47 protein-coding genes and 1 pseudogene (2 of these 48 only partly in view) are annotated in these 57,671 nt (G+C 64.2%); 17 read left to right on the top strand and 31 right to left on the bottom strand.

The window, feature by feature from the left end; all coding sequences use genetic code 11:
- On the bottom strand, nt 1–36 hold the 5' end (the start) of the coding sequence (locus tag QMF22_RS06780) for a glycerophosphodiester phosphodiesterase family protein (RefSeq protein WP_283451616.1). The gene continues 984 nt to the left of window position 1, outside the view; only the first 36 of its 1,020 coding nucleotides appear in the window; its start codon is at nt 34–36; its stop codon lies beyond the left edge, outside the window.
- Between the two features lie 197 nt (nt 37–233).
- Here QMF22_RS06780 and QMF22_RS06775 point away from each other — a divergent pair, with 197 nt between their 5' ends.
- From QMF22_RS06775 to QMF22_RS06765, 3 genes are all read left to right on the top strand, one after another.
- Nucleotides 234–1,217, top strand: coding sequence for a carbohydrate ABC transporter permease (locus QMF22_RS06775; protein WP_283451613.1), 984 nt, complete (start codon nt 234–236; stop codon nt 1,215–1,217).
- Nucleotides 1,217–2,065, top strand: a complete 849-nt coding sequence (locus tag QMF22_RS06770; protein ID WP_283451611.1) for a carbohydrate ABC transporter permease — start codon at nt 1,217–1,219, stop codon at nt 2,063–2,065. Before QMF22_RS06775 ends, QMF22_RS06770 begins: the two co-directional genes overlap by 1 nt.
- A gap of 78 nt (nt 2,066–2,143) precedes the next feature.
- Nucleotides 2,144–3,496: an ABC transporter substrate-binding protein gene (locus QMF22_RS06765; RefSeq protein WP_283451609.1), complete on the top strand. Its 1,353-nt coding sequence runs from the start codon at nt 2,144–2,146 to the stop codon at nt 3,494–3,496.
- 235 nt (nt 3,497–3,731) lie between these two features.
- Here the strand turns inward: QMF22_RS06765 and QMF22_RS06760 are convergent, their stop codons facing one another.
- The 3 genes and pseudogenes from QMF22_RS06760 to QMF22_RS06750 form a co-directional block, all read right to left on the bottom strand.
- Complete coding sequence (locus QMF22_RS06760; protein ID WP_283451607.1) at nt 3,732–6,239, bottom strand: glycosyltransferase; 2,508 nt, start codon at nt 6,237–6,239, stop codon at nt 3,732–3,734.
- Nucleotides 6,236–7,276: pseudogene (locus QMF22_RS06755) on the bottom strand (glycerophosphodiester phosphodiesterase family protein). The gene QMF22_RS06760 and the pseudogene QMF22_RS06755 overlap by 4 nt, the downstream one beginning before the upstream one ends.
- Before the next feature lie 181 nt (nt 7,277–7,457).
- Entirely contained in the window at nt 7,458–8,849 is a 1,392-nt protein-coding gene (locus QMF22_RS06750; RefSeq protein WP_283451605.1) for a glycosyltransferase 87 family protein, read from the bottom strand.
- 111 nt (nt 8,850–8,960) lie between these two features.
- Between QMF22_RS06750 and QMF22_RS06745 the strand changes: the two genes are divergently transcribed.
- A complete protein-coding gene (locus tag QMF22_RS06745) occupies nt 8,961–10,214 on the top strand; it encodes a molybdopterin-dependent oxidoreductase (RefSeq protein WP_283451602.1) in 1,254 nt (417 codons plus the stop codon).
- Complete coding sequence (locus QMF22_RS06740) at nt 10,214–10,732, top strand: hypothetical protein (protein WP_283451600.1); 519 nt, start codon at nt 10,214–10,216, stop codon at nt 10,730–10,732. Before QMF22_RS06745 ends, QMF22_RS06740 begins: the two co-directional genes overlap by 1 nt.
- A gap of 313 nt (nt 10,733–11,045) precedes the next feature.
- Here the strand turns inward: QMF22_RS06740 and QMF22_RS06735 are convergent, their stop codons facing one another.
- The 3 genes from QMF22_RS06735 to QMF22_RS06725 are packed head-to-tail and all read right to left on the bottom strand — an operon-like array spanning nt 11,046 to nt 13,203.
- The gene (locus tag QMF22_RS06735) at nt 11,046–11,807 is read right to left on the bottom strand and encodes a class I SAM-dependent methyltransferase (RefSeq protein WP_283451598.1); all 762 of its coding nucleotides are present in this window, start codon (nt 11,805–11,807) and stop codon (nt 11,046–11,048) included.
- A complete protein-coding gene (locus QMF22_RS06730) occupies nt 11,804–12,487 on the bottom strand; it encodes a TIGR04282 family arsenosugar biosynthesis glycosyltransferase (protein WP_283451595.1) in 684 nt (227 codons plus the stop codon). Before QMF22_RS06730 ends, QMF22_RS06735 begins: the two co-directional genes overlap by 4 nt.
- Nucleotides 12,484–13,203 carry a glycosyltransferase family 2 protein gene (locus QMF22_RS06725; protein ID WP_283451593.1) on the bottom strand — a complete coding sequence of 240 codons (720 nt, stop codon included), beginning with the start codon at nt 13,201–13,203 and terminating at the stop codon, nt 12,484–12,486. Before QMF22_RS06725 ends, QMF22_RS06730 begins: the two co-directional genes overlap by 4 nt.
- Before the next feature lie 268 nt (nt 13,204–13,471).
- Between QMF22_RS06725 and QMF22_RS06720 the strand changes: the two genes are divergently transcribed.
- The gene (locus QMF22_RS06720; RefSeq protein WP_283451591.1) at nt 13,472–14,251 is read left to right on the top strand and encodes a response regulator transcription factor; all 780 of its coding nucleotides are present in this window, start codon (nt 13,472–13,474) and stop codon (nt 14,249–14,251) included.
- Nucleotides 14,252–14,354: 103 nt separating this feature from the next.
- Nucleotides 14,355–15,506, top strand: coding sequence for a sensor histidine kinase (locus tag QMF22_RS06715; protein ID WP_283451590.1), 1,152 nt, complete (start codon nt 14,355–14,357; stop codon nt 15,504–15,506).
- Nucleotides 15,507–15,657: 151 nt separating this feature from the next.
- Here QMF22_RS06715 and QMF22_RS06710 read toward each other — a convergent pair whose 3' ends face one another.
- The 7 genes from QMF22_RS06710 to manA form a co-directional block, all read right to left on the bottom strand.
- Entirely contained in the window at nt 15,658–16,914 is a 1,257-nt protein-coding gene (locus tag QMF22_RS06710; RefSeq protein WP_283451682.1) for an NAD-dependent epimerase/dehydratase family protein, read from the bottom strand.
- A gap of 101 nt (nt 16,915–17,015) precedes the next feature.
- Nucleotides 17,016–17,987: an MTAP family purine nucleoside phosphorylase gene (locus QMF22_RS06705; RefSeq protein WP_349357078.1), complete on the bottom strand. Its 972-nt coding sequence runs from the start codon at nt 17,985–17,987 to the stop codon at nt 17,016–17,018.
- Nucleotides 17,988–18,406: 419 nt separating this feature from the next.
- Nucleotides 18,407–19,864 (bottom strand): DUF5719 family protein, encoded by a 1,458-nt coding sequence (locus tag QMF22_RS06700; RefSeq protein ID WP_283451588.1) that lies wholly within the window; start codon nt 19,862–19,864, stop codon nt 18,407–18,409.
- Nucleotides 19,854–22,973, bottom strand: coding sequence for a glycosyltransferase family 2 protein (locus QMF22_RS06695; RefSeq protein WP_283451586.1), 3,120 nt, complete (start codon nt 22,971–22,973; stop codon nt 19,854–19,856). The genes QMF22_RS06700 and QMF22_RS06695 overlap by 11 nt, the downstream gene beginning before the upstream one ends.
- A 332-nt stretch (nt 22,974–23,305) precedes the next feature.
- Complete coding sequence (locus QMF22_RS06690; protein ID WP_283451584.1) at nt 23,306–23,623, bottom strand: WhiB family transcriptional regulator; 318 nt, start codon at nt 23,621–23,623, stop codon at nt 23,306–23,308.
- 217 nt (nt 23,624–23,840) lie between these two features.
- Entirely contained in the window at nt 23,841–24,806 is a 966-nt protein-coding gene (galE, locus tag QMF22_RS06685) for a UDP-glucose 4-epimerase GalE (protein WP_283451582.1), read from the bottom strand.
- A gap of 449 nt (nt 24,807–25,255) precedes the next feature.
- Complete coding sequence (gene manA / locus QMF22_RS06680; RefSeq protein WP_283451581.1) at nt 25,256–26,602, bottom strand: mannose-6-phosphate isomerase, class I; 1,347 nt, start codon at nt 26,600–26,602, stop codon at nt 25,256–25,258.
- A gap of 125 nt (nt 26,603–26,727) precedes the next feature.
- Between manA and QMF22_RS06675 the strand changes: the two genes are divergently transcribed.
- The 7 genes from QMF22_RS06675 to QMF22_RS06645 all read left to right on the top strand — a co-directional run bounded on the left by QMF22_RS06675 (nt 26,728) and on the right by QMF22_RS06645 (nt 34,290).
- Entirely contained in the window at nt 26,728–27,906 is a 1,179-nt protein-coding gene (locus QMF22_RS06675; protein ID WP_283451579.1) for an acyl-CoA dehydrogenase family protein, read from the top strand.
- Between the two features lie 432 nt (nt 27,907–28,338).
- On the top strand, nt 28,339–29,796 hold the full coding sequence (locus tag QMF22_RS06670) for a phytoene desaturase family protein (RefSeq protein WP_283451576.1): 1,458 nt from the start codon (nt 28,339–28,341) through the stop codon (nt 29,794–29,796).
- An 89-nt stretch (nt 29,797–29,885) separates the two neighbouring features.
- Nucleotides 29,886–30,323: an SRPBCC family protein gene (locus tag QMF22_RS06665; protein WP_283451575.1), complete on the top strand. Its 438-nt coding sequence runs from the start codon at nt 29,886–29,888 to the stop codon at nt 30,321–30,323.
- 110 nt (nt 30,324–30,433) lie between these two features.
- Complete coding sequence (locus QMF22_RS06660) at nt 30,434–31,855, top strand: O-antigen ligase family protein (protein ID WP_283451572.1); 1,422 nt, start codon at nt 30,434–30,436, stop codon at nt 31,853–31,855.
- 22 nt (nt 31,856–31,877) lie between these two features.
- Nucleotides 31,878–33,161, top strand: a complete 1,284-nt coding sequence (locus QMF22_RS06655; RefSeq protein WP_283451570.1) for an O-antigen ligase family protein — start codon at nt 31,878–31,880, stop codon at nt 33,159–33,161.
- Between the two features lie 479 nt (nt 33,162–33,640).
- Nucleotides 33,641–33,892 (top strand): type II toxin-antitoxin system Phd/YefM family antitoxin, encoded by a 252-nt coding sequence (locus QMF22_RS06650; protein WP_283451568.1) that lies wholly within the window; start codon nt 33,641–33,643, stop codon nt 33,890–33,892.
- Nucleotides 33,889–34,290, top strand: a complete 402-nt coding sequence (locus tag QMF22_RS06645; RefSeq protein WP_283451567.1) for a type II toxin-antitoxin system VapC family toxin — start codon at nt 33,889–33,891, stop codon at nt 34,288–34,290. The genes QMF22_RS06650 and QMF22_RS06645 overlap by 4 nt, the downstream gene beginning before the upstream one ends.
- Before the next feature lie 119 nt (nt 34,291–34,409).
- Here QMF22_RS06645 and QMF22_RS06640 read toward each other — a convergent pair whose 3' ends face one another.
- Both QMF22_RS06640 and QMF22_RS06635 read right to left on the bottom strand, forming a co-directional pair.
- Nucleotides 34,410–35,396: a glycosyltransferase family 2 protein gene (locus tag QMF22_RS06640; protein WP_283451566.1), complete on the bottom strand. Its 987-nt coding sequence runs from the start codon at nt 35,394–35,396 to the stop codon at nt 34,410–34,412.
- Between the two features lie 2 nt (nt 35,397–35,398).
- On the bottom strand, nt 35,399–36,568 hold the full coding sequence (locus QMF22_RS06635) for a glycosyltransferase family 2 protein (RefSeq protein ID WP_283451565.1): 1,170 nt from the start codon (nt 36,566–36,568) through the stop codon (nt 35,399–35,401).
- A gap of 61 nt (nt 36,569–36,629) precedes the next feature.
- On the opposite strand from QMF22_RS06635, the gene QMF22_RS06630 reads away from it, so the two are divergent.
- From QMF22_RS06630 to QMF22_RS06620, 3 genes are read left to right on the top strand one after another with little or no spacing between them, the layout of a single operon-like run.
- Nucleotides 36,630–37,502 carry a glycosyltransferase family 2 protein gene (locus QMF22_RS06630; RefSeq protein WP_283451564.1) on the top strand — a complete coding sequence of 291 codons (873 nt, stop codon included), beginning with the start codon at nt 36,630–36,632 and terminating at the stop codon, nt 37,500–37,502.
- A complete protein-coding gene (locus tag QMF22_RS06625) occupies nt 37,499–38,641 on the top strand; it encodes a hypothetical protein (protein ID WP_283451563.1) in 1,143 nt (380 codons plus the stop codon). The genes QMF22_RS06630 and QMF22_RS06625 overlap by 4 nt, the downstream gene beginning before the upstream one ends.
- A gap of 4 nt (nt 38,642–38,645) precedes the next feature.
- Complete coding sequence (locus tag QMF22_RS06620; protein WP_283451562.1) at nt 38,646–39,740, top strand: glycosyltransferase family 4 protein; 1,095 nt, start codon at nt 38,646–38,648, stop codon at nt 39,738–39,740.
- Here the strand turns inward: QMF22_RS06620 and QMF22_RS06615 are convergent.
- The 15 genes from QMF22_RS06615 to QMF22_RS06550 all read right to left on the bottom strand — a co-directional run.
- A complete protein-coding gene (locus QMF22_RS06615; RefSeq protein ID WP_283451561.1) occupies nt 39,716–40,876 on the bottom strand; it encodes a glycosyltransferase family 4 protein in 1,161 nt (386 codons plus the stop codon). The two genes, QMF22_RS06620 and QMF22_RS06615, sit on opposite strands and share 25 nt — an antisense overlap.
- On the bottom strand, nt 40,869–42,503 hold the full coding sequence (locus QMF22_RS06610) for a DUF2142 domain-containing protein (protein WP_283451560.1): 1,635 nt from the start codon (nt 42,501–42,503) through the stop codon (nt 40,869–40,871). The genes QMF22_RS06615 and QMF22_RS06610 overlap by 8 nt, the downstream gene beginning before the upstream one ends.
- 119 nt (nt 42,504–42,622) lie before the next feature.
- Nucleotides 42,623–43,594 carry a UDP-glucose 4-epimerase GalE gene (gene galE, locus QMF22_RS06605; protein WP_283451559.1) on the bottom strand — a complete coding sequence of 324 codons (972 nt, stop codon included), beginning with the start codon at nt 43,592–43,594 and terminating at the stop codon, nt 42,623–42,625.
- Nucleotides 43,591–43,947 carry a DUF2304 family protein gene (locus QMF22_RS17465; protein WP_502846914.1) on the bottom strand — a complete coding sequence of 119 codons (357 nt, stop codon included), beginning with the start codon at nt 43,945–43,947 and terminating at the stop codon, nt 43,591–43,593. The genes galE (QMF22_RS06605) and QMF22_RS17465 overlap by 4 nt, the downstream gene beginning before the upstream one ends.
- Nucleotides 43,948–43,954: 7 nt before the next feature.
- Nucleotides 43,955–44,650, bottom strand: a complete 696-nt coding sequence (locus tag QMF22_RS06600) for a glycosyltransferase family 2 protein (RefSeq protein WP_502846911.1) — start codon at nt 44,648–44,650, stop codon at nt 43,955–43,957.
- Entirely contained in the window at nt 44,647–45,453 is an 807-nt protein-coding gene (locus QMF22_RS06595; RefSeq protein WP_283451558.1) for a glycosyltransferase family 2 protein, read from the bottom strand. Before QMF22_RS06595 ends, QMF22_RS06600 begins: the two co-directional genes overlap by 4 nt.
- Nucleotides 45,446–46,477 carry a GDP-mannose 4,6-dehydratase gene (gene gmd, locus QMF22_RS06590; protein ID WP_283451557.1) on the bottom strand — a complete coding sequence of 344 codons (1,032 nt, stop codon included), beginning with the start codon at nt 46,475–46,477 and terminating at the stop codon, nt 45,446–45,448. Before gmd ends, QMF22_RS06595 begins: the two co-directional genes overlap by 8 nt.
- Nucleotides 46,478–46,565: 88 nt before the next feature.
- The gene (locus tag QMF22_RS06585; protein ID WP_283451556.1) at nt 46,566–47,774 is read right to left on the bottom strand and encodes a polysaccharide biosynthesis protein; all 1,209 of its coding nucleotides are present in this window, start codon (nt 47,772–47,774) and stop codon (nt 46,566–46,568) included.
- Between the two features lie 67 nt (nt 47,775–47,841).
- A complete protein-coding gene (locus tag QMF22_RS06580; RefSeq protein WP_283451555.1) occupies nt 47,842–49,017 on the bottom strand; it encodes a DegT/DnrJ/EryC1/StrS family aminotransferase in 1,176 nt (391 codons plus the stop codon).
- A gap of 47 nt (nt 49,018–49,064) precedes the next feature.
- Nucleotides 49,065–49,988 (bottom strand): NAD-dependent epimerase/dehydratase family protein, encoded by a 924-nt coding sequence (locus QMF22_RS06575; protein ID WP_283451554.1) that lies wholly within the window; start codon nt 49,986–49,988, stop codon nt 49,065–49,067.
- An 84-nt stretch (nt 49,989–50,072) separates the two neighbouring features.
- Complete coding sequence (locus QMF22_RS06570) at nt 50,073–51,629, bottom strand: DUF2142 domain-containing protein (protein WP_283451674.1); 1,557 nt, start codon at nt 51,627–51,629, stop codon at nt 50,073–50,075.
- A 401-nt stretch (nt 51,630–52,030) separates the two neighbouring features.
- Entirely contained in the window at nt 52,031–54,448 is a 2,418-nt protein-coding gene (locus QMF22_RS06565; RefSeq protein WP_283451553.1) for a LasA N-terminal domain-containing protein, read from the bottom strand.
- 102 nt (nt 54,449–54,550) lie between these two features.
- Nucleotides 54,551–56,113: a glycosyltransferase family 2 protein gene (locus QMF22_RS06560; protein ID WP_283451552.1), complete on the bottom strand. Its 1,563-nt coding sequence runs from the start codon at nt 56,111–56,113 to the stop codon at nt 54,551–54,553.
- Nucleotides 56,110–56,412: a hypothetical protein gene (locus QMF22_RS06555; protein ID WP_283451551.1), complete on the bottom strand. Its 303-nt coding sequence runs from the start codon at nt 56,410–56,412 to the stop codon at nt 56,110–56,112. Before QMF22_RS06555 ends, QMF22_RS06560 begins: the two co-directional genes overlap by 4 nt.
- 60 nt (nt 56,413–56,472) lie before the next feature.
- Nucleotides 56,473–57,671: the 3' portion of a glycosyltransferase gene (locus QMF22_RS06550; RefSeq protein WP_283451550.1), read on the bottom strand. The gene runs 1,282 nt beyond the window's last position; only the last 1,199 of its 2,481 coding nucleotides appear in the window; its start codon lies off the right edge, out of view; it ends in the stop codon at nt 56,473–56,475.

Raw genomic sequence — 57,671 nt, 5'->3', positions numbered from 1 at the left:
GCTGGCTCCGCGGTGACCGATGACAAGAGGGGGCATTTGCACACCGTAACGGTGCCGGGTGACGTCGATAGCCGCTCAGGTGAACACCCGCTGAAGCTTCGACGCGGTTCAGGCGAACGACTCGCGAAGAGTGCGCGCAAACAATCAGAATGGCCGATCAGCGGCACGGGCGCTCCCTAACCTGACAGAGTCCGCTGCTTGGCCGACGGTATTTTTCAGGGAGATTTCAGCGTATGCCCACCATCGTGGACCTGCACCGCAGCACCGATTCAGCGGTGGCGGTATCGGTTTCGACCGGCGTCGTCTCGCCCGTGACGCCGCGTACTTTCACGCCGCGTAAGAAGAAGAAGCCGTGGAAGTCGTGGCTGCTGTTTCTGCTGTTCGCCGGACCGAATGTGGCGCTGCTCATCGTCTTCACCTACAAACCGCTGGTGCAGTCGCTCTATTATTCGACGCTGCAGTGGAACCTCGGCTCGGCATCGGCAATACCCGTGGGGCTCGGCAACTACGTGACCTGGTTCAACGACCCCGGCACCGTTCGCGTCGTCACGGTCACCCTGATCTTCACAATCGCGACCGTCGGCGGCGGCATGGTGATCGGCCTGTTGTTCGCCGTGCTCCTCAACCGCAAACTGCACGGTCGCGGCGCCGCCCGCACCATTGTGGTCGCACCGTACGTACTGTCCGGGGTAGCGGTCGGGCTGCTCTGGCTGTTCGTGTTCGACCCGAATTTCGGCATCACCGCGGCGCTGCTCGACGCGATCGGCCTGGCCTCACCGCCCTGGTACAACGATCCGCACTGGGCGCTGGTCATGGTCATCATCGTCTACCTGTGGAAAAACGTCGGCTACGTCGCCCTCATCTACCTGGCGGCGTTGCAGTCGGTGCCCCGCGACCTGCTCGAGGCTGCTGCGCTCGACGGCGCCTCGCCGGTGCGCGCGTTTCGCAACATCGTGCTGCCGCTGCTCGGCCCGACGACCTTCTTTCTGTCGATCACCACCCTGCTGAGCTCGCTGCAGTCGTTCGACATCATTCAGGCGATGACCAAGGGCGGACCGCTCGAGGGCACCACCACGATGATGTACCAGATCTACCAGGAAGGCTTTCAGGCCGGTCGGGCCGGGTATTCCTCCGCCGTCGCGACGATTCTGTTCGCCGTGCTGCTCGTGGTCACGCTGATTCAAATGAAGTACGTCGAGAAACGAGTGCACTACTAATGGCTACCCAGACAAGGACGGCGCGCCGCCGCAAACCGCTGCAGCTCGGCGGCTACCTCGGCCTGATCGTGGCCATCGCGATCATGATTCTGCCGCTGGCCTGGATGTTTCTGGCCGGGTTCAAGGAACGCGACGAGATCTACACCGTGCCGATTCAGTGGCTGCCGGAGGCCTACGACCTCTCGAACTATGCGGCCGCCCTGGCCGCCGTGCCGTTTGGGAACTTCTTTCTCAACAGCACCATCACCACCGTGATCGGCGCCGGCCTCAAGATGCTGCTCGGCCTGACCACCGCCTACGCCGTCGTCTTTCTCGACTTTCCGTTCAAGAAGTTCGTCTTCGGGCTGGTGATCTTCGCCCTGCTGGTGCCGCAGCAGATCGTCATGATCCCGAACTTCACCCTCGTTGCCTCACTCGGCTGGATCAACACCTACCAAGGCATCATCGTTCCAGGACTGGCCAGCGCGTTTGGCACCTTTCTGTTTCGCCAGCATTTTCTGACCCTGCCGATCAGCATTCTCGAAGCGGCCGCGCTCGACGGCGCGAGCCACTGGACGCGCCTCTGGCGGTTCATCGTGCCGATCAGTGCGCCGACCATCGCCGCCGTCGCCCTGGTCTCGATCGTCTCCGAGTGGAACGAATACCTCTGGCCGCTGCTCGTCGTCGACCGTTCCGACATGATGACGCTGCCGGTGGGCCTGACCCTGCTGCAGAACAATGACGGCGTCACGAACTGGGGCGTGCTGATGGCCGGCACCGTGCTGGTCACCGTGCCCGTGCTCATCGCGTTCTTTGCGCTGCAGAAACGCATCATCGCCGGACTGACCGCCGGCGGCGTCACCGGCTGATCTGCGGGCATCCGTCTTCTTGGAGCGGATGCCGCCCCTCATTTTTTCGCTTGTGCCCACCCCTACAAGGAGAGTCCTATGACCGCGACACCCACGTTCACCATCAACCGCCGGCAAATTCTGAAGCTCGCCGCGGTTTTCGGTGCCACCGCCACTCTCGCCGCGTGCAGCGGGCCCTCGCTCGGAGCGGGTGCCGGAGCTGCTGAGGCTGCGGTGACGGACTGGACCGGTATCACGCCGGCCAAGGAGATCACCTGGTGGAGCAACCACCCGGGCACCTCGAAGCTGATCGAGGAAGAGATCATCAAGCGCTTCCAGGCCGAGAACCCCGAAATCACGGTGAACCTGGTCACAGCCGGCGCCAACTATGACGAGATCGCGCAGAAGTTTCAGGCGGCCTCTGGCACGAACAGCGTGCCCGACCTCGTACTGGCGAGCGACGTGTGGTGGTTCCGGTACATGATCAACGGGCAGGTTCTGCCGCTGGACGACCTCGCCAAGCACCTCGAGTTCGACACCGCCGATTTCAACACGACCCTGTACGACGACTACACCTTCACCGGCAACCACTGGGCCATCCCGTACGCCCGCTCCACCCCGCTGTTCTACTACAACAAGGCGGTCTGGGCCAAAGCCGGGCTGCCCGACCGGGCGCCCAAGACCTGGGCCGAATTCGACGAGTGGGCTCCGAAGATCGCGGCCGACGGCGGCGTCACCCCGCTCGGTCTCGGCAAGGGCGCATCCTGGGCGGCGTGGTGGTTCTGCAACATGCTGTGGGGCCAGGGCGGCGCCTACTCCGACGAGTGGACGATGACGCTCGACACCCCCGAAGCGATCGCAGCGGCGGACTACCTGCAGTCGCTGATCTACGAGCGCAAGGTCGCTACCGTGGCCGCGGTCGACCAGGTCGCCGACTTCGGTGCCGGCCTGACCGGATGCATCATGGGATCGACCGGTTCGCTCACCGGCATTCTGAAGGCCGCAACGTTTGAGGTCGGCACCGGCTTCCTGCCGGAGGGACCGGAAGGGCAGGCCTGCCCGACCGGCGGAACCGGCGTCGCGATCGCCGCCGACCGCACGCCGGAGCAGCAGCTGGCCGCGGGAATGTTCTTGAAGTTCTTGACGAACTCCGAGAACACCGCGTACTTCTCCTCGAATACGGGATACATGCCGGTGCGCACCTCTGCCCGCGATGGCGAGACCATGACCAAGGTCTACGCCGAGTTCCCGCAGTTTCGTACCGCCGTCGACCAGCTCGAGACGACTCGCTCGCAGGACTGGGGTCGCGTGTTCGTGCCGAACGGCGACAAGGAGCTCACCACCGCGCTCGAGAAGATCATGCTGCAGCAGGCCGACCCCGCCGAGGCCTTCGCCGTGGCGAGCACGGCGATCGCGACCTCGTTCGACGAGAACGTGAGCGCGTACCTGTAGTTCTGGGTGCAGGAGAGCGGGCTCGCCGGATGGCGAGCCCGCTTTTGCGTGTCCGGCCGGCTCGGTGCGCGGATGCGAGCCGAGCCGCGGCATCCGCTGGCCGAGGTGTGAGTTTAGGGTCGTGGGATTCGCCGAGCCGTGATTCTCGACGCAATTTCGGTCGATTTCGGGCTGGAACTCAGCGGTCGGCGACTGAACCTCACGGGTCGGCGAGGCCGAACGGGATTGGAGGCAGTCAGCGACGCAGGGCGCGCTCGGCGGCCGTGACCTGTGCGAGCTCCAGGTCGAGGTCGAACTCGATGTCCGGTACTGGCACCCCGATTGCCCGATAGAAGTCGGTGACCGCCCGGCGACCATAGGCCTCATGGTCAAAGTGAGTTGCGACGACATCACCGCGTAGGAATGCGGTGAGGCCGGCCGCGAGTCCAGCGTCGGTTTGCGGCACGACGATACCGGTGGCGTCCGGACGAGCATCATGAACGGATGCGAAAGCGACCGTCACGACCGGACGGTTCAGTACCAGCGCCTCCAGAATCACCATCGGTGCGCCCTCGTAGTCACTGGACAGCACGAAACAGTCCGCCGCGGCGAGCACGGGGTAAGGATTGGCGAGCGCTCCGGTGAGGGTGACAGAGGACGACAGATTCAGGTCGAGGATCAGGGCGGTAAGGTCGGCTTGGAGCGGACCCGCACCGACGATGAGCAGCCGAGTGAGCGGGTTGCGGGCGTGCACGAGCGCGAACGCCCGAATCAGGCGGGCCTGGTTCTTCTCCGGGGACAGTCGCCCGATGGTGACGAAGGTGGTCAGGTCAACCGTTTCCACGTCGGTGGCGGGCATCTCGGGCGCCGGCTCGGCGGCGCCACGCAGAATACGTTCGACGTCAACGCTGTTGTGCGCGACGGTGAACTTCGAGCGCGGCGCATAGGCTGCCAGCGCCTCGGAGTTGATCTCGGCGAGCGCCGGCGACACGGAGACCAGGCTGTCGTAGCGATCGTAGCGGGCGAAGGTGTCGGTGAGGCCGCGCAGCATCCGCTTGGCACCGCCGATGCTGCGGTGGGCGTCGGCGGCGAGGTCGTTGTGCAGCCAGATCGAGCGCTCGGCGGGCGGCGAGTGCAGCAGCAGTTCAGCCCAGAACGGGCCGTAGCCGCTGAAGTCGACGACGTGGTCGAAGCGGCTGCCGCCGAAGCAGCGGGTGAACTCGGCCGTGAACGCGGCGGACGAAGCGCCCTTTCGGCGGCGGGCGAGTCGCTGCCTGAATCCGCCATTCATGCCGCCGATGCGGGCGAACTGTCGCACCCGCGGGTCGATCAGGCGCTGGTTGGCGCGGCGCGCTGGCGCTGAACTCTTCGCAAAGGCGACCGAGACGTCGAACCGGTCATGGTCGATTGCCGCCAGCAGGCCCAGGGCTGCGGAGGTGATGCCGTTCGGCTTCATACCGCCGAGATAGATGAGCATCGAGGTGCGGGCGGGAGCGGGCGACTCGTGCAGCAGCGGGCCCGGATCGGCTCCGCGAAAGACGACGTCGATCACCCGAGCACTGGCTGCACCATCGTCCTGGCCGACATAGTCGTGCTGGGCGATGCGATAGCGCTCGGTGAAGGCTGGCAGCCGGCCGTGATCGGCGACCTGGCCGATGACCGCGGCAACCTCCGCAGTGGTGCGGCACACCGGTCCGGGCAGCTCGGCCGGATTCAGGTAGAGTCCACGGTTCTGCTGGAAGTCTGCGAGGTCGGGAGTGAAGAACACGATCGGCAGGCCGGTCGCCAGAAAGTCGAAGAAGATGCTCGAATAGTCGGTGACCAGGATGCCGGCGAGCCCGAGCACGACGTTGGTCGGCAGGTCGTTCGGAACCAGCATGCGGACGAGGTCCGCGCGGCGGGCGGCCAGCGCGTGCACAGCCTGGTGGGTTTTCAGCAGCACGATGTAGCGGCTGGTGTCGATTCCAGCTTCGATCTGCCGCACCCGGTGGAGCAGGGCGTCAAGGTCGTCGTCGGGGTGCGCGAACGAGGCACCCTTCCAGGTGGGGGCGTAGAGCACGATCTCCCGGCCCCCGGGGTTCAGCTGCGCGAGCCGGGAGCGGGCGCTGTGCGATTCCGCTGCGGAGAGGGTCTGCCGGTCGATGCGCGGGTAGCCGGCCAGCAGCATCCGTCCCTGAAATATGCCGTCGAGCTTGTAGGCGCGCTCGAACATCTGACGGGCCATGAACGGGTTGGCGGCGAGCAGGTAGTCGGCGCTGACAAAGTTGCGCACGATATTGGCGGTGCCGAACGCGCCGTCAACAATGTCGTATCCCATGCGTTTGAGCGGGGTTCCGTGCCAGGTGTTCAGGTAGATCTGACCGGGGCGTTTGGAGAATTGCGGCGGAAAAGTCGCGTTGCTGATCAGGAAGCGACTCGTGGCGAGCGCCCGATAGTAGGCGGGCGAGCCGGTTTTCACGAAGCGCACCGTGCGATCGCGGCGAAACTCTCGGCGGGCAGTGCACGGATTCTTCAGCGCCCAGATATGCCGCAAATGAGCCTGATCGGGGGTAATACGTAGCTGTCGGAACAGGGCTTCGGGGTTGCAGAGCAGGCCGGACCCGTTGAACGCCTCATACAGCACCGCGTGCGGGTTGATCGGGCGGGAGCGCCAGTAGGCATGGGCCTCATACCGCAGAGCACGACGGATGCGCCCGGTCGCTCTGGCTAGGCGACGGCGCGACTGCGCGAACACGGTGGCGAGGAGCCGAGCGATCAGGCTCACAGCGCGGGGTAGGCGGTCGGGAGGGTGAGGCCGCGCTCGGTCAGCACGGCGCGCAGTCGGGTGGGATAGTCGGTGATAATGCCGTCGACTCCCAGGTCGATGAGGGTGTGCATGAGCGCGGTCTCGCTGACCGTCCAGGGGATGACGGGCAGTCCGGCGGAGTGCGCATCGGCCACGAGCTCGGGCGTGACCGTCTTGAAAGTCGGCGAGAGGGTGTCGTAGCCTGCGGCGGCAGCAGCGCGGGCGACGGATCCGTCGTAGTCGTCGATGTCGATGCCGCCCAGATGCACGCTCGCCCCGGGCCGGCCCACTTCGAGCCAGTCGTCGTCCTGGGCGAGGGCGGCGAGCCGCAGCTCGGGGGCGATTTCACGCACGAGGTTGAGGGACGCCCAGTCGAAGCTCTGCACCGTCACCCGGTCGGCGCGGCCGGAGGCGTCGATCTCGGCGACGACGGCGCGGGTGAGCGCCTTCATTTCGTCGGCGCCCGAGGGGCCGGGGGTCTCGATCTAGGTCTCGATGTTGAGCTGCACGGTGTCGGCTTGGTAAACGTCGACGAGCGCGAACAAGTCGGCGAGTTCGGCAATAATGTTTCCCGGCACGTTCTGCTGCTCCGGGTAGCCCGGAAGCTGCTGGTAGCCGCAATCGAGCGTTTGAATCTGCTCCAGGGTCAACTCGCGCACCCGGCTGCCGGCGTAGGGAAATTGCGGGTCGCCGCGGAAGGCGGCATCCCTGTCGCGGCACTTGGTCGCTGTGAGCACGTCGTCGTGCCAGACCACGATGGCGTCGTCGGCCGTGAGGTGGGTGTCGAGCTCGAGGGTGCTGACGCCCAATTCGAGCGAGGCGGCAAAGGCGGCGAGGCTCTCTTCGGTGTGTTCGCCGCGCCCGCCGCGGTGGGATTGCAGGTCGAACGGTGCGAGTGGTGTCGCACGGGGTGTCTGCGCGGCCGGCGCCGGCTCCCCCTGCGCGGCCGCCACAACACCACCGACCAGAACGGTGCTGAGGGCGGCAGCCGCCGCGATGATCAGAATCTTGCGCATCCGGCACTCTTTCGTGGATCGAAGCGCGCCGACGGGCGTGCATCTGCTCACGTTAAGGAACCGAGGTGGACGGCATCCGTTTCGCAGCTGTCAGGCGTATGAACTCTGTGTTACACGTAGGCTGCCCGGCTCTCGGCACTGGTTCGTGCAGTGGGCACGCGGTGGTGCGGGCGCCCGAACTCTAGCGAGCGCCGTGAACGGTGGTCAGGCGGGCTGGCAGCATCCGCTTGAGCGCACCCGGGCCGGCGCGGCGCAGCGAGACGGCCACGATCACGATGACCGCGACCGCGATCGACACCTGGGTGACAAGTGGGTTCGGCAGGAGCAACCGCAGGGTGAGCGCCATCGGCACGAGCAGCCATTCCCAGCGGCCACTGAGCGCCACGAACGGTAGCAGCAACAACGCATACCAGGGGTAGCGGGGGCTGAGCACGAGCAGGGTCGCGCCGATCATCACGAGCTGGCCGACCCAGGGCCGGTTCTGGTCGGTCTTGATGATAACGAGACCGGCGACGATCGCCAGAATAACACCGGCGACGATCACAGCGGATGCCCCCGGCGCGACCAGAGACACCAGTGCGAACCGCGATCCGTCCTGGTAACCCTCTTCGGTGAGGTAGCCGGGCAGGTAGCCGAGCACGCCGATTCCGGTGGCCAGCACATAGGGCAGGTACAGCAGAGCGAAACTCAGAACGGATGCCACCACCATGCGCCACCCGCCCCGTTTCAGCAGCGCCGGCGCCGCCAGCACGGGGATGAGTTTGGTGCCGATCGCGATTCCGAGCATGATGCCGCCGCGCCAGACTTTCTTGCTCGAGACCAGGAACACGACCGCGACCACGAAAATGACGCCGAGCATGTCGACGTGCGAGTTGGTGATGGCTTCGGTCGCCACGAGCGGACACCAGGCCCACAGGGCCGCGTTTCTCTGATCGAGGCCACGGCGGCGCATGCCGATCAGCAGCATGACGCTGGTGCCGAGGCTCAGCACCAGGCCGGCGAGCTGCAGCGGCCAGTATTCCGGCCCCGGTCCGGTGAGAAAACGCACGCCGGCGAAAAAGATCTCGCTGGCCGGCGGGTAGATCGTGGGTACGGCGGTGCGGTTGAGTGCCGAGCACAGCAGGTCACCGTCGGTCGTGCGGGCGCGCACGATGCGTTCGCCGTCGCAGACTTCTTTGCCCGCGGCGTTGGTCTGGGGTGCGGGGAAGAGCCAGTCGGGTCTGAGAGAATCGAGGCGGGCATCCGCTGGGGTGAAGGCGTAGGGGCTGATGCCGTTGGTTTGGACGATGCCGTCCCAGGCGTAGCGGGCCGAGTCGGTGCTCGTGTTCGGTGGGCCGACCATGGCTGCGCCACCGATCAGGGCGGAACCGGCGAGGATCAGCGCAACGACCGCTTTGCCCCGGACGCGGCGCAACAGCCAGAAGGCGAGGCCGAAGAGCAGCCAGAGCGCGCTCGTGACCAGCACGAGCTGCACCTCATCGCGGTCGGGGTTGAACAGGTCGAATGTGAGCACGCTGAACGCGGTGAGGGCAGCGCTGAGTACCAGCAGGGCAGCGATGATCGTTATGCGCACGCTTCAGTCTGTCTCATGGGTCGTGACTTTTGCGGGCCCATTCACCCATGCACCCGCACATCGTAAGGAATTTTCTGCCGTCTGGGCGCGGTCTGGTGGTGCAATAGAAGTATGAGGCGATTGATGTACGAGGCCCAGCGAGCGCTGGCGTCGCCGGTGCGCAATCCGCGCATGGCGACCGTGATCGGCCGGCTACTCGGCGCCGCCTTTCTGATCTGCTTCGGCACCGGCCTGTACAGCCACTTTCTACAGGAACCGCTCGACTGGATGCGCTTTGCGACCCGGCCGGAATTTCTCTACCAGGTCACCCAAGGCACCCACATCATCACCGGCATCGCCTGCTTTCCGCTGCTGCTGGCCAAGTTGTACATCGTTTTTCCCGACCTGTTCGCGTATCCCCCGGTCCGCGGCTTCGTGCATTTTCTCGAGCGCGCGTCGATCGCCCTGTTCGTGGGAGCCTCGCTCGTGCAGATCACAATCGGGCTGCTCAATACCTACCAGTGGTATCCGTGGCCGTTTCCGTTTCGGCAGGTACATTTCGCTCTGGGCTGGGTGCTGATCGGGCTGTTGATCATCCACATCGCGGTCAAGCTGCCGGTGATCACGCGGTACTGGAGCAAATCTTTAGACGAGCCCGATCACCTTTCCGATGCGGTGTCTGGTGACCGCGGTTCCGATGCCGAGGCCGTGCGCCTGTGGGGCACGACTCGCCCCAATGGTGTGACCGGGCGTGTGCTCGACTACATCGACGCGACGCCGCGCACTGCTTCGAGGGTCAGTCGGCGCGGTTTTCTCACCACTGTCGGTGTGGCCACCACCGCCGTCGTCGGGCTCACCGCCGGGCAGACCTTCACGCCGCTGAACGCGGTCAACCTGTTCGGGCCGCGCAAAAAGGGCGTCGGCCAGCAGGGAGTTCCGGTGAACCGCACGAGCGAACAGGCCAAGGTAGCCGATGCCGCCATGGCCCCAGCATGGACCCTCACGCTCGCGGTCTCCGGCACCGAGCGCTCGTTCACCCGGGACGAGCTGCTCGCGCTGCCGCAGACGTCCGTGCGACTGCCGATCGCCTGTGTGGAGGGCTGGAGTCAGATGGCTTCGTGGCGCGGCGTGCGGTTGCGTGACCTCGCCGATCTGATGAGCGCCGACCCGGACACGTCGTTTCGCCTGATCAGCCTCGAAGAACGCGGCAGTTTCAGCAAGACCCAGATCGGGCGCGAGTATGTGCGCGACCCGCTCACACTGGTAGCGCTCGAGCTGAACGGCGAGACGCTCGACCTCGAGCACGGGTATCCGGCGCGAATGATCGCGCCTGGTCGGCCCGGTGTGTTGCAGACCAAATGGCTGAGCAGAATCGAGGCGATCTGATGACGTCGTTGATGGGCGGCTTGAATCCGCCGCCGGCTGGAATCGAGGCGTCGACGGGTCAACGGATGCGCAGCATCCGTTTGGTGCTGGTGGGTGTTGGCGTGCTGATGCTGGCCTGGGGCGCGTTCGTGATGTTCGATTCGGTGCGGCTGACCCGCATTCCCGGAGTGGCGCTGTGGATTGCGGCGGCGATCGTGCTGCACGATGCGATTCTGGCTCCGATCGTGTTTGCGTTCGGAATCGCGCTGCGACGGGTCGGACGCCGGGCGACGGGAACGATCATTGCGATCGTGGAGGGCGGGATTGTCGTGGGGTCTGTGGTCTCGCTGGTCGCGGTGCCGCTGATTGTGGCGAAGAACTTCGCGCCGGCGAATCCGACCGTGCTGCCGCTGAATTACGGGCTCAATTTGGGGATCTTCTGGCTGGTTCTCGCGGTGGTGACCGTGGGGCTGTCGGTGTGGGCGTTTCTGCGCGGGCGACGACCGGACGTGGGTTTTCCGGACGACTCTGGGCGGTGAAGTCGGGGCGCGTCGAGGTGAGAGGCGGCCCGTTTTTCAGAGGCGACGCGCTGCCCCGAGGCGACCCGCGTCGGCGACACGGCATCCGCTCTCGCTCAGACATTGAGGTGTTCACAGGACCTGCGCGAAAAGCGTGCGTAGGTCCTGTGAACTCCTCTAGACTCGCAACCCCGCGAATACCGTGCCGCCGCCGCTTCATTAGTGCTGGCCCTATTGCTCTCGAGTTGTGGAGCCCCCGGGCCCAGCTTGGGGAACTGGGACCATGATCTAGCATGGGCCCAGTTTCCGGGCCCGGGCCCGGACAGAAGCGGGGTCAGGCGCGGGCGAGGCGAACGAAGGAGCGCCCACCCCTGGTCCATTCGGCGACCTGAATGAGTCCGACCTTAGCGGCCCGGCGGAGCAGGGCATTGACCCCGATCTCGGCCCACGGGAACGCGTCGCTCGTGTGGCCGGCGGCGTCGTGCAGGGTGCCCTCGTAGGCGACGTCGTGCTCGGGGTCGCGGTTCACCTCAACGACCAGCACGCCGTCGGCGGCGAGCAGAAACACGCAGCGCTCGAGCAGGGCGTCGGGATCGCCGCCGATGCCGATGTTGCCGTCGACGAGAAGCAGGGTCCCCCAGGTTCCCGCCAGCGGAATGTCGTCGAAGACGGAGCGCTGCAGCACGGCGAGTCCGGCCGCGAGGGCGATGCGCACGGCGGTCGGCGAGACATCGACGCCGAGGGCGTCGAGCCCCTCGTCGATCGCTGCCTGGATCATGCGACCCGGCCCGCAGCCGATGTCGAGCACCGGTCCGGCGAGGCCGGCGAGCAGGGAACGGTCGATTGCATCGGCTCCGGCGCTCCAGCGCCCGGCGTGCATCGTCGATACGCGCGCGGGCGTGCTCGGATCGGCATCGGCGCGGTGGCCGTGCAGGTAGAGCACGTTGTCGTCGCTCTGCAACGCCTGGGCATACGGTTCGGATCCGCCGGCACCGAACGTGGTCGGCCGGCGAAAGCGCTCGGTCGTGGCACGGTCGACGTCGTTGGCGGCCGCGTCTTCGGGTTGTTCCCGCAGGCGCGGCGAGACGAGGGTCACGAGCGGGTCCCGCTGAGAAGACGAATGTCGGAAGCGAGCAGGTCGGCAGTCGTTTTCAGAGCGGATGCCGTCACCTCCGCGAAAGCACGCGCGAACCGGGTGTGGGGGGCGATGGACGCGACGGTGTGGGCATCCGTTATGGTGTCGATGTCGGTGAGCGAGGGCAGCAGGCCGGCGGTGAGGCCCGCCCGATCGAGGCGTTGGAGCTGGTGGGCACCGGTGTCGGCGCGGCTCATCGGGATGCCGCGAAGCAGCGCACCGGTCGGGTTTCTGAGGGCGAGCGCCCAGAAACCGCCATCGTCTGCGGGGCCGAACCAGGCATCCGTTTCGTCGCCCCAGCCGGTGAAGACGGGGGCGAGCAGTTCGGCGCTGATTTGAGGCGTGTCCATGCCGAGCAGGAGGGTCGGCTCGCCGAGGTGGTCGAAGATGGCGGCGAGGCGCTCGTCGAGGCCGCCGGAGGTCTGCGGCAGAATCTCCCAACCGGATGCCTCCGGCGGCGGGGTCACACCGTCGAAAGCGAGGATGTGGCGGGTAGCGGGTAGCTGGGCGGCGACCGCGAGGGTGTCGGCGAGGCTGGCGGCGGCGAGCTCGGCGGCCTGCTCGAGCGAAAGCGGCGGGTGCAGGCGTGTCTTGACTTTGCCGGGCAGGCATTCCTTGGCGATGACGACGATTGCGGTCATGAGCGGGCCTCGTTGGTGTCGGGTGTGCCGGGGGTGGTGGTGGAGCTGCTGGCGGTGTTGGCTCGGAGCAGCCCGGACATGTCCTTGATGGCGGTGAGGGTGCCGCGCACGGTGCCGGTCACCTTGCTGCGGCCGATACGCGGCGAATACCCGGTGTCGACTTCGCAGATGCGCCAGTTGCCTTTCGCCGCGCCGAGAACCATCTCGAGCGGATACCCGCTGCGGCGATCGACTAGTTCGAGGGCGAGGAGGTCGTCGCGGCGGGCCGCTCGCATGGGGCCGAGATCATGGATGTTCACACCTGTTATTCGGCGCAGTCGCCAAGAAAGATAGGTATTTGCTAAACGGGCATGCGGAGGCCAGGCAGTGCGGGTCGTCGGGCGGCGGCGGCCGAGCACGAGATCGGCCTCGTCGGCACGGATCGGGTCGACCACGAGCGATAGATCGCGGGGATCCATTGAGGCATCGGCATCGCAGAACGCCACGATTGGTGCGGTCGCGGCGAGCAGGCCCGCGTGGGCGGCCGCGCCGAATCCGCGGCGGGATTCGTGCACGACATGGGCGCCGAGCGTGCGGGCGAGGTCGGCGGATCCATCAGTCGACCCGTTGTCCACGACGATCGCGCGGTAGCCGGCGGGCATTCGTTCGAGGATCCACGGCAGAGCTTGCGCCTCATTCAGACAGGGCAACACAACGTCTACCTGAATCTCGATCATTCTTCGACCCTAAGTGCGGGGTCTGGGGCTTCGGGGCGAAAGAGGTTACGAAACGCTGAAGTTTTCTGGGTGTTTGGTGTGAGGAGGCGCGTGCGTCGGGGCGGCTCGACCTTCGGGACCGGGCTCAGATCATAAGCTGGGCCGGGAACGGGGCCCGTGCCCCGCGCGGTTGGGAGAGACGGCGTGAGGCGGGGCATCCGCTGGGTGGAAGCGAGAACGGGTGCGCGCGCCCCGCGCGGTACGGGGAGCGCGCGCCTAGTCTGAAGGGGTGTCCCCCTCTCAATATTTCGCGCCGCCACGAGCGGATGCCCTCGCCGGCCGTCGCGTGCTCCTCATCGAGGACGACCCGACGGTTTCCGAGGTGGTCGGGCAGTATCTGCGAGCCGCCGGATTCGTCGTGGATGAAACCGTCGACGGGCTCGCCGGCCTGCGCCACGCCGAACTCGCTCAGCCGGACCTCATTGTGCTCGACCGCATGCTTCCGCTGCTCGATGGCATCGAGGTGTGCCGGCGCATTCGCGTGAACTGGGGCGCGCTGCCGGTGATCATGCTGACCGCACTCGGCGAGGAAGAGCATCGCATCGAAGGCCTCGAGGCCGGCGCGGACGACTACCTCGTGAAACCATTCTCGCCGCGCGAGCTGGTACTGCGGGTTCAGTCAGTATTGCGGCGGAGCGGCACCGAATCCATTCCGGAGGGGATCCTCGACGCCGGCGAGTTCTCGCTCAACCTCGCCGCACACGAAATCCGGCTGCGCAACAAGCCGCTCGTGCTCACGAGCCGGGAATTCGACCTGCTTGCCTATCTGATCTGGCGGCCGTCGCGGGTGCTGACCCGCGAGGAGTTGCTGCGTTCGGTGTGGGGCTGGGAATTCGGAGACCTGTCCACGGTGACCGTGCACGTGCGACGCCTGCGCGAGAAGATTGAGGCCGACCCCGCGCATCCGCTGCTCGTGAATACGGTGTGGGGGGTCGGGTATCGGTTCGATCCGGTACCGCTCGGGGCCGGTTCGACGCCCGATCAGGACGCATCAGGGGGAGCGGAATGAGCGCACCGGGTGGGGGCGTCAGCACGATTTCCGGGGATTCGGGGCTCGTAGGAGGCGCCGGGGCTTGGTCGGGCCGGGGCATCCGTTGTGAGGGAGGCGCACGATGACCCCTGACGTCCTTGCGACCGTGGCCGGCATTGCGCTCGGCTGCGCGCTCGTCGTGGGGATGCTCGCCCTGCTCGCCCTGCGGCTGCTGTCGCGTGGGTCGCTCGTGATGCAGGTGGTCGTTGTCGCGTTCGCCACCGTGATCTCCGTGGTGAGCGGAACCTCCGCGGTGGCGTCGCTCATGTATCTCTCAGAGCACGACCTGAACGTGTTCTACTCGGTGGCCGTCGTCGCCGGAATCGTATCGCTCGTCATGGCCTCGGTCCTGGGACGGTCGCTGGTGCGCGACAACCAGTATCTTCGGGCCGCTGCGGCGAGCATCGGACGGGGCGAATCGGTGATGTCCCCGGATCGGCATACGTCGACGGAGTTCGCCTCGCTCGCCGGGGAGCTGGCCGCGACGGCCGATCGGCTGACCGAATCCCGCCAGCGGGAGGAGCGGATCGAGACGTCGCGCCGCGAAATCGTCGCGTGGATCTCGCACGACCTCCGCACACCCCTCGCCGGCATCCGGGCCATGGCCGAGGCCCTCGAAGACGGAATGGCTCCCGACCCACAGCGGTATTACGTGCAGATTCGCGGGCAGGTCGACCGGCTGAGCGGAATGGTCGACGATCTGTTCGAGCTGTCCAAGATCCACGCCGGGGCACTGCAACTCAACTTTGAGCGGGTGGCCCTGTACGACCTGATCAGCGATACCGTCGCGGATCTCGCGCCGGTCGCCCTCGCCAAATCGCTCGACCTGCGCTTCGAGGGTGAACGCGGTCTCACCCTCCAAGCGGATGCCCGCGAGCTCGCCCGCGCGGTCGGCAACCTGGTCATGAACGCCATCCAGCATTCCCCGGCCGACAGCGCCATCGTCGTCTCGGTCACCCGGCACGTCGACGGCAGGGCGGTGATTGCGGTCGTGGATGCGGCCGGCGGAATTCCGGAGCAGGATCTCAATCGGGTGTTCGAGGCCGGCTGGCGAGCGAGCGAGCCGCGGACCGTGTTCGCCTGGGGAAGCGGCGCCGGTCAGAGCGGAGGCGCCGGGTTGGGACTCGCGATCGTCGAGGGCATCGTGCAGGCTCATGCTGGGCAGGTGACCGTGACCAATGTGGGGAACGGATGCCGGTTTGAGATGCTGTTGCCGCAGCATCCGCTGGCCTGAGGCATTCGGCACCGGGGGTTACGGCACTACGGGGTGGCGAATTCAGGAAAAACACGCCCGGCCCGACCCGACCAGCCCGGAAACACAGGAAAGCATGCCGCGACCGACCCGGATCTCCTCAATTAGCCACCACGAAAACAGCAAGGGCGGGTCAGGGACGCACGGCCGCACGCAGGGGTGCGGTCGCGAACTCGCGCATGCCGTCTTCGAAGGAGACCTGGGCGGACCAGCCGAGTTCCGCGCGCAATCGCTCGGAGGACGCGGTGATGTGTCGCACGTCGCCGAGTCGGTACTGCCCGGTCACTATCGGGGTGAGGCCACCCGCCGCCGCGGCAAGGGCGGTCGCCATATCGCCGATGGTGTGCACAATTCCGCTGCCGACATTGAACGGACGAAATATTCCGGAATCGGAATGGGCCGTGAATTCCAGCGCGGCAATGTTGGCTGCAGCTACATCAAGCACGTGCACGAAGTCGCGGCGCTGCTGCCCGTCTTCGTACACCCGCGGGGCCTCACCGCGCTCGATCGCCGAACGAAACAGGGAAGCGACCCCCGCGTAGGGCGTGTTCTGCGGCATGCCCGGGCCGTAGACGTTGTGGTAGCGCAGGGCCGCGACACGCCCGCCGGTCGAGCGTGCCCAAGCCGTGGCGAGATACTCCTGACCGAGCTTGCTGCTCGCGTAGACGTTGCGCGGGTCGAGCGGGTCGGATTCGCTCACCAGAACGGGCTCGAGCGCGAGGCCGGTCTGCGGGTCGAGCGGGTCGAAGCGTCCGGCGTCAAGGTCGCTCGAGAGGCGCGGGCCGGGCCGGGTGAAACCGTTCGGGCCGCGATAGCTGCCCTCCCCGTAGACGACCATGGATGATGCCAGAACGAGACGACGGATGCCCCGCTCGGCCATCCCGGCCAGCAACACCGCGGTTCCCACCTCGTTGCTGTGCACATAGTCGGGGGCGTCGGCGAAGTCGACACCGAGCCCCACTTTGGCCGCCTGATGGCAGACCACGTCGATGTCTTCGAGGGCGCGGGCGACGGTGCCCGGGTCGGTCACATCCCCGAGGATGAACTCTACCCGTGGGTCCAGGCCCGCTGGCCGTGCGTTCCGGGCCCGGGCCCGGAAACTGGGACCAGGTTCTATCATGGGCCCGCTTTCCGGGCCCGGGCCCGGAACAACGGAGGCGGTCACGGATTGAGGCGCGGACGCAACCTCGACCGGGGACTCTGACTCGCGCTCGGGTTCACGGTCGGATGCGCGCTCCGGCTCGGACACGAATGCCGGCAGTGGACCGTGCACATCGGCGCGCAGGGAGTCCAGTACCCGCACCTGATAGCCGCGGGCGAGGGCGGCGTCGACGATCGCGGATCCGATGAAGCCAGCTCCGCCGGTGATCAGCAGGTGTTCGCCGGTCATGGCTGATCCCGCTTCATAGTGCGGACGCAGGCGGCGCTCCGCGTTCCCCGTCGATCCGTCGATGACTCGCTGGAACGCAGCTCGCGTTGAGCGCTCCGTGTTCACGTCAGCTCCTGCGGGTCAGACAGCACGGAGCGGGCGAGCACGGCGTCAACCTGGGTCGGATCGATGAGCTCACGCGGAGCGAAGTCGGTCGGCAGGGCCCGCAGGATGCCGTCGATCGCGGCGAGAATGCGCGGCTGGGCGTCGCGAAGGCGGCGGAACACGACCGAGGCGGTCACGGCATCCGTTTCGGTGGAGACATCAGATCCTGCGGCGCGAGCGTGACCGGTCTCGGCGGCGTCGGCTTCGAGCACCGGAGCCAGCCCGGCATCGGCGTCGGTCACGAACGAGAGGTTGACCGTGCCCATGTTGAGTTCGCCGGCCAGCACGATCTCGGGGTAGGCGGTCATATTGACGATGTGCGCGCCGATCGACCGGAACCAGACCGACTCCGCCCGGGTCGAAAACCGCGGGCCCTGAATGACGACGACAGTTCCGGTGGGGGCGAAGTTCTCGCCGAGGTCCTCGAGCGCGCTCACCGCATAGCGACGCAACAGCGGATCGAACGGGTCGGCGGCGGAGAGGTGCTGCACCGATTCCCGGTCGTAGAACGTGTCGGGGCGTCCCGATGTGCGGTCGATGAACTGGTCGGTGACCACGAGCAGCCCGGGCGCATACTCCGGGGTGACTCCCCCGACCGCCGACGAGGAGATGATGGCCCGCACACCGATCGAGGCCAGCGCCCAGATGTTCGCGCGGTAGTTGATCAGGTGTGGGGCGACGCTGTGTCCGCTGCCGTGTCGCGGCAGAAACGCGACGCGGCGACCGGCTCGCAGGCCGATCGTGACCGCCGTGGACCCGTAGGGGGTCTGCACCTGGTGCGTCACGGCGCCGGCCGGGTCAATAAGTTCGTAGAGGCCGGATCCGCCGATCACGGCAATCTCAGCCCGGGCAGTTGGGTCGACCAGCGATTCGGCCAGCGATTCGGCCAAGGGTGCAGCAAGTTGGTCGGCAGTCGGGTCAAGCGTCACAAGCGGCTCCCAGCGTCATAACAGTCGAGTGTTCAGTGTGCCATCGAAACCTGCGTACTCGGGCCATCCCGACTTCAGCAACGGGTGCCGCGCCCGCCAGGCTGGATTGCGCGGAGCCGTGAGTTTCAGACACCGAGCCGTGAGTCTTGGGGCATTTGCCGGCCAATTTGGGCCCAGAACCTACGGCTCGGCGACGACGGCGAGCTCAAACTCACGGCTCGGCGAGCGAATGCTTCGCCTCGCCCACGCAGATCGGCCCCGCGGACGGAGCCCGGGCCCCGTCCGCGGGATGGGCTCCGTACGGGACGTCCGAACTGGGCCGAAGTCCGAGTCGGGTTTCCGGGCCCGGGCCCGGTCGCTGGGCCCACGATAGAACATGGGCCCGGTTTCCGGGCCTGGGCCCGGTCGAAATTGAACGACTAGTGGGTATAGAAGCGGATCGACGCCGCGAGCGGCCCGGGCGGGTTCAGCGCGAACGATGAGAGCACCCCGTCGCCGGAGTAATCCAGGAGCGCCCAGAGTTCGGATCCGCCACTCACCAAGTAGCGCTCTCCGCTCTGAAGCGGCACCGTGGCGCTGGCCCCGGCGTCCACCGTGAGGTCTACCGGGGTGCCCGCGGCGGGCGTGAGGGTGAGTGTGGCATCCGCTGCCCCGCCGTTGACGAGGTGCAGCGTCGGCGACGGCCCCTCGGCCACGGCCACCACGAAGGAACCCTCGAGCGGGGCCGACGCGGAGAACCAGCCGAAGTCCTTGCCGCCGGCGCTGTCGACGGCCGTACGGGCGGCCGCTACGATCGGTTCGTCGGAGCGCAGCTGTACCGAGAAGCTGCCGACGGCCAGCGGTGACAGCGGAATCTCGGTGGCGATGCCCGGCTCGACGTCCACCTGGGTCGAGGTTCCCTCGGCAGTTCCGTCGGCGCTCGTCACGCCGATCTGCACGGTCGCCGCCACGTCACCCGGCACGAACACCCGAATCGACGGGGTGGCTTCATCGAAGCCCTCACCCGTGTTCACGGCATCCGACGAGACGGCCGTCATAACGCGCACCCCGGCGATGATCTGGTTCGTGGCGGGCGTCGCGGTAGTGCCGATGATCTCGACGCCGCCCGGTTCGATGCCGCGAATGCTGCTCTGCTCCAGTGACGCCGCCACCTGGCCGCCGCGCGATGAGACCTGCAGTACCGGCGATTTCACGTTCGGCGCGAGGCCGGCGAGCGAGATGACCCGCTGCTCTCCCGGCTGCACCAGAATTCCGGTGGCGCCCGGAGCATCGACGAGCCCGCTCTCGCCGTAGACCGTCACATCGACGGTCGCGAGCACGGGGGTCGGGTTGCCGAGCAGCAGCAGGCTGGTGCGTCCGATATCGGTCGAGCCGCCGACGATCCAGCTGTCACTGGCCGCTTCGGCGCACGCCGCGACGGCGAGGCCGCCGAGCGTGTCGGTCGCGGCAACCTGCGATTGACTGCCGGCCACGAGCGGCGGCACGGTCGCGCCGTCTTGCACGGGTACGGTCAGCAGCAACGGCGGCTGGCGGCTGTTCGAGTCGTCGACCGCACTGATCTCGGTCACCTCGGGGCGAATCTGCTCGAGCGAACCGCCCGAAACCGCTCCATACACAGCGGATGCCGCCCCCACACTCGACGCGGACTGGGCCTGGGTCGAGTCCTCGGCGAGGGTCATCAGGGGTCCGGGGCAGACGCGCTGCTGCTCACTCGGCAGCGGTGCGATCTCGCTGGACTGCGGGCTGCGTTCAACGGTCGGCAGCGTCACGAGCGTGGCCGCGCCGAGAGTCGCCACGACGACACCGATGCCGACGAGGCCGAGCACACCGCGTCCGGCCCGGCCGCCAATGCGGGCGAGTTGGCTTCTATCGGGCATTGTCGTCCTCCGGTCGGTCGGCGGCAGCCGGGTCGAAGGCAGAGGCACCCGGCGCGCCAGACGCACCAGCCCCTGAGGCGACAGCGGCGTCGGCGTCGCCAGCTGGTTCGGCCACCGCATCGTCGTCGTCGAACCCGTCGTCCGATTCCAACCCGGTCCCGACGCCGGTCTCCCGGTCCATCGCCAGATCGGCTTCGAGGTCGGTGCCGAGCGGCACCTCCAACTCCTCATCACGATCGGAGGGCACCGCCCCCTTCGACCGCCGCACCCGCTTCGGCTTCTGCTTGGCGTTGGCGCGGGCCGCCCGGCGAATGGCATCGCGGTTGGCCTGGCGTACGGCTTCACGCCCTGCGCCGATCGGCAGCGACAGTAGAACGGCGCTGCCCACCACGGCGAGGGCAATGAGCAGGGTCACCAGGCCGAAGACGCCGCCGGCGCGAGCCGGTATGGGGGTGGAGGCTGCGGCATCCGTTTCGCCGAATTGCCACAGGCGGCCGAATTCGGTGTCGCCGACCGGGGCCAGCGCCGAGTTGCCGTCCAGGGCCGTTTCGGTGCGCAGGGCGGTGGCCGCGGCGTCCACATTCGCATCGCCCGGCTGCAACACGATAAAGCGGATGCCGAAATCGGCGAGGTCCGCGCTGGTCTCCAGACCGCTGCGGGAGGCCAGGTTGCCGGCGAGCTCCGCGAGTGCCTTTTCGCGGGCGCTGAGGGTCTGGTCGGTGCTGTCCAGCGTGGACTGCTGGTTCAGGGTGGCGCCGACACCGCGTTCGATCGTGGCGAGCAGCCCGCCATCAGCCTGCGGAACGAGCTTGAGCGTGCCGACCCGGTTGTCGATCTGGGCTTCAGCGGCGACGAAGGCCGGCTGGGTCTGCCCGGTTCCCTCGCGCACGGCGGCGGTGCCGAGATGCAGCGAGGCGACCAGCGGCAGCACGACCACGGCCAGAGCGAGCGAGGCGACCACACCGGGCGTCGAGGCGAAGCGGCGCAGGGAGCGCAGGCCGATCACGAGGGCGCCGACCAGCCCGAGCCAGTACAGGCTGAGGCCGTTGCCGGTCCAGACGCGCACCGGTTCGGCGCCGATCGCGGCGAGAACGAGCTGGTTGGCGGCAACCGCGGTGCCGAATCCGAGCAGCGCAACGAGCCAGGCACCGCCGGCGAGACGCGCGCCGGGCAGCAGGAGCGCGAGCAGGGCGAGCACGGCGAGGGGCGCGAGAAGAATCGGTACGAAAAGTTGCGGGTCCAGGCCCTCGACGCCAAAGCGGTCGAGCACGCCAGCCCAGCCGTCACTGCCGGGCAGTCCGAGCAGCAGTTGCAGGGTGGGAGCCTGGCCGCTCGGCACGGGTAGGCCCGGGTCGGCGACGAGGTTCAGCCAGTCACCGCGCAGTCCCTGGTTGACCAGAAGGGGCAGGGCCAGCGCGAGCGCCGGCAGCGGAATGCCGATGAAGCGCATCACGCGGCGGCCGGCCAGGGCCACGCTGAGCGCCCAGACCACGAGCAGGGCCGGGGCGAGGGAGGGCGCGCAGGCGACGACGGCGGCAAAGAGCAGGGCAGCGGATGCCGACGCCGACCAGGTGCGCGCGGCCGCAAACCAGGCGAAGAATAGCCAGGGCAGCAGCAGATGTACGAGAATCGCGGCCGGGCGGCCGTCAGCCAGGGCGATCAGAAAGGTCGGGGCGAGCACCCACAGCGCGGCGGCCAGGGCGCGCAGGCTGCCGCGGTCGGTCAGCCGGGTTGCGGCCATCCACGCACCGACGGCAGCGAGCGGGAAGGCGAGTGCGTAGACCAGCACGAGGGAGAACGACGGCGACCAGAACGCGATCGAGCCGAGCACGGCCACGACCGCGGCGAACGGGTCGGCGGCGCCGACGAAGCCGAGCCCGAGGTCACGCCAGCCATAGCCGACGCTCGACCACAGTTCGGGCAGGCTCGGCGAAAGCGGCAGCAGCCCGCCGCCGATCAGGGTGTCGGCGCCGAGCAGCGGCACCATCATGATGATGCCGACGACGGCTGCGGCGAGCATAGTCCAGGCGCCGCCGCCGGAGAAGAATCGAATTTCGTGACGTTCGCCGTGCAGGCCGAACAGGCTGGCCTCGCGCTTGAGCGAGTGACGTCGGCGCACCTCGGCGGAGGGAACCCGCAGGGTCGAGATCGCGTCCCAGCCGAGCGTGCGGGTCTTCGCGAACGAGCGGCGGGCGTTGCTGACCCGCAGGCCGTTGAACGCAGCGCCGAACGCGGCCGAGAATTCGCCCACGATCGCGCCGGGTTCCTTGCGCAGCAGCTGTCCGAGCGAACGTACGAAGGCCAGCGGCAGCAGTGACAGCCAGTGGAAAACCAGGGCTCCGGCGGGCGCGTAGACCAGCCGGCGGTGCAGCTGCGCTGAACGTTCGGCGCGAACGCGGCGACGGCGGAGGCGTCCCCGCGAGGACTGGTTCGGCCCGGCGACACCGTCACCGGCCGAGGCCACGCGGGCGGCAGGAACGACCGAGACTCGGTACCCGGCGAGCCGCACCCGCACGCAGAAGTCGAGGGAATCATCCACTGTGGGCAGTGCCGGGTCGAACCCGCCGAGCTGTTCCCACACCGTGTGGCGCACGAGCATGCCCCCGGCGCTGACGGCGAGCACATCGCTCAGGCCGTCGTGCTGGCCCTGGTCGAGTTCGCTCTCGACCAGGGTCACAGTGGCGCCGGTCGGCGTCATCGACTCGCCGAAGTTGTGGATATATTCGCCGGCGATCCATTCCATGACCTTGGGTCCGGCGACGGCCACCGAGGGGGCGATCTCGAGCGCGTCAACGAGCACCTCGAGGGCGGTCGGGTCGGGCGCGCTGTCCTGGGCGAGCAGCCAGAGCAACTCCCGGTCGTGCGTGGGCGGCGCGCTCACGCGCACGGCGGCAGCGATTGCCTGCCCGAAGTTCAGATCTGAGTCAGCGGCAATGAACTGGGTCGGCCCGAATTCGGCGAGCATCTTTGCGGTCGCATCGCTCGAACCGCAGTCGACGGTGATGACAATGTCGGGTTTACGGGTCTGCAGCGATAGCGCCTTGAGAGTTCGCTCAAGGTGTTTCGCGCCGTTTCGGGCGACAAGGATGGCGGTGACTCTCGGTTGCATAACAGAACCAGCCTAGGTCGGGATCGGCCAGCGGCCCTGAACTGAGAGGGCGCGCCTCGAATATTGGCGAGGCAATAGCCAAGCGGATGCCGCGGCATCCGCTCAGAGACCGGGTCGGGTCCGTCTGCGACGGCCGGCCCGGCCGGGGTCGCCGTGTGCGCTGGTCGTCCGTTCGCCTATGCCCGGCGGTGCATCGCAGCACCGGATGCGATGCCCCGTTCCGGCTGCGCTGCCCGGCAGGATTGCCCGCGCGGACGATTGCCGGACCGAACGACTACCAGCGCGGCGCGGTCAGCGTGAGCGCTCGGCATTCGCTTACGAACGCCTGAAGGTTAAGCGCGCTTTCGCAGTTTGCGGCGTTCGCGCTCGGAGAGTCCACCCCAGATGCCGAACCGCTCGTCGTTGCTGAGCGCGTATTCGAGGCACTCGTTGCGCACCTCGCAGCCGGAGCAGATCTTCTTGGCATCGCGGGTGGAGCCGCCCTTTTCGGGGAAGAACGCCTCGGGGTCGGTCTGGGCGCAGAGCGAGTCGGCCTGCCAGGCCAGAAGGTTCTCGTCGCCGAGATCTTGTCGTACTCCCGGGACACCGAGGGTGACAGGGTCAACGAACCAGTCCTCTGGTACTCCGGAACGATAGTCAGGTATAGCCATATCGTCTCCCAGCCCTCGCTACGCACCGTTTAGTGCTGCACCTAATTACACCGGTGTAATTCCCTAACGTCAAGTCGCGGATCGTAAACCCTCAATACGGGCTGGAGGGTTGCGACGCGCCGATGCCGACAAACTCGGGCATTCGGGGGGTACGAAAGCCTCAGAATAATGTTGCGAACGTAGCACGATCGCTGCACCGACCGGCGTGTCGCTGGCCTCAGTGCGCGGCGGCGCGCGAAGAATCCCAAGCGCTCTGCACCATCTGCTCGAGCGTGTGACGCATGCTCCAGCGCAGATCACGGGCGGCGAGCGCGCCGGAGGCCACGATGCGATCCGGGTCGCCAGCGCGGCGCGGGCCGATCTCGGGCTCGAAGTCGATGCCGGTGACCCGGCGCACCGTGGCCATGATCTCGCCGACCGAGACGCCGTCGCCGCTGCCAAGGTTGTAGACCGGTTCGATTGCGTCGCCGGCATCGAGGCGGCGCGCCGCAGCCACATGGGAGAGCGCGAGGTCGGCCACGTGAATGTAGTCGCGCACGCAGGTACCGTCGGGCGTGGCATAGTCGTCGCCGTTGATGCGCGGGGTGCGGCCGTCGAGCAGCGCGGCGAACACCAGGGGAAAGAGATTGTGCGGGCTGGTGTCACTCAGCGACACGTCGCCGGAGCCGACCACGTTGAAGTAGCGCAGCGAGGTGTGGCGCAGACCGGTCGCCACCGCCTGGTCGCGCAGTAGCCACTCGCCGATCAGCTTGGATTCGCCGTACGGCGACTCCGGACTCTTCGGCGTCTGCTCGGTGACGAGGTCGGTGTGCGGCGTGCCATAGACGGCGGCGCTCGAGGAGAACACGATGCGGTCGATCTCGGCGGAGTTCATGGCGGCGAGCAGCGTAGTGGTGGCCGTCACGTTCTGCTCGTAGGTGTGCAGGGGACGCTCGACCGAAACACCGGCGTACTTGAAGCCGGCCACATGAACGACGCCGTGCACGTGATGCTCGTGGAAGGCATGCAATAGGGTTCCGCCGTCGAGCACGTTGGCCCGAATAAACGGCACGTCGGCGGGCACGAACGACTCGTGCCCACTCGAGAGATCATCGAGCACGACCACGTCGAGGCCTTCAGCCTGGAAGGCACGCACCACATGCGAGCCGATATAGCCCGCCCCGCCGGTTACCAACCACGACATATCGCCCCGCTCGCTCGTGCGGCACTGGATGCGCCACCAGTACAGGCTAGCGCCAGCGAATCAGAGCGTCATATTCGTCAGCGAGCCACGGCACTTCTGCAGGCTACCCCCTGGCCGTACCGTTCACCGAGCCGTGAGTTTCAAGCCGGGCCGCTCACCGAGCCGTGAGTTTTTCGGCGTTGAACCGTTCGAATCGGCGATACTCACGGTCGTTGTCTGAAACTCACGGGTCGGCGAGCGGATGCCCGCGCCTCCGTTCGACCGTAGCGCGCCGCGGGACCTGCGCCAATTCGCGGGAGTTCCGGCCTGGCCAGAACTCCAGCGCAACGCGCCGCGCTGGACTTGCGCCAGTGCGCTCGAGTTATACCTCCCGCGCACTGGCGCAACTCGCGCGGCGGCGAGAAACTGCGGCCGCGGGGGTGAAAAACGGGGGCGGCAGCCGGCCCGGGCTATGCGCCGGGCATCGCCAGAAAAACCTCGCCGGAGCCGGCAAACGTCAGGGTGCCCTCGTCCGGGGTGACGTACACCGCCTGCCCGCGCTTCAGAGCCCGCGACGCCCCGGAACCGGCCACCAAAAACCCGCCCGCCGTGCAGATCGCAATGGCCGGGCCGCTGAGGGTGATCTGTCGCATGGTGACGGGCGTGGCCGACGAAGCCGCAGCATCCGCTTCAATGTGCACGAGCGCAAAATCGGTCACCCCGGGTCGATACACCACAACGCCCTCCGCGAGTACGACCGGCGCGAGGTACGGCGCCGACCCCGCCGTGAAGTCGAGCACCGCGAGCAACTCCTCGATATCGATGTGCTTCGGCGTGAGCCCGCCGCGCAGCACGTTGTCGGAGGCTGCCATCAGCTCCACGCCGAGTCCAGACAGATACGCGTGGATGTTGCCGGCCGGCAGATACAACACCTCACCGCGTTTCAAAGACACCCGGTTCAACAGCACAGCGAGAACGATTCCGGGGTCGCCCGGGTACTCGGCGGCGAGCGCGCGCACCGTCGCGAGCTCGCGCGCGTAGCCGATGGCCGCGCCGCCCTCGGCCAGGAACTCGGCGTGCGCGGCGAGCGCGACCACGCGTTCGACCAGCCATTCCACCTCGCCGGAGTCGCCGCCGCGCCCATCGCGCAGCAGCCAGTCGACGGTCTCACGCAGCCCGTGGCTGAGCTGGCTCTCGAACAGGTCGATGGCCGCTGCTTGCGGGTCGTCGCTCGAAAGATCCAGCAGGCGAAGTTCGGCGATGATGCCGCGCACCTCGGGCAGCGGGCGGAATCCGCAGAGCGCTTCGAACGTGTCGCTCAGCGCAAAGATGAGTTCGGGCTTGTGGAACGGGTCCCGGTAGTTGCGGTTGCCGGCGTCGACGGCTATTCCAGCCTCGTTCTCGAGCTCGAATCCGGCGCGGGCCTGCTCGGTCGTGGGGTGCGCCTGAAGGGACAGCGGACGTCCGGCAGCCAGGATCTTCAGCAGAAAGGGCAGGCGCGGGGCATCCGCTTGCTGCGTCGGAGAGCCAGTTTCCGTCCCGGCGGGCGCACCCGCGGCCGCACCACCGGCATCCGCTTGCCGTGTCGGCCACCCAGCGCCGAGCGCCGCCTCGGGCGCCGCAGCGATCCACTCGGCGAGGTTCGAATAACCGCCGACCTGCGACGGATCCTCAATCATCGACGGCGACCCGGCGTGGGCCCCCAGCCACAACTCGGCCTCCGGACCACCCGACGGCGTGCGACCCAGCAGATCGGCGATCGCGTGCGTGGACCCCCAGGCGTAAGTACGCGGCGCGTTGGTGATGCCCACAAACATGTTCGGCTCCTTCTCAAAGTGTTTAGACCAAACTACCAACCGACTTCACGCATTCAGCCAACGACCCTAGGCTGACCAAACCGCACCGGTCGCGCGTCGACCGCCCACCTTGCAACGGAGCATCCATGACCTTTGAGCTACTCGGCAGCGACTTCTTCGGCTACGAAAACCTTCTCACCGCGCCCGAGCAGGAGGCCATCGTCAAGCTGCGCGCCTACCTCGAACGCGAGGTGCGGCCCATCGCAAACGGATGCTGGGACCGCGCCGAATTCCCCACCCAGATCATCAAGCCCCTTGCCGAACTCGGCATGTACTCCTTCGGCTGGGAGTCAACGAAGCCGTTTGCGAATTCGGCGGTATTTCGGGGCTTCGTGGCGCTGGAACTGGCGCGAGTGGACGCATCCGTCGCCACCTTCGTCGGTGTGCAGAACGGGCTGTCGGCCGGGTCGCTCGAAGCCTGCGGGTCGGATGAGCAGCGTGCCGAGTGGATTCCGAAGCTCGCCTCGGGCGACGTCATTGGCGCATTCGGGCTGACCGAACCCCTGAGCGGCTCCGACGCGGCGCAGGGCCTGCGCACCACGGCCACCCGCAACGGCGACAACTGGACCCTGAACGGCGCCAAGCGATGGATCGGCAACGCGACCTTCAGCGATATCACGATCATCTGGGCCAAGGACACCGCCGACAACCAGGTGAAGGGGTTCATCGTTCCCACTGACACGCCCGGATACTCGGCCACCAAGATCGAGGGCAAGATCAGCCTGCGCGCCGTGCAGAACGCTGACATCACCCTGACCGACGTGGTCGTTCCCGAACGCCTGCGCCTGCAGAATGCCAACTCGTTCAAGGACACCGCCAAGGTGTTGCGGGCCACCCGCGCCGAGGTGTCCTGGGCGGCCGTCGGCAACGCGATCGGGGCGTACGATGCCGCCGTCGCCTACGCCCGCGAACGCCAGCAGTTCGGCAAGCCGATCGGCGGGCACCAGCTCGTGCAGGACCTGCTGGTCAAGAGCGTCGGCAACATCACCGCGAGCCTCGGCATGGTCGTGCGAGTGTCGCAGCTGCAAGATGCGGGCGTGCAGCGCGACGAGCACTCCGCGCTCACCAAGGCCTACACGACCAGCCGTATGCGGGAGAGCGTGGCCTGGTGCCGCGAGCTGTTCGGCGGCAACGGCGTCACCCTCGAGTACAACGTGGCCCGGCACTTCGCCGACGCCGAGGCCATCTACTCCTACGAGGGCACCCAGGAGATGAACACTCTCATCGTGGGCCGCACCATCACCGGTCAGGCCGCCTTCGTCTGAACTTTCGGCGAGGGTGACGTGTGGCCCGGGGGCGGGCCACACGTCGAGGGTAAACATACCGGCGGCATGTGCTGTTCCGGCAGCCCCAGACGGGGTGCCCCCAGAAAGAACGGCCCCGGCCGCACCCTCTGCCGCGATCCGTTTGGCGCGGCGTGTCGCAGATTCCCGGCGTTACGTACCCAAACGGATGGCCTGCGACCCCCGCTCCCGCGATCTCTACCCGGAGTGCCGTTCATAACTGCGGAGATTTCGCACGAACCGGGTCGTCACAGCCGGATTACGCATTCGCGGGAACATCTCCGCAGGTGTGAACACCGCCTCGAGTAGGGCTGCAGATTCTTAGGAACGCGCCCCCAAAACCGGCCGTGTACTGTGCGACGACCACACCCCGGGCTACGGTGGCGGAATGAGATCACACGAGCGCGGCCGCACGTGACCACCGACCAGGGACTCGACGCCATCGTCGTCGGATCCGGCCCAAACGGACTCGCCGCCGCCGTCACCCTCGCCCGCGCCGGCCTCCGGGTGCGCGTCTACGAACGCAACGCGCAGATCGGCGGCGGCGCGGCGACGGCCGAACTCACCCTGCCCGGGTTTCATCACGACGTGGGCAGCGCCGTGCATCCGCTCGCGCTGGCCTCGGAGTTCTTCCAGAAGTTCCGTCTCAAAGACCGCATCGAGCTGACTGTGCCCGAGATTTCCTACGGGCATCCGCTGCCCGGCGGTCGCGCCGGCGTGGCCTGGCACGACATCGAGCGCACCGCCGCGGGCCTCGGCCGCGACGGCCCGGCCTGGCTTCAACTGTTGAAACCCCTCGTCGACAACATCTCAGAAGTCGCCGAACTCACCGGGGATGCGCTGCTGCGGGTGCCGCGGCATCCGCTCACGCTCGCCCGCTTCGGGCTGCGCACCCTCGAGCAGGGCGGCCCGACCTGGAACTGGCGCTTCACCGGCGAGACCGCCCCGGCGCTGCTCACCGGCACCTTCGCGCACTCGATCGGGCGGCTGCCGAGCCCGTCGACCGCTGGCGCCGGCCTCGTTCTGGCCGCGCACGCGCACGCCGGCGGCTGGCCCATTCCCACCGGCGGAAGCGGCGCCCTCGTGCAGGCACTCGCCGATGACCTGCTCGCGCACGGCGGCGAAATAGTAACGGATGCCGACATCCGTAAGCTCACAGACCTGCCCCCGGCCCGAATCGTGCTGCTCGACGTGACGCCCCGGGCGCTCGTCGAGCTGGCCGCCGGGGCTCTGCCCGACCGGTACACCACGACCCTCAGCCGGTTTCGGTACGGCAACGCCGTCGCCAAGGTGGACTTCGCCCTGAACGAACCGGTGCCGTGGAGCGCGCCCGATCTGCGCCGAGCGCCGACCCTGCACGTGGGCGGCACCCGCGCCGACCAGGCCCGCGCCGAGAATGCCGTCGCCCGCGGGCGGCACTCCGACTCCCCCTACGTACTCGCGAGCCAGCCGAGCATCGTCGACCCCACCCGCGCCCCGGAGGGCAAGCATGTGCTCTGGGCCTACACACACGTGCCGGCGGGCTCCACCCGTGACCAGACCGAGCAGATCACCCGGCAGATCGAACGCTTCGCCCCGGGCTTTCGCGACACCATTCTCGCCACGGCCAGCCAGACTGCCGCGCAGATGCAGAACCACAATCCCAATCACATCGGCGGGGACATCGCAGCCGGAGCCATCAGCCTGGCCCAACTCCTGCGCCGCCCGGTGCTCTCGGCCGACCCGTGGCGCACCCCGCTCGACGGCGTCTACCTGTGCTCCTCGTCGACCGCGCCCGGCCCCGGCGTGCACGGCCTGTGCGGCTACCGCGCCGCCCTGAGCGCACTCGCCCACGAGTACAACATCACAGTTCCCCCGCCCCTCTCCCCCTGACTACTTCCCCGCGAGAGCGCAAAAAGTGCCCGTTTGGGCACTCCAATCGGGCACTTTTTGCGCTCTCGCGACAAACCCTAGGAGCCCCGATGGCCGTGAACTACCGAAGATTCGATTGCACCCCCGAGCAGGTCTTCGCGGTGCTCGAAAACGGATGGCTCTACCCCACCTGGGTCGTCGGCGCGAGCCGTATGCGCGACATCGACGCGAGCTGGCCGGCCGTCGGCAGCCGCATCCACCACTCGGTCGGAATCTGGCCCGCTCTCATCGACGACACCACCTCCGTGCTCGAGTGGAACGCGCCCCGCCACGTCATGCTCAAGGCCCGCGGCTGGCCGATGGGTGAGGCGCACGTGTCGATCGACATCCAAGACCACCCAAACGGATGCCTCGTGCGCATCACCGAAGACATCGTCGCCGGCCCAGCCCGCCTGGTTCCCACCCCGCTGAGCGATCTAGCCATCGGCTACCGCAACACGGAAACCCTGCGCCGCCTCGCCTACCTGGCCGAGGGCCACGCCGAGTAGACCCGTCCCCTCGTTCCACGAAAGCGCAAAAAGTGCCCGATTGACCCCTCCCATCGGGCACTTTTTGCGCTCTCGCGTGACCCGGCTCGCAACACCGGTAATCTGAAGCCATGTCCGCCGTGCAGAGTCGCCTCGTCATTCGACTCTTCGCGACCTTCATCTGGTTCACCGTTCTGGCCGGCCAGTTCTGGCGCAACCTCGGCGGCTGGTGGGGCTTCGGCGCCATCGCGGTCATCGTGGTGGTCGGCAGCGTGATCGGCCTCACCACCCAGCGCACCAACGCCCGCAACCGAGCGGATGCCCTGAAACTCGTCGCGGCCGGCAGCGTCGCCGTCGACACCCCTACCGCCCGAGACGTCGCCCGGGGAAACACCTACCAGGCCGCCCTCGCCCCCGCACTGAACTGGCGCAAGTTTCCCAAGACCATCACCGCGTTCCTGCTGCTGGTGACCCTGTCGATTGCGTGGTCGTACTATCCCGGGGCATCCGCTCTCGGGGTAACCCTGCAGCTCATCACCACCCTCGCCGCCCTGTTTTTGGCCGTCACCCTCACCTGGCCCGAGCTTTTGCGCACCCTGGGCGGCGCCCTGCGCTGGGTGCTGGCGCTGAGCCTCGTGTTCGAGCTGTTCGTGGCTGTCGTAATCAAAGCGCCGGTGCTACCGTTCTTCGTCGATTACGGCACGGCCGACGTGCCGAATGCCTTCTACTGGAGCCGCGGCCTGCTGCTGACCGGCGGCCCGATCGAGGGCATCGTCGCCAACCGAAACCTGCTCGGATTCATCGCGCTCACCGCCATCATCGTCTTCGCCGTGCAGCTGCGAGCCCACACCGTCAGACGCAACGCCGGCCTGGTCTGGCTGGGGCTGGCCGTGGGGATGCTGCTGCTCACCCGATCCGCCACGGTCACCGTGTCGCTCGTCGCGGTCGTCGCCGCCCTGCTCTTCGCCCTCTGGGCGCGCAGAGTGCACGACCAGCACCGCCGGCCGCTGTATGTCGTGGCGGCGGCAGCCGTTCTGGCCGTCGCAGCGGCACTCGCGCTGTTCTCCGGGCAGCTGTTCGGCATGCTCGGCCGCAGCGAGGATCTCACCGGCCGCTTCGACATTTGGGCCAGCGTCACCCACCTCGCCCTGGAACGTCCGGTGTTCGGCTGGGGCTGGGTGAGCTACTGGGTGCCGTGGGTGGAACCGTTCAACGACCTCGCCGTGCGCAAGGGCGTGACCTACCTGCAGGCGCACAACGCCTGGCTCGACGTATGGCTGCAGCTCGGCGCGATCGGCGTGATTCTGTTCGCCGCTCTGGTCTTCTCCACCCTGTGGCGGGCCTGGTTTCTGGCCGTCGACCGGCCGCGGCTCGGCGTGAAAGACACCGAACCGTTTGCCGCCAGCGCCCTGCTGCCGCTGCTGCTGCTCGCCGCGCTGATCGCGCAGAGCATCGCCGAAAGCCGGATGCTGATCGAGAGCGGCTGGGTGATTCTCATCGTGCTCGCCGTCGTTACCAAGCGGCAGCAGCACGCGCCACGACCAATGCCGTAGCGCTAGCGCGGTAAATTAGAGGATGCCCACCCTGCCCGAAGCCCTGCGTCGCGTGCTCGCGTCGCCGAAGTTCGCGGCCTCGCTCACGCTCATCATTCTGGCCACCGCCTTCAGCACGCATCTGCTGCGAAGCGTCATGGGCTGGCCCGGCCTCGTCGGCATTCTCGGCGGCCTCGTCGTGCTGGCCATCTTCTCGCTCGTGGCCCGCCGCCCGATCGTGGAGTGGCACGGCCTGCTGCCCATTTCGATCATCGTGTTCGTGGCCTGGTGCGCGCTCTCCGGCCTGTGGAGCGGCTACGTCTCCGACACCATCATCGGCGTGAGCTACCAGATCACCGTGGGGTTCCTCGCGATCTACGTGGCCCTCGTGCGCGACACCTTCCAGGTGGTTCGGGCCACCGGCGATGTGCTTCGGGTGCTGCTCGGGCTCTCCATTGTGCTCGAGGTGCTCTCCGGGCTGCTGCTAGACCTGCCGATCGCCTTTCTCGGCGTCGTCGGCGACATCGACCGGCTCGGTCCCATCCAGGGCGTGTTCGGAAGCCGCAACGTCTTCGGCCTCATCGCCCTCATCGCCGCGGTCACCTTCTACGTGGAGCTGCGCGCCCGCTCCATTCCGCGCGGCCTCGGCATCGGCTCGATGTGGCTGGCCGGCATCTGCCTGGTGCTCACCCGCTCCCCCGTCATCGTGGTCGTCGCCCTCTGCGTGGCCGTCGCGGCCCTCGCCCTCTACCGGTTGCGCCGCACCGCCGTTGACGGCAGGTGGATGCTGCAGCTCGGCCTCCTGAGCGCGGCTCTCGTGGCCGCTGGCGCGGCCTGGCTCGGCCGCACCGCCATCATCAGCGCCCTGAACGCCGGCAGCGAGTTCGAAGCCCGCTACTCGCTCTGGACCGAGATGTGGCGGCTGGTGGAGCTGCATCCGCTTGAAGGGTGGGGTTGGGCCGGATTCTGGCCGCAAGACGTGACCCCGTACGGCTGGCTGGAATTCACCACGGGACGCGTGCATGTGACGGGCCTGAACGCCTACCTCGACGTGTACTTTCAGGTAGGACTGATCGGCTTTCTGGCGTTTCTCGCCCTGGTGCTGCTGGCTTTCGTGCGCTCCTGGCTGCTCGCTGCGAACAAGCGCTCGCTGGCGTATGTCTGGGCTCCGCTCATTCTGGTGACCCTGCTCGTGACGAGCGCCGCGGAGAGCACCATTCTGTTCGAGTTCGGCTGGCTGCTGCTCGTGATCTGTGCGGTGAAGGCCGCGCAGGGCCTGAGCTGGCGTAGCGCCCTGCCGCACAAGCCGCACCCCGACGCGCCGTAGCGGTCGACCTGGCGGTTCCCGGACCCTGAGTTGGCCGCGTGGCGCGCAGGCCGTCTGTCATCGGGCCCACCTACGCGGGGACTGCGCCGCTGCGCGGGACTTGCGCGACTTCGCGGGGATTGCCGTGGCCCGGCGTCCCGAAGCCGGGCCACAGTGCGCGGGAACTGCGCCAGAACGCGGGAGCTGCGCTCCCAAAGCTCTGCCAGCCAATCGCCCAGCGCGGGAGCTGCGCCAGTACGCGGGCGTTCCGGCCTGGCCACAACTCCAGCGCACCCCGCCACGCTGGACCTGCGCCAGTGCGCCCGAGTTCCGCGCGCCTCGCGAAAGCGGTCCGCGACGAGCTCCCGACCGCTCGGTCAAGGCCGCGCAGGGCCTCACCGGGCGCAGTAGCCTACCCCACTCGCCCGGCCCCGACGCCTCGTGAGCGCAGGCAGCCTCGCCCCCTAGTTCCCCGCTGCTACGTTTGCTACACTCGCGGCATGCGAACAATCGCTCATCGTGACCTACGCAACAACAGCGCTGAGGTGCTCCGCGCCGTTCGGGATGGCGAGACTCTCCAGATCACCAATCACGGCGAGGTCGTCGCCGTACTGTCCCCACCGCCCATCGCACCGCTCGGCGGTATTCGGCACCAACCGCCCCTGATCCGCGGAGGGTTTTCAGACCTGCCACTCTTCACTGCTGCGGAGAGCACCGAGTCTGCACTGCACGACCTGCGCGCCGAGCGTTGATCACCTACCTGGATACCTCTGCCGTCGCCAAGCTGCTCGCCGACGAACCAGAGAGCCAAGCGCTCCGGGCGCATCTAGACAACAGGGTCGCGGCCGGGGACGCCGATCTCGTCTCGGCATGTCTGCTGGAAACCGAATTGCGGCGCATGGCCACGCGAATAGGAATATCACAAACCGCGGTCACTGACGTGCTGTCACGGTTGAGCCTTTTGGACATGGACCGCAGCGTCTTCCGCGAAGCCGGGCTCATCACCGGCGCCAGCCTGCGGAGTCTGGACGCCCTCCACATCGCCGCAGCCCTCCAAGCCTCGGCCAATGACTTCATCACGTACGACGCTCGCCAGCAGGTGGCAGCAGAGGCCGTCGGCCTGCGCGTACGAACCCCCGGAAGAAGCTAGCGGATGCTCAGTAGGGTGCAGCCATACACGTTGTCGCCCTTCACCAGCGCATTCCGCAACCCATCGACGAGTACGCGCCACCAGAACAGCGGATGCCGTCAGCCAGATGGGGCCAGGGCTCAGACGGGCTGCACCAAATCGCGCAGTACGTCTTGCAGTCCGAGGCCGAACCGGGTGTAGTCGCCGCGGCGCCAGGCGCCCACAATCGGCGCAACCCGCAGCATCCGGTGCGGTGAAAGTGCGCTGCGCCGTCGCTCATGTGCCAGTTTCGCATCGAAAAGCGCCACGACCGCAGCGGATGCCGCCGGCTCAAACCCCGACGCCCGTTGCTGCAGCGCTTCGGCGCGCGACAGCAGGCGTGCGTTGCGAGCGGTGCGCGGAGCCCGCAACCGCCCGAGCTTGCCGGAGGCGTCCAGCGTGGTCACACCGATCTGATTACTACCGTGCTGCCGGTAGTCGGTGAGCGACTCGTCGATCAGGTCCACCAGGCCGGTTGCAGCAGCGACCATAGCCAGCCACTCATCGTGCACCCAAGCGGCCGGAAACGGCGTCGCGGCCGCCACGAGCTCGCGCCGCATCATCATGGTCGCGCCGGTGACGATGTTGCGCCGAAGCAGGGCATCAAGAGCACGCCCCTCATGCACGGCAGCGCGGTCAGCCTCTGACACACCAAGCGTCTGCAGCAGAGTCAGCCCGAGCGGGGTACCGACAGCGTCGACGAGACGAGCTTCGCCGTGCAGCAGTAACAGGCTGGGCCGACGAGCGAATTCGGCGGTCATGCGCTCAAGGCGTTGGGGCAACCAGATGTCGTCCTGGTCGCACAGCGCAATGAGGTCGCCGGTGCACACCGTGAGCGCCTGCTCAAAGTTCGCCGTTACCCCGAGCGCGCTCGGGTTCTCGAGCACGATCAGCTCGAGCGCTGAACTCGGGTTCTCGCTAAGCCAGTCGGAGACGACGCGTCGGGCGATGGCGAGCGAGGCGTCGGTCGACCCATCGTCGGAGACAACGATCTGCCCCGGCAGCACCGATTGGTTGAGGATGCTGCCCAGCTGCTCAGCGAGATAGGCGGCACCGTCGTAGGTGCACAGGGCAACAGACACACTCATGGTTAACGGCGCTTCACGCCGACCGACAGCACACCGAGGAACATGCCGGCCATGATGGTCTGCGAACCGAGCATCATGAGCAGCGCAGCCGGAATCGCCGCGCGCAGGGTGGCTCCAGCCTCAAGGGGCCCAAAGTCGTTCGAGGCCCAACCGATGAACTGTCCGACCGCAACGCCAAGGCCGATAAGAAAGAGCAAGAGGCCGACGATGGCGCCGCTTTCCAGGCTGATGCGTTTCTGCAGGCGGTCAAAGCTGCGGCTTCGCGGTATGCGAAAACCTTCCTGCTGCGCATAGATTTTCGTGAGAATGGCGAACAGCACCGATTGATACCCGACCACGGTGAGGGCGGCAAGGTACAGCTGGCTGGAGTAGGTGAAGCCAATACGGCCAAAGACGATCGGTCCGAAGCCCAGCAGCATGACGCCAACAAATCCGAGCACAAAAGCCGCAGTGCCGGGAATCAGAAAGAGCCAGCGCGGGCTGAAGATGAGCAGAAACCGCAGGTGACGCCATCCGTCGCGCCAGCTGCGCAGGTGCGGCGGTCGGCTGCGTCCGTCTTTCGCGAGCGTGGTGGGCACTTCGCTAACGCGCGAGCCGCCGAGGGTGGATTTGACGACCATTTCGCTCGCGAATTCCATACCGGTGGTCTGCAGGTGCAGGTCGAGCATGGACTGCCGGTTGAATCCGCGCAGGCCACAGTGAAAGTCCTTGATCGGTGAACGAAAGAGGCTACGCCCGATCCACGATAAGACCGGGTTTCCCAGGTATTTGTGCAGCGGCGGCATGGCGCCCGGGGCAATTCCTCCGCGAAATCGGTTACCCATAACGAGTTCGTCGCCGGCACGAAGTCGCTCAACAAAGCCGTCGAGGCTGCTGAAGTCGTAACTGTCGTCGGCATCGCCCATGATCACGTAGGTGCCGCGGGCATGCTCAATGCCTCCGTTGAGGGCGCTTCCGTAGCCCTTCTCAGCGATAGCGACAACGCGCGCGCCGAGTGATTCGGCGATCTGCTGTGAGCCATCGGTGCTGCCGTTGTCGGCAATTAGCACTTCGCCGACCACACCACTGCGCTCGAGATAGCCGAGGGCCTTGTTGACACACACCGCCAGCGTTTCAGCTTCGTTCAGACAAGGCATGAGGATCGTCAGTTCGATCGCCGAAGTTTGCTGCATGTGGGTATTGATCCTGTCTATGTTCTGCGGTGCACGATCAATCGTACAGACTTAGTGCACTATGAACATTGGCCTCGTCATCACCACGCTCGGACGCGAGCAGGGTTTGCGCCGACTCCTCCAGTCGCTCGAGGGCCAGGTCGTCGCCGAAGACGCCATCGTTATCGTCGCACAGCGCAATCTGGAAGCGGTCGAAACTCTCGTCAAGGATTTCAGCGCCATCGGTTGCGACATCGTCGTGACCACGTCAGCGCTGGGCGCCTCGCGGGGCCGCAATGCTGGTGCCGAGGCGCTCCCGGCCGGTGAGAACTACCTCCTCCACTTTCCGAACGACACGACCTGGTTTCCTCCCGGCACGATCGCCGGTATACGCTCCACGCCGAGCGAGGCAAGCGCCGGCGCACTCACCGTCACGGACGAGAATGGCCCGAAATTTCACCTCCCGGCTTCGGGACAGCCTCTAGACCGCTGGAACATCTGGACCGTCATCGAGATGGGCCTGGTCATGCGCCGCAGCGTGTTCACCGCGCTGGGCGGGTTCACGGAGTCGATCGGTAGCGGAGCCTCGACGCCGTGGCAGTCAGGCGAGGCTACGGATCTTCTGCTGCGCCTGATACAAGCCGGCCAGGCCGATTCCTTTGTGTGGTTGCCGGCCGACATCGCAATCGGCGGCATCTCCGACCCGCACGGGCTCTCCAACAGCCAGCGTCGACGCAAGTTACGCACCTATGCCCGCGGATTCGGTCGCCTGCTCAGCGTTTGGCATTACCCGCTGTACTGGCGAGCAGCGGCGCTGGCCGGGGGGCTGCTTTTCGGCGCGCGAAATCGGTCATCATTTCACATAGCGGATGGCTGGTGGGTCTTCGTGGGACGGTTCGAGGGCCTCACCGGTCGCTGCTTCGGCAAGACCGCGACAACGGCGGTCGACCGATGAGCATCTCCCTGCCCCCGCAAATTCGGCTCCGCGGCGCTGCAATGTCGCTCATCACCCTGCTCGGGGGCGTCTCCTTGGCCGTCATTCCGGCCGCGACGGTCGCCATCGCTGCTCGCCAATTCACTCTGGACGAACAGGGCGCCATTGCCGTCGCTGTGACGCTTTCCACCTTCGTCGGTCAGTTGACCTTCGCGGTCGTGGTCGAATCACGACTTAGCTCGGCCGCAACGGCCCGACGCGTGACCTTTCCGCTATGGCTGGCCGCGCTTTCGGTGTTGACGGCCATCGTGGTGGGGTTCAACTCCAGCAGTGCCGTCGTGTTGTGCGTTGCCCTCCCGATTCTCTTGGCCTCCCTCGAGGTCGGCCGTGGCGTCTCGGTTGCCGAGCGCCTCGACACTCGCGAAATCTGGGCATCCGTTCTGGTCGGCTCTGGCGCACTGGCCGGAGTACTCGTGGCCTTCACGGCACAGACCTGGGGAATGATTCCGCTGGTCGTCGGAATCGCCCTCGCCACCTGTGTGCGGTCGCTTCCGGTGTCGCACCAGTCCAGCCGGCCTGACCCGGTCGTGATGGGCTGGGTGGTTGCGGACACGTCCATCACCGGAGTGATCTACCCGCTCTTAAACGTGATGATTCTGGCTTTCATCGGCCCGGCTCAGGCGATCATCTTCACGGCCCTTTCGACGGTGTCGGGGTTGCTGGCGATTCCATTGAATTTCTTGCGGCTGAGGCTGCTCAAAGAGCATTCCCGCCTCGACATCGCGGTCTCCGGACTCGCACTGCTTGGCGCCATCGTTGCCCTCGGCTTTCTCGAAGCGACCGGTGCATTCGGGTTCATCTTCGGGTCAGCCTGGTCGCTCAGCGGCACGGCGCTGCCGCTCGCCGTGGCCTGCGCCTGGCGAGCCACGTCTATTCTCACGACGATCCCGTTCGCTGCCCTACGACGCATGGGCGCGGTGCGGCTGCTGACCGGGCTGCGAGCAATAGTCGCCGCGATCACCTTCGCCCTCGCCGGGCTGGGTCTCGTCACGCAGAACATCGTCTGGGTTTTCGCCGGCATGCTCGTTGCCGAGCTGATCTCCGCGGTGATCTATGAGGCTGCCCGCCGCTCTCGAACCGCTCAAGCGACCAAGGACTAACTCGATGCCGCTACCGCTCATCATGGTCGACCTGCTGTTCTTCACCGGCAAGAAGGGTGGCATGGAGTCGTATGTGCGGGAGGTCTATAGTCGCATGCCCCGCGAGAGTGACGAGGTGCGTTTCATCGCACTGGCATCAAGCGAGCTCGCTGCCGGCGACACCTCCTGGTTTCCCGGCGACGTCATCGACTCCGGCATCAGCGGTGAGAACCGGGTGGCGTGGGCGCGCGGTGAACTATTCAGCGTCGCCGGGTTCGCTCATCGCCGCCGTGCCTCCCTCATCCACTGTCCGGCCAACCTGGGACCGCTGTATTCGCGGGTTCCGGTCGTCATGACCATTCACGACCTGCTGCCCTTTCGCCATCCGGAATACGTCCCTGGCGCCTACTCCCTCATCCTTCGCACGCTCATCCGGTTGGGAGCGCGTACCGCTCGCCGCGTGCTGACGATCAGTGAGGCGACCCGCACCGACATCCGCCGCTATCTGCCGATCAAACGCACTTCTATCGACGTCATCCCACTGGCCGGCGAGACACGCGCTGCAGCCACGGCCACGACTCGCCGCACCGACCAGCTGCTGGCCGTCGGCAACCGGATGCCGCACAAAAACTTCTCGACACTACTCGCGGCGGTCGCGCTGCTGCCCGAAAACATCCGACCGCACTTGGTGATCACCGGCAGCCACGGCGATGATCCGCTCGCACCGCTCGTGGCCGACCTCGGGCTCCAGAAGTGGGTGTCACTGCGGGGCTGGCTCACCACGGAGGAACTCGATGCACTCTATGCCGACTCGACCCTTTTCGTGTTCCCGACTCTCTTCGAGGGCTTCGGCCTGCCCGTTCTCGAAGCAATGGCACACGGCTGCCCGGTGCTTTGCTCGGACATTCCGGTGCTGCACGAAGTCGCCGGAGATGCGGCCAACTACGTTGATGCTCACGACGCCGCTCGGCTCGCAGACAGCATCGCCGGACTACTTTCGGCACCCGAAGGGTTGGCGCGCCTGGCGACGGCGGGGCTTGAGCGAACTGCGCAATTCACCTGGGACCGCACGGCGCAACAGACGCTCGCGTCATTTCAGCAGCTCTTGGCCGAACGGTAAGCCTGCAGAATCTGGTCGATCGAGCGAGCGAGACCGCCAGTCAACCGTTCGTGCTCAAACCAGGCCTGCGTCGAGTTCCGCAATTCCTCACCGGCAGTCACGACCGTCACAATCGCGGCCGCGAGTTCCCGCGGCCGGACCGACGTTGCGACGAAACCATTGACACCGTTGTGAACCAGCTCGGCCGCCGCGTTGTCGGGGCCGGCAACCACCACGCTCGGGGTTGCCACCGCAGCGGCCTCGGCGACGACCAGCCCAAAGCCCTCGCGGCGTGACGGGTTGACCAATGCTCGGGCGCCAGCCAGTAGGGTGTGCAATGCGTCGTCGCTGACCCGGCCGGCGAGCGTGACAGCGTCGTTGAGCCCCAGCTCAGTGATGCGCGCGGCCACCGCCGACGTTTCCGGCCCGGAACCCACGATGACCAGGCGCAGATTGTTGATTTGCGTGCGCGCCTCACGCAGGGCGGGCAACAGGTCGATCAATCGCTTGTCAGCGATGTGGCGGCCGATGAAAATAAGATACGGTTCGTCGCCTCGTGCTGTCGTCGCATCGGGTGCGGCACCGACCAGGTCGATGAGCCCCAGGGTGACGGGACTGGCTCTTCGTCGATAGCGGCGAATGCGCGAGCCGGTGAAGTGGCTGTTGACACTGTGCAGGTTGCCCAGGCGAATCGCGACGAACTGTAGTGTTGTCGCGACGGTGCCCATGAACGCCCCGGAGTAGGAGCGCCACTGGCGCCAGCCCCACACCTCGAGCCAGTCGGTCACGACGTAGGCCTTACTCCCAGCCAGCGCCAGCTGCACCGCGAAGACGTTGAGCACAGGCAAAGCACTGACGATGACAAGGTCGTAAGTGTCGCGGTGGGCTCGAAAGTGGTGAAAGAGCGATAGCGCGAACTTCACGGCGCCGACCGGTGTGCGCGTGCCCGCGCTGTCGTAAATCGCGCCGCGCCAGACCGGAACGACAGTAAAAGTTGCCTCAGGGGCTGGGCCATTCCACTGGGTGCGCGTCACATAGTCAACGCTGCTGCCTCGTTCCGCGAGCAACTCGGCCATACGCCGATAGACCCGTTCGCCGCCTCCCGAATTGATCGGAAAGAAGCAATCGTAGGCGATCGCGACGCGTGGTTCAGCCACGAAGAGCGGGCTCGGTCAGTGAATCCACCGCTGCACTGCTCACTGTCAGCTCAGCGCCATCGTCGAGCCGGGCGGCACGAGCGGCCAGCCAACCCGTGCAAAGAACGAACGCAATCGACACCAGAGCATAGAGTGCAACCAAAGTCGGCCAGCCGAGCGGCGGTTGCCAGGCTGGGTTCTTCCACATCTCGCTGATCGGCTCACCGCTGCCAACTACGTAACGCCACATCACCACAACGAAAGCAAGAAGCCCATAGGCCGCGATCATCGTTGAGCTGATCCAGGTCACTCGTGTCGACAGGAACGCCACGCGGTTGCCCTGTTTGGCAGAAAGCAGCCAGGCGGCCAGAATCGTCACTCCGAGGTAGAGAAAGAGGCCATATCGCCCCTGCCAAATAATGCCGGTCTGGCTCACGCTGTAACCCTGCACCAGGGCAGGCACGAACACGGCAGCGGTCGTAACTACTGCGATCGTGACCAGGCCCCGCCGCTTGGAAGCGGTGAAGGCGAGCACGATCAGAATGCCGACCGGTATAACAAACAGCCAGTAAGCAGCCGTCGGCAGTGGGGTGTCGAACCAGCCAAAGTACCCAATAGCCTGTTGAACAAACGCCGGGGTCGTGCGAAGCACGTGAACAAAACCCTCAAGAAACGACGCCCCTACCAATGGAGCGTCAGACTTTTCAGCCTGATTGGAAAGGCTGCCGCCACTCAGAGTCCACAAAATCGAAAAAATACCGCCGGCCGCAATTGTGCCGAGGGGAACATATGACCGAGCAGTCGTGAACAGCGACTTAACGGGAATCCAGCCGGTGGCAATGAAGCAAATCCCGACCACGATAACTAACCACAGTGGGCCCGTTGCTCGAGCGGTCGCAAGTGTCACGGAGGCGATGGCAACGATCGTCCAGAGATGCCAACGTGGAAGTAGGGATAGTTCTGCCGCGACTTTTCGGGAGTCGAACTGTTCAAGCAAACGTGGCAGCGCCGCCCACAGGGCCACGGCCGAGGCGATTTCTATGCCATTCGGGTTTACTGAGCCGAAGAAATAGACAACCATTGGCGCTGCCACAAACGCCAGGCCCAGTGGCATCCACCGCGATCTGCGCGCGGACATTGCAGCTTGAAAGCCCCAGGCAACGAAGACGGCCGCGAGCAACCCGCTCACGATACGCATGCCGTAGATGCCTGCTGACCCGTCAAGAATCAGGCTCGGCCAACCCACTGCGTAGTAGTACAGCGGATCGTAGGCACCGACCCACGTATTGAACCAGTTGGTTCCGCCCTCGTCGCCAAGTTCGACCCCGCAGTTCGCCGGCTGATTGGGATGAAACGCAAAACACAAAATATGTGCCGCGTACGTATACTCGGCCGGGAGGTCAACTACGGTGTGGCGAATCCCAGGCACTTGATAGCCAATGACCTGCCCATGCACCTGCGCGATGGCCTTGGTCGCATGCGCGTTTTCGTCGGGTACCGAAAAGATCGGGCTCGCCAACGACCACAAGGTTGACAGCGCAGCCAAGATCAGGAAGGCAATCCAGAATACTGAACGAGGTTTCACGTCCCAGCGCCGACCGGCTATCACCTTCGTGTTGCCGTGCGCCAGTGAGGCAGCTTCGTACACGTGTTCATCTCTCTATATCTGTCTCATCTGGGTGACCACACGCTGAAAAAGCAGCCCCAGACGGAGTGATTTCGCAATCCCCGCACGCGAGCCCCCTGCGGAAGTGCGCGAGACCGTGGCTAGCCTTTCAGTAGTACGTGAGAATCCCATGCTGAATCAACGATGTCCGCGAGTCCACGTTTGGCGACCCACCCGATTGCCGCCGAGATAGCGCGTGGATCTGCGACGACGACGGCAGGATCTCCAAGCCGGCGACCCTTCACCTCGGGAATGACCGCTGAACCAGACCGCTCAATGATTTGATTAACCATCTCTCGAACTGAAGATCCAATTCCCGTTCCGACGTTATAGATATCGTTTCTCGCCGGACCAATTTTCAAACTGTCCAGCGCAACCAAATGCGCCTCTGCGAGGTCCAAAACATGAATATAGTCCCGCACACACGTTCCATCTTCGGTCTCATAGTCGTCACCGAAGATGAGGGGGGACAGGCCCTGATCGATGCGTTCCAGGACCATTGGCACCAAGTTCAGAGCCGCAGTGTCGCCCAACTCCGGCCAGCCAGAACCCGCAACATTGAAATAACGCAGACTTGAGGCTCGAAGCGCCTGGGAGGCGACCGAATCCGAAATTAACCATTCGCCAACGAGTTTGGACTCACCATAGGGATTCACCGGACGCTGCAGTGTGGCCTCGTTCAGCGACGGGCCCTCTGAAGTTCCATAAACTGCGGCAGACGACGAGAAGACGACGCGCGACACATCAGCCCTCTCCATTGCGATCAAAAGGTTTGCTAACGAGCCCACGTTCTGTTGAAAGTACCAGGCAGGCCGCAGGACTGACTCCCCAACTTGTTTTCGTCCGGCGAAGTGCACCACCTGCTTCACGTCGTAATCCCGCATGACAGATTCGAGCACGGCAGGAGCGCTTGAGTGCGCGAGATCCATCTCGACGAGCGGGACATCACCAATTCTGCCGCGAACACCCGTCAAAACGTCGTCAACGACGACAACTTCATCGCCACGATCGCCCAGAAGCCGCACGACGTGCGCCCCTATGTACCCGGTACCACCGGTAACGAGGGTGGTCATCCGTGTATCGAGCCGGGCTCGACGGCTTGGGCCAGTGCCTGCGCACGAGCGAGCTCTGTGACCTGTATGTCGATTCGGGAATGGTGCGCCCGCGTTGCAATCACGTAGCCGACGAAACACACGACCAGCCCATAAAGGAGAAGGTCGGCCCCCCGACCGACCCCAAATAATGTTGCGACAGCGTTGGAAAGCTGCGGAAAAACCACTGCCACGGCCGCACAAGCGACGAGTAGGAGGAGCGAAATCCTTCTCAATGCCAGTCGTCGGGCACCCCGTCCAGGCCACAGGATCAACAAAGCAATGGCCCCTAGCCCAAGGAGCAGAACAAGTTTGATGAGCAGTTGGGGGTCCATCATGCCTCTACTTAAGTATCAATTCGACGAGTATATTTACGGAGTTCCACAGCGATTGCCCCTTCGACCGAGAGTAATCCGTGTAAACGATGTGCACCGGTTCCTCGGCGTATCGGAGGCGCGTACGTCCGATTTGCGCCACAATCTCAGACGCATGAGCCATGCGGTTCTGGCGAATTCGAATTCTTGCCAGTCCTTCGACCGTAAACGCTCGCAAGCCATTGTGAGCATCTGACAGTCGAACTCCAGTCGTCAAGTTCGTGAATTTGATGGCTAGCTTCAGCACTGCCCGCTTCATTGGACTCGCGCTCGTTCGATTGTCTAAGAATCGAGATCCGAGAATAACGTCTAGGTCTTCATTTCTCAATCGCTCAACCATCCGAGCGGCGTCCGCAGTCAGATGCTGGCCATCTGAGTCAAAAGTCACGGCAAAGCGAGCAGTCGAATCGCGAATGACGTAGTCAAACCCAGTTTGAAGGGCGGCACCCTGTCCGAGGTTGATCGGGTGTCTCACGACATAGGCGCCCGCCTGCTCCGCTCGCTCAGCGGAGGAATCCGTACTCCCATCGTCCACGCACACGATCTTCGGAAAAGTTAAAAGCGCTTCGGAAACGACGTCAAAAATCACGCTCGACTCGTTGTAGAGCGGGACGACAAGCCACGTGTCACTATTGTCCAGAGTAGGCTCGCGCGGTCCGATCACTTACCAGTACCTGCCGTAGAAGCGGTGGCGATCTTCCTGGCGCGATAGGAGACGACGTTGCCGGCGACCCGTGTGGCCCAGGAAATGGGGACGAGCCAGGCCACGCTCAGGTTCCGCACAGTCGCGGGCAGATACGAGCGTTTTACGTCAAGAGCCTCCGCAGCGGATTTCCTCCGGTCGGCAACGGTCAGGGAATCCGCGTGCCAGCGAAATGCAGAAACGGCAACTGGCACGAATACAAATTCGCCGACCTTCTTCAGTTGGAGAAATGCATCAAGATCCATTGTGTACGGACGATTCAGTGCAAATCCTCCGATGCTCTGAAGCGCATCGAGGTCGACGAGTGCGCCCGGGTGAGGAATCAAGTTCGGTCCCCAAGACAGGATCAGCGTCGCGAGCTTTCCGACACGGTTGGTTCCGATAACGCGAGATTCGGCGTCGATGTAGTCGCAGGCGCCGTAAGCCACTACTACGCCTTGGCGCTCTTCCGCCCGGTGGAGAAGGTCTCGAATACCAGACGGCCGTAATAGGTCGTCATCGCCCAGCCCGACGTAGTATTTCTCGCCCGCTCGGGCGGCGATTCCGGCGTTCATTGCGCCCGCCAACCCCTGTCGCGGGTCGTCGACAATTTCGGCACCGTGTTCGGCAGCGAGCAATCGAGCTTCCTGAGCGATCACCGGCAACACCACGATCAGCCGCAAGCTCACGACGTCGGCAGTCGCGCTTACACTCGCGAGAGCCTCCTTAAACGAATCGATTCGCTCGCCGAGCGTCGGAAGGACGACCAGCAGGCTGCTAGCCATGCTTGACTACCTTGTCGATCCAGGTACCACCGCCGGCGGCAAGCGCTGCAATGTCATTGTCGACCATGATCCGCGCCAGCTCGGGTGTCTTCACTTGCGGAACCCATCCGAGCTCCGATGCGGCCAGGCTCGGATCGCCCACGAGCGAGTCAACCTCGGTGGGGCGGAGGTAGCGCTCGTCAAACTTGACGTACTTCTGCCAGTCAAGCCCGGCATGCTCAAATGATAGTTCCAGGAAGTCTCGGACAGTGTACGCAGCACCTGTCGCGACAGCATAGTCCTGGGGAGTGTCGTGTTGCAGCATTCGCCACATGGCCTCGACATACTCCGGAGCGTAACCCCAGTCACGAACAGAGTCGAGGTTTCCCATGTAGAGCTCACTCTCCAACCCTGCTGCGATACGCGCCACGGCACGGGTGATCTTGCGCGTGACAAAGGTCTCGCCTCGTCGCGGCGATTCGTGGTTGAACAGAATTCCGTTGACCGTGAAAAGACCATAGGCCTCGCGATAGTTCTTCGTGATCCAGTAGGAGTAGACCTTGGCGACGCCGTATGGCGACCGTGGATAGAACGGAGTTTTCTCGTTCTGCGGAGGCGGCGTAGCTCCGAACATTTCCGAACTACTCGCCTGATAGAACCGGCATTCCAGCCCGGTCACTCGAACAGCCTCGAGCAACCTGACCGTGCCGAGTCCGGTTGTGTCGCCAGTGAACTCAGGCTCATCGAAGCTGACCCGAACATGAGACTGCGCGGCAAGGTTGTAGACCTCATCCGGACGAATTGCCCCAAGAAGGGTGACCAGGCGTGAACCGTCAGTCAAGTCACCGTAGTGAAGGGTCAGATTGCCGCCTTCAACGTGCGGGTCGACAAAAAGATGATCAATTCGGGAGGTGTTGAACGTGGATGCACGGCGAATGAGGCCGTGAACTTCGTAGCCTTTGGACAGCAGGAGTTCCGCCAGGTAGCTGCCGTCTTGTCCCGTAATACCTGTGATGAACGCGCGCTTTTTTCGAATCTCACTCATGGGATATCTGAATACCGTTTTTCATTGCTCGTCGGTCATGAAGGCCGCTCTAAGAACTCTGGTCCCTACCATGATAGTCAAAGGTCCGTCAGGACCGCCGTCCACGCATCATCGAAGGACCGGCCAAAGCACGAATATGCAGTATCGTGCCGATGACCGGACCGACGACCAACGATACAAGCACCCGTTCGGGAAGGGGAAGGGGAAGAAACAGAACAGCGCAGGTCGTTAGTGCTGCAACCAGCCACCCGACCGTATATATGAGGTGTCGCCCTCGTGCCAGTAAGGCAGCGCCACTAATGCTGATGACACCGATGAGTCCGGCAGCAACAGTCGCCCCGCCGATGAATGGGCCGCCGGCCTTATACGCGTGACCAAAGAAAAACACGAGCAAGGGCGGGCCGATGACCGTCGCTAGGGCTCCCAGAATAGCCGCGAAGCCGAGAACCGCGCCCATCGCCCGAAACACGACCGACAGGCCATGGGCCCTGCTGTCGACAAAACTTGCCACGATCATTCCCATGAAAGCATTGAGTGGGAGCATCACTGGCGCCCTGGTCAAAGTGACGATGAGAATAATGATAGCCAGTTCCGTAGCGTCCTCATTTAATGCGATGGCCGCGAGAACAAGTGGAAAGCCTGTCACGATGACGGCACTTGCACCGGACGCCAAGACGGCTTGCAGGGAGTGTGCAACGGATTGCCATAGATGCTCATCTAATCGTGTCAATGCAGCGGCGCGAAACCTGGCGCGTAGCAAGAAAATCACCCAGGTGACCATCCCCAGAGTACCCGCAGCGGCTAACCCGGCGACAGACAGCGCAAGAAAAGCGACGATACAAATGAGGAATAAACGGACAGCCGCCTCAGCGATCAGAAGCCCGGAGTATGAGTTCCAGCTCCCGAATCCTGCAAGGACGCCGGCCAGTGTCGCGTGTCCCGCATAGAGCACCGTTCCGGCCGCGATCATGGCCACAAATAGTGCCGATTGTTGGCCGAAGACCGACGGTGCCCAGCTGAATGATGAGATCGCGACCCCTGCCGCGACGAGGAAGCCGACAATCATTCCGGGATATAGAGCACGGGTGCCGCCCCCTCGCGGCTCCGACGCCGTCAGCATGACTGTCTTGACGCTTCGCGTTGTTTCCTGCTGAACACCGAATATTGCGCCTACAGCAAGGTAAAGACCCGACCAGAATACTGAGAAGCTCAGGTACTGCTCGGGCCCGAGCGCACGGGCCGCGACTACGAGTATCGCGTAACCCCCAGCCGCCACGAAAACAGAAGCGACTGCCACTGAGGCAATCGAGCGCCGCGCACTCACCCGCGAACCCTCAACATCGTCCCGCTCTTGATACAGGCGGTCAGGAGATCCCCTGAATGGTATCGAGGAGAAGGTCGAGTTCATTGGGTATGGGGAAATGGTGGTTGCCGACGAAGAGGCCGTCCACGTGAATCTTGTCGGCCGCTGGGAGCGATAGGGGAACGACGGCATTCAGCTGAGACATGACCGGGTTCCTCGTGAAATTGCCGGCCACAATGGGACGTGACTCAATACCAGCCGCCGTCAGCGCCTCGACTACTTCCGCCCGTCGACCGGCCAGCTTGTCGTCAAGAATGAGCGAAAAACCAAACCAGCTACTTTCTGCTGCCACGAATTGCGTACGGACATCCGACCGCCCAGCAAACCGCTCAGTAAACAAGGTTGCATTTGCCTGACGCCCGGCAACGAGTCCTGGCACCTTCTTGAGCTGCTCCCGACCCAAGGCGCCGGACATCTCAAGCGGCCGAACGTTGTATCCGGGGAGAACAAATCGAAAGTGGTCCTCGAACGCCACTCCCGTTTTCGGAAAGATCAGGTTATCCGCGGGGAGGTCTCGGGTCCAGCCATGCGCCCTCAGCGACAGCATCGCCTGATACATATAGAGATCGTCTGTCAGGATCAGTCCTCCTTCCATCGTCGAGATGTGATGAGAGAAGAACGAGCTGAAGGTTCCGGCCAGGCCGAACGTCCCGGTATATCGGTCCCCAATTTTCGACCCCAACGATTCACAGTTGTCTTCGAGAAGCACGAGTTTGTTTTCGGATGCGATGGACGCCATGCGGCTCAGATCCGCTGGGTTGCCGAGCAAACTGACGGCCAGGATTGCTTTTGTCCGCGGGCCGATGGCCTCTTCAACTAACTGCGGATCCATATTCAAGGTGTCGATGTTCACATCGACGAACCGAAGGGTCAAGCCGAGCTGGTGAACCGGAAAATAGGTAGTGGCCCAGGACACAGCAGGCACAATTACCTCGTCGCCGGGGTTGAGATCGACGTTGGGATTAGCGACCGCTGCAGCAAGTGCAATGAGGTTCGCGCTGCTGCCCGAATTCACCATCACGGCATGATCCGACCCAAAAAAGGCAGCAAACTCTTCTTCGAATGATTTGACTTCTGGACCCATAGTAAATCGACCGCCAGCTATCACCCGCTGGAGCGCGTCGTATTCGGCCTCGTCCCAGGTCGTAGTTGCGAGCGGAAAGCTAGATGCAGTCATTGCGTTTCATGTTCTTTCTATCGGGAACCGGCAAGGCAATGCCCTGTTCAGGAAATCGTTTCGACGTAACGTGCATAGGCCCGTCGCATACCGTCAAAAACCTCCGTTCGCGGGTTCCACCCGAATTGGGCCGCCACGGCGGAGGACATCAGTTTTTGATGCATTCCCGCTGGCTTGCTGGGATCAGTGACAAGATTCCCCTCATAGCCGACAACATCCATGGCGGCCTGATAGTACTCGAGCACGGAATGATCACGCCCAAACCCGACATTCATCATCTCGGGCCAGGAACCCATTTCATCGAGGTGCGAGACCAGCCAATGAGCCAGGTCGCCGACGTAGGTGAACTCACGCCGCGCTGTTCCGTCGCCCCAGACGTCGATCGATTGAGCCCCCGATAGCTTGGCTGCGTGCACTTTCGCCAGCGCAGCAGCGACGAGATGCCCCTGGCCGAGAGAATAATCGTCGTCCGGACCATACAGGTTAGAAGGAATAACCACTCGATACTCGAGGCCGAACTGCGAGGAAACGTAGGCACAGTACTTGGACGCGGCAATCTTCGATAGTGCGTAGCCTTCGTTCGTCGGCTCAAGAGGCGCGGCAAGCACATCGCCCTCCACGAGCGGCTGCCGGTAGTCCCGCGGGTACATGCATGAACTTCCGAAGTACACGAATCGCTTTACACCTAGGTCGACGGCGGATCTGAGCACGCTGGAATCAATGAGAATATTGTCCATCAGGTAACCGGCCGGGTCTGCGATGTTAGCCGCAATACCCCCAACACGTGCCGCCGTGTGAAGAATCACGTCAGGTCTATGGCGTTCTATCATCGAACGGGTCGCAACCGAATTAGTGAGATCGGCGTCCAGCCTCGTCACAGATGTCAGCTCCCCCTGAATATTCTGAGATGTCCACGCCGCACGGATGCTGCCGGCCAGCATTCCATTGCCCCCAGTAAGTAGCGCACGCAAGAAATTCTCCAGTTCGTTTAGTCTCCGCTCGGGAGGAGGAAGACAGTATTGAGTTTAGACTGCACATTTCACCGAATTGAGCGGCTAGAACTTGCCGCCTGGGCTCCCATCGGCGTCATTCGCCTCATCCGCCTTGACAAGATTCTTTGACGTCAGCGCGTCCGGGGCAGGCCGCTCAGGAAAAACTCCTGCCGGGCCCGCAGCAGGTTCTCGGTGATTCGATCGTTGGAAGTCACGTGGCATGCTTTCCGCAGGCGAGACCAATGGGCGGAGGTACAGCCATGCCGCTGCCAGCAGGAAGAGTAAGAACGTCACCGTCCCGACCAGCCAAACTACCATCGGCGTCATAGGAATCCACCACCATTCGCGATATAGGTTCAGATTCCAACTCACGATTTCTGAACCGGAAATATACCGTCTCATATTGAAATGTAAGGCGACCCCGTTCGCAACAGAGAGTATGGAGATGAGCGCGAGGACTTGGGTCATGGACAGTCGCAGCCTTGCTCGTCCCACGCTGAAGAGGGCCACACCAGCAAGCATGATGATGAGCGGCAGGATATATCGCGGTTGCACCTCAGCGCCCACCTTCGCCTGTGACTGTTGCAGGACATACGTTGGGACAACCCACATCGCACCGAGTATGACCCCTGCGGCGAGCGACTTGCGAATCGATGGCATGTTCAACCCTGCAAATACTAGGGCCGCAAAGACACCGAAACTCCCCACCCATACGATGGCAGGCAGCGAGGTGTCGAGCCACCCAAGTGCCCACAGGCCGAATGAACCAACCCACAGCGACGGCACCTCAAGTAGATTCGTCAGCAATAGCGACTGCCAGTTCGCTGGTGCGGCCAGGTGTGCCCCTCCGCCCATTCCAGACATCGCCGACGACGACTGTCCGGCGGACAGGTACAGGGCCGCTGAAAGAGCGAAGACTCCGATAGGAAGAACGACTGAGAGCCACCAGCGTCGACTCCACGTGATCGTGAGGACGCAGGCAACGATTACGGCGACCATGGCATAGGCAGCCGAATCTGCGCGGGCGCCACCACCCATGATTGTGGAAATCAGTGCGATACCACCGAGGAGTATCTTCTTCCAACCAGATGACTCGAAATAGCCCACCAATGCCACCCAGAGCGTAGCCGCCGAAATCATTGCCCAAGAGCTGGGATTGTTCGATGTGATCATGAACGCGCCCAAGGGAACAACGGTGCAGGCGAGACCCCAAACGAGTGACAGTCTTCGCTTGGTCGGCAACAGGGCACAGAGGGCAGTAACGAGCCCCACCAGTAGCACGATATTGACCAACCTCATTGTCAGCGCGGAAGCTTCAATATTCGTGGTAGCAAAAACGTGCATCGTGGAATAAAAGATCGGTGGGTAGAGCCCTGTGAAGTTACCACGGTCGGTCGCGATCAACCCCTGCCCGCTTTTGAGGTCCTGGCATGCTGCGCTTTGAGCGGGCGCAAATGCGTAGCACGTGACGGTGGAGAGCCCTCGTGGGACCTCGCGCACCGAGGCATCCGCGACGGTCTGGCATTCACCGGCAACGTCCCCCCCGGCACACCAGATACTCGCGAGGTGGAAATCGTCGTCGGGGCTCGACCCGACGGGCGACGCTAGTGCCCAACTCATCAAGGCCAAAATTGCAAAGATGGGCGCAAGGGCCAGGATTGTGACCTTATGTTTCAACGCAGGACGGCTCAATCGCGAGCTTCGACGAGGCGAAGGATCTGAAGCGCTCACGAGGCGGCGATTCCACCGGCAGACATCACGGTAGCCCGCAAAGTTGTACTATCGACCCGGCCCCCGAGGATTGGCCGGTCATCGAAAATATCTGAACCACTCATAGCTGCGGTATACCGTGTGCCTTTCGAAAACCTTTTCTTGCTTGAACAACACCCAGCACAAGTCACACCGTAGTCAGTCGGGCCAAGCCACTATGAGTATATCCAGCTCCCGTAGTTCAGCCCTCACCCGCCTACACCCGATTCCGAACTCACGCCACCAGGGAACCGCCAAACGCCATCACTGCGTCACTGGGGGACCGCCACCGTTGAGCATCCCATCAACAGTTGCAGGCCGGGGCCAGCATTTATCGCGTATACACACACATGATGGCTACCGCCCACAGCAGGCACTACCTCCGAGTAGCCGTGACTATCTCCGTAACCCGGGTAGGCAGCGGCCACATCCGGCCGTGACTTGTTCGACGTGTATGCCGTACCGACCCCGTCCACGTAGACATGGACCGGGATGGAGGACGTCGTATCCGGGTCTAAAGCCCACCCTCCGATAACGACCCCGCCCGCGACAGGCCGAATCTCGTCAAGGGACCCAATTGGAGTTCTCCCCTTCTCGACATTGCCGGCTGTTTCCGGAACAGTCACTGCCCCGCAACCGATGGCGGGGTGTGTGCCTGGACCAGAATTAATTGCATAGACACAGACCCGGTGAGCCCCGGCAGCGGCAACGATAGATTCGGTAAAGCCATGGTTGTCCCCGTAGCCGGGGAATGCACTTCCCACATCCGGTCGTGATTTGTTTGCCACGTACGCTGCACTAACGCCATCAACGTAGACATGCACGGAAATCGGAGAGGCTGTGTCCGGGTCAAAGGCCCACCCGCTGACGTCGATCCCGGCGGCGGTTGGGCGTGCTGCCTCGATGGCGCCAATTGGCAACCGCCCCTGCTCTGCGATTCGCTCCGGGCTGGCGACCGTGACAGAAGAACAGCCCAGGACAGTGTTCACTCCGGGGCCGGAGTTCCTCGCATAGGCACACACTTCGTGTGGTCCCGCCGCAACGGCCACGACTTCAGCGAAGCCGTGATTACCGCCGTAGCCAGGCCAAGCAGCCCCCAGATCTGTTCGCGCCTTGTTCGCTTGGTATACGGAACCAATTCCGTCGACCTTCACGTCCACGGTGATCGGATTAGCCGTGTCAGGGTCAAGCGCCCAGCCAACGATGTTCACGCCACCCGCGACAGGGGAAACGGCCTCGAGCACGCCCACCGGGACACGACCCCGTTCGGCAATCGGAATAGACACCGAATAGCACCCAAACTGGACGTTTGTCCCGGATCCGATGTTAATTCCGTACAGGCAAATTTCGTGGACACCTTCCGTAGCGTCAATTGAGTAGGAAAAACCATGGTTGTCACCGTATCCAGGGAAGGCGATACCGACATCCTTGCGGAGTTTGTCGGCCAGGAAGGCTGTTCCGACTCCATCAACATAGGCGTGCACTGACATGGGGCCAGCAGAGTCGGGGTCGATTGCCCATCCGTTTATCGAAATCGCACCAGCGCTTCCGACAACAGCATCAATACCAGCGATTGGAGACCCTCCATTGGCCACAACGTTGGAGCATCCAAAGAGCGTATTGTCTCCGCCGAGAACGTTGAAGCCGTAGACACAAACACTGTGCGTTCCCGAGAATCTAACCGGCACCGCAATGTTGAAGCCATGGGCGTTTCCGTAGGCGGGAAACATGGCACCAATATCGGTGCGTTCCAACGCGGCTGACGTAGGAGTTCCGACACCGTCGACATAGACGTGAACGTCAATTGAGTTTGCGGTATCGGGGTCGATGGCCCAACCCACAACGGTTACCCCGCCAATAGCGCCACGCACAGATTCGATGTTTCCGATTGGGCTTGTGCCGGCTGAGGGCGAACCGAACCAATTGTTGTAGTAAACCCAGAAATTACGGTTGCCGTATGAGGAGCAGCCATCGCCCACACCCCCGAGATTTGCAAGCGCGGCGGAATTCGGCTGGTAGGGCGTGTAGTAGTACAGAGCTGCCGTGGCTCGGTTCTGGATTACGACATTGCTTGATCCACATGCACTATTCGGGTGGAAAAGCACAGCATTGGTCTGTCCCACCTTGATGGATGTGTGTGAACCGGCCGGGTTACCATACCAGGCAAACTGTCGGGCTGCGGAGTAGACCTGCATAAAAAATCCGTAGTAAGCGGAGTCGCATTGAGCGGTGTCCGGGCAGCCTTGGCCCAAGGCCTTACGCAAGATCGCCTCGGTCGGAGCCTTGCTTGTCACTAGACCTTGCTCTTTTTGCAGAGTCACGAGCAGGACTTTGGCACTGATGCTACATGCCTGCTGGACCTTGTAGATCATGCGCGCGGCAGACTCATTCGCCTCACCCGGATACGTGGCACAGGTCCCAAAGGCGAGAGTGGTCGTCGTTGTGTTGATACGCAGAACGTTCAGACAAAGGGAATTTTGGCACGTGCCAATTTGCGCGTCTAAGAAGGCCTGAATCTGGTCTTGCGACATAGCGTCTCGCGCATAGAACTGAGCGTCAGAAATTATGTAACCCGGGTTGAATTCAGCGCCGGTGAGCGCCTCAGCCTTCTGCGGGACAGCTACCATCACGACTGCAACGAGGCCTGCCACGACAATTGCTGTGACGACGCGCTTTAACTTGGCCAGCATAATATTGTTACTCCGTTACTGGCAATGTCCTGAATACAAAGCTCTCGTTCAGGCTACGCGAAAATAGCCCCCGATGGTACTTTCCGCAAAATTCGCGAGGATTCAGGCGAGGTAGGGATCGCGCTGTGGACCGGCCCACCGGTCAATGATCATTTTCTCCTCGAAAGAATGAACTAACGGGTTGCGTGAACGCGACTCGAAATGAAAGAGTTCAACGTTGGCGAGCCACACCAAGCGATACCCCGACTGGGTAACTTTCTTGGAGAGGTCCACATCATTGAAATTGCCCGGAAAAAGTTCTGAAAATCCCCCAACCTCCTGAAACACTTCGCGCGGCATTGCGATGCAGGCCGCGGTCAGTCCTGAGGCTTCGCGATTGACAAGAAGCGAGGAGAACGCGCCGTACGTGCCCTTCGGCTCGCCTAAGTAAGCGTGAGAGAACTGACCCATGTGATGCAAATGACCGGCGTGCTGAATTCCGCCGTCTTCGAAGTAGAGCATGGCGCCGGTCATTCCTACGTCTGGCTCGTTGAGAGGAGCTATCAGGTTTCCAACCATCTCATCGCTAATAGCTTGCACATCGTCGTTCAGAAAGAGCAGAACTTCTCCGCGAGCCGCCAGAAAACCTTCATTGCACTTGCGACTGAAGTTGAAGGGCCCGAAGAATGGAACGAGCGTCAGCCGGTCCCCCACCAGCTCAGCGAGTTCTGCCAAGACATCCGAGGGCGTGTCAGCGTCGAAGACAACGACGATCTCAAGGTCTCGATGCCGTGTTGTCTCGAGAACCGACTTCACGGCATCCACCAGGAAAACACGTTGCTTGCCCCAGACCTCACCAGCGGTACCGCGTGTAGGAATAATGATGCTCACTGACTTGTCCAGATCGGGCTCGCGCTCAATCCGATAGGTTCCAGGGACAGGACCGTGGGTGGCATGGCCAGCAATACCTACTCTGGCCAGATGGGCGTCCACGGCCCGCACTCCGGCATCCCACGCATATGGCTTGTTGTCCGTGAGCTCAGCAGTTGACCCAGGAACCACACGCCAGTGATAAAGCACCTCACGAACGTGCAGAATCTGGCGCGCTTGTTCGGTTACTCTCAAGACGAGATCGTGGTCTTGGGATCCCTCGAACTCCGTGCGAAATCCGCCGACATTGCGCACAATCTCGGCCCGAAGCACGGAGAAGTGCCCGGTGTACATCTGACCGCGCAACCGCTCCGGTGACCAATCCGGCTTGTCGAATTGATCAAAGTATTTGCCGTCGTCAGCAACCTTGTCTTCGTCAGAGTACACGTAGTCGACATCGCCTCTAGATCCAATCGCCGCCGCCACCGATTCAAGCGCGCATGTCGTCAACAGATCGTCATGGTCGAGCAAGGCCAAAAATTCACCTCGAGCGGCTTGAATCGCGTCATTCGATGCGGCAACAATTCCCCCGTTCGCTGAACGCTCGATCACGCGTATGCGCGAATCACGGAGAGCCGCATCGTGCAATACCCGGCGCACCTGTGGATTCGGAGATAGGTCATCGACCAGTATCAGCTCCCAATCCTCAAATGATTGCGCCAGAACCGAGGCGATGGTGTCGGTGAGTGCGTTGAGCGGCGTGTCGTAAACGGGAGTGAGGATCGAGAAGAGTGGTGCGCGTCCCTGATCAGTCATTTGGTGATTCGTCGCAAAACGCGACGCCCAATCACAACTGGTTTCATGACCAAACGCCCAACGCGCCAGGTTGTCGATCTGCGAGTCATGTAGAGGTCGTGCACCCCACGATCGCGGGCATTGCCAAGGTCAATCTTGGCTTGCATCAGTTCGGCACGAAGGCCCAACTCCAGATCCCGACTGATCAGTTGGCCGTGAGTAAGATCCCGAATGGATGCGATCAGTACGTCGCGCTCCGCCCGAAGGCGAGCTACTTCGTCGACTATATCGTAGGGACCAACGCTGTCGTGCGCATTCATTTTCTAATCCTCATTGCTTGGGCCTACGTGAAAACTTAGTTGGTGCGACTCGGGAGTGCATCAGTTAGCCGGCGGCTTGTTTCGATCTTGACGTGCACGGATTCTCTCCACGACAGCGGTTGGACCGCCTTGTTGAAAATAGTACGCGGCACGTTCGATGTCCCGACGAAGCCCTGTGCTGCGAGACGACTTGGCTTTGGGGATACCGTTCGGAATTCCCTTTGCACGCTTGCCTTTGCCACTCTTCTTGGCGCCTTGCTTGTCGGCAGCCTGCTGTGGGTTGCGGCAGAACTCCACGAGTGGTGCCAATGCCTTGTCCCAGGTGAACGCTTGGCGTACTCGACTCACATTTGCCCGAGCCGCTGCGATCGCATCATCATCGAAGAGGAATCGTTCGAGGGCCGACTCTAGGGCGGCCTGGTCACGTTCCGGGACGGATGCTCCAAGGGCTTCCTTTTCGACGAGACTGCCGAACGAATCGCCTTCGGTCGTGACGATAGGCAGCCCCGCCCAGAGGTAGTCGAGAATTCTCGTACGAAAGGAAAAGGTGGTTTCTACGTGCTGAAAGTGAGTTGACACTCCGACATCAGCCTCGAGCAGGTAATCTTGCCGATCCCCGTAGGGCACCCACGACTCGTTGAAGAAAACATGTTTGCCGGTGAGTCCGAGCTGGTCGGCGAGAACGCGTGCTGCAGCGACGGCTTCCATTTCGGGAACGGCCGGATTCGGGTGTTTGACGCCCATGAAGAACAACCGAATTGTCGGGTGACGCACGGCCAATTGGGCCACGGCGCGAATGAGCGTGTCGGGGTCGAACCAGTTGTAGATTCCACCACCCCAGATGATGATCTTGTCGCCCTCATTGATGCCCGGCACCACTCCGCGCAGTGCCGGATTGCGCTGCACCGGGTCCACACTAGCAATTCCGAATGGGGCCTCGGCGATTAGCGAATCTAGATCGTTGTCACGCGAATACGTGTAGGGGTTCACCCGGCCGAGCGCTGACAACTGGCCCAACCAGAAGTGGCGTTGGCGTTCACTCGCGCAGAGGAAGAAGTCTCCGAGAAGCAGCTGGTGGTTCAAGGCATCCGTCGCCTCGGTCACTTGCTTGTTCCACACCTTCAGGGTTTGACCCTTACCCTGCTCAAGCTGTTCGAGGTGCAAGGGATCATAAACGTCCACGACGAGAATCTTGCTTGACGTCTCCAGGCTGGGGAACAGTGCCAGCGCATGGCCCTGAACGATGATGACGTCGGCCC

Source organism: Cryobacterium sp. PH31-L1, assembly GCF_030063145.1.
In the GTDB taxonomy this organism is placed as follows: Bacteria; Actinomycetota; Actinomycetes; order Actinomycetales; family Microbacteriaceae; genus Cryobacterium.
The sequence above is the reverse complement of the archived record's forward strand: the minus strand, read 5'-3'. Positions and strand labels throughout refer to the sequence as shown.

Coding starts and splice junctions, on each gene's coding strand:
- galE (WP_283451559.1), bottom strand. CDS start 43,594: ATGACCACCCTCGTTACCGGTGGTACCGGGTACATAGGGGCGCACGTC.
- QMF22_RS06565 (WP_283451553.1), bottom strand. CDS start 54,448: ATGCTGGCCAAGTTAAAGCGCGTCGTCACAGCAATTGTCGTGGCAGGC.
- QMF22_RS06665 (WP_283451575.1), top strand. CDS start 29,886: ATGGCCGTGAACTACCGAAGATTCGATTGCACCCCCGAGCAGGTCTTC.
- QMF22_RS06725 (WP_283451593.1), bottom strand. CDS start 13,203: ATGATCGAGATTCAGGTAGACGTTGTGTTGCCCTGTCTGAATGAGGCG.
- QMF22_RS06630 (WP_283451564.1), top strand. CDS start 36,630: ATGAACATTGGCCTCGTCATCACCACGCTCGGACGCGAGCAGGGTTTG.
- galE (WP_283451582.1), bottom strand. CDS start 24,806: ATGTCGTGGTTGGTAACCGGCGGGGCGGGCTATATCGGCTCGCATGTG.
- QMF22_RS06660 (WP_283451572.1), top strand. CDS start 30,434: ATGTCCGCCGTGCAGAGTCGCCTCGTCATTCGACTCTTCGCGACCTTC.
- gmd (WP_283451557.1), bottom strand. CDS start 46,477: ATGAGTGAGATTCGAAAAAAGCGCGCGTTCATCACAGGTATTACGGGA.
- QMF22_RS06740 (WP_283451600.1), top strand. CDS start 10,214: ATGACGTCGTTGATGGGCGGCTTGAATCCGCCGCCGGCTGGAATCGAG.
- QMF22_RS06710 (WP_283451682.1), bottom strand. CDS start 16,914: ATGACCGGCGAACACCTGCTGATCACCGGCGGAGCTGGCTTCATCGGA.
- QMF22_RS06675 (WP_283451579.1), top strand. CDS start 26,728: ATGACCTTTGAGCTACTCGGCAGCGACTTCTTCGGCTACGAAAACCTT.
- QMF22_RS06715 (WP_283451590.1), top strand. CDS start 14,355: ATGACCCCTGACGTCCTTGCGACCGTGGCCGGCATTGCGCTCGGCTGC.
- QMF22_RS17465 (WP_502846914.1), bottom strand. CDS start 43,947: ATGGACCCCCAACTGCTCATCAAACTTGTTCTGCTCCTTGGGCTAGGG.
- manA (WP_283451581.1), bottom strand. CDS start 26,602: ATGTTTGTGGGCATCACCAACGCGCCGCGTACTTACGCCTGGGGGTCC.
- QMF22_RS06570 (WP_283451674.1), bottom strand. CDS start 51,629: ATGAGTTGGGCACTAGCGTCGCCCGTCGGGTCGAGCCCCGACGACGAT.
- QMF22_RS06655 (WP_283451570.1), top strand. CDS start 31,878: ATGCCCACCCTGCCCGAAGCCCTGCGTCGCGTGCTCGCGTCGCCGAAG.
- QMF22_RS06745 (WP_283451602.1), top strand. CDS start 8,961: ATGAGGCGATTGATGTACGAGGCCCAGCGAGCGCTGGCGTCGCCGGTG.
- QMF22_RS06700 (WP_283451588.1), bottom strand. CDS start 19,864: ATGCCCGATAGAAGCCAACTCGCCCGCATTGGCGGCCGGGCCGGACGC.
- QMF22_RS06690 (WP_283451584.1), bottom strand. CDS start 23,623: ATGGCTATACCTGACTATCGTTCCGGAGTACCAGAGGACTGGTTCGTT.
- QMF22_RS06765 (WP_283451609.1), top strand. CDS start 2,144: ATGACCGCGACACCCACGTTCACCATCAACCGCCGGCAAATTCTGAAG.
- QMF22_RS06770 (WP_283451611.1), top strand. CDS start 1,217: ATGGCTACCCAGACAAGGACGGCGCGCCGCCGCAAACCGCTGCAGCTC.
- QMF22_RS06635 (WP_283451565.1), bottom strand. CDS start 36,568: ATGCAGCAAACTTCGGCGATCGAACTGACGATCCTCATGCCTTGTCTG.
- QMF22_RS06620 (WP_283451562.1), top strand. CDS start 38,646: ATGCCGCTACCGCTCATCATGGTCGACCTGCTGTTCTTCACCGGCAAG.
- QMF22_RS06595 (WP_283451558.1), bottom strand. CDS start 45,453: ATGGCTAGCAGCCTGCTGGTCGTCCTTCCGACGCTCGGCGAGCGAATC.
- QMF22_RS06625 (WP_283451563.1), top strand. CDS start 37,499: ATGAGCATCTCCCTGCCCCCGCAAATTCGGCTCCGCGGCGCTGCAATG.
- QMF22_RS06580 (WP_283451555.1), bottom strand. CDS start 49,017: ATGACTGCATCTAGCTTTCCGCTCGCAACTACGACCTGGGACGAGGCC.
- QMF22_RS06730 (WP_283451595.1), bottom strand. CDS start 12,487: ATGACCGCAATCGTCGTCATCGCCAAGGAATGCCTGCCCGGCAAAGTC.
- QMF22_RS06775 (WP_283451613.1), top strand. CDS start 234: ATGCCCACCATCGTGGACCTGCACCGCAGCACCGATTCAGCGGTGGCG.
- QMF22_RS06695 (WP_283451586.1), bottom strand. CDS start 22,973: ATGCAACCGAGAGTCACCGCCATCCTTGTCGCCCGAAACGGCGCGAAA.
- QMF22_RS06560 (WP_283451552.1), bottom strand. CDS start 56,113: ATGACTGATCAGGGACGCGCACCACTCTTCTCGATCCTCACTCCCGTT.
- QMF22_RS06650 (WP_283451568.1), top strand. CDS start 33,641: ATGCGAACAATCGCTCATCGTGACCTACGCAACAACAGCGCTGAGGTG.
- QMF22_RS06555 (WP_283451551.1), bottom strand. CDS start 56,412: ATGAATGCGCACGACAGCGTTGGTCCCTACGATATAGTCGACGAAGTA.
- QMF22_RS06640 (WP_283451566.1), bottom strand. CDS start 35,396: ATGAGTGTGTCTGTTGCCCTGTGCACCTACGACGGTGCCGCCTATCTC.